The sequence below is a fragment of the Halomonas sp. AOP7-B1-5 genome, assembly GCF_052353045.1.
Lineage (GTDB): Bacteria > Pseudomonadota > Gammaproteobacteria > Pseudomonadales > Halomonadaceae > Vreelandella > Vreelandella colorata.
In genome coordinates, this window is sequence record NZ_JBQTDC010000034.1 from 1 (window position 1) to 45,272 (window position 45,272).

The 45,272-nt window shown below is 55.5% G+C and carries 34 protein-coding genes; 28 read left to right on the forward strand and 6 right to left on the reverse strand.

Translation table 11 applies throughout. The features are described 5' to 3' along the window. From tssC to ACT3XD_RS15245, 19 genes are all read left to right on the forward strand, one after another. Positions 1-1,219 (forward strand): type VI secretion system contractile sheath large subunit (tssC, locus tag ACT3XD_RS15155; protein ID WP_444280604.1); only part of this gene is annotated, 1,219 nt, incomplete at its 5' end. A gap of 15 nt (positions 1,220-1,234) precedes the next feature. Further along, the gene (gene tssE / locus ACT3XD_RS15160) at positions 1,235-1,666 is read left to right on the forward strand and encodes a type VI secretion system baseplate subunit TssE (RefSeq protein ID WP_192539186.1); all 432 of its coding nucleotides are present in this window, start codon (positions 1,235-1,237) and stop codon (positions 1,664-1,666) included. An 18-nt stretch (positions 1,667-1,684) separates the two neighbouring features. After that, a complete protein-coding gene (gene tssF / locus ACT3XD_RS15165; protein WP_192539187.1) occupies positions 1,685-3,448 on the forward strand; it encodes a type VI secretion system baseplate subunit TssF in 1,764 nt (587 codons plus the stop codon). Then, complete coding sequence (tssG, locus tag ACT3XD_RS15170; RefSeq protein ID WP_192539188.1) at positions 3,412-4,434, forward strand: type VI secretion system baseplate subunit TssG; 1,023 nt, start codon at positions 3,412-3,414, stop codon at positions 4,432-4,434. Before tssF ends, tssG begins: the two co-directional genes overlap by 37 nt. A 4-nt stretch (positions 4,435-4,438) precedes the next feature. Beyond that, positions 4,439-5,830: a type VI secretion system-associated FHA domain protein TagH gene (gene tagH / locus ACT3XD_RS15175; RefSeq protein WP_192539189.1), complete on the forward strand. Its 1,392-nt coding sequence runs from the start codon at positions 4,439-4,441 to the stop codon at positions 5,828-5,830. Further along, on the forward strand, positions 5,827-6,366 hold the full coding sequence (gene tssJ, locus ACT3XD_RS15180; protein WP_192539190.1) for a type VI secretion system lipoprotein TssJ: 540 nt from the start codon (positions 5,827-5,829) through the stop codon (positions 6,364-6,366). The genes tagH and tssJ overlap by 4 nt, the downstream gene beginning before the upstream one ends. After that, positions 6,366-7,700: a type VI secretion system baseplate subunit TssK gene (gene tssK, locus ACT3XD_RS15185; protein WP_192539191.1), complete on the forward strand. Its 1,335-nt coding sequence runs from the start codon at positions 6,366-6,368 to the stop codon at positions 7,698-7,700. The genes tssJ and tssK overlap by 1 nt, the downstream gene beginning before the upstream one ends. Positions 7,701-7,703: 3 nt before the next feature. Then, positions 7,704-8,558, forward strand: coding sequence for a type IVB secretion system protein IcmH/DotU (gene icmH, locus ACT3XD_RS15190; RefSeq protein ID WP_192539192.1), 855 nt, complete (start codon positions 7,704-7,706; stop codon positions 8,556-8,558). Between the two features lie 8 nt (positions 8,559-8,566). Beyond that, positions 8,567-11,209 (forward strand): type VI secretion system ATPase TssH, encoded by a 2,643-nt coding sequence (gene tssH / locus ACT3XD_RS15195; RefSeq protein ID WP_192539193.1) that lies wholly within the window; start codon positions 8,567-8,569, stop codon positions 11,207-11,209. Between the two features lie 4 nt (positions 11,210-11,213). Beyond that, positions 11,214-12,815, forward strand: coding sequence for a sigma-54 interaction domain-containing protein (locus ACT3XD_RS15200; RefSeq protein ID WP_192539194.1), 1,602 nt, complete (start codon positions 11,214-11,216; stop codon positions 12,813-12,815). Next, positions 12,812-13,465: a type VI secretion system-associated protein VasI gene (gene vasI / locus ACT3XD_RS15205; RefSeq protein ID WP_192539195.1), complete on the forward strand. Its 654-nt coding sequence runs from the start codon at positions 12,812-12,814 to the stop codon at positions 13,463-13,465. The genes ACT3XD_RS15200 and vasI overlap by 4 nt, the downstream gene beginning before the upstream one ends. A gap of 7 nt (positions 13,466-13,472) precedes the next feature. Beyond that, entirely contained in the window at positions 13,473-14,915 is a 1,443-nt protein-coding gene (gene tssA, locus ACT3XD_RS15210) for a type VI secretion system protein TssA (RefSeq protein ID WP_192539207.1), read from the forward strand. 41 nt (positions 14,916-14,956) lie between these two features. Beyond that, the gene (gene tssM, locus ACT3XD_RS15215; RefSeq protein WP_192539196.1) at positions 14,957-18,607 is read left to right on the forward strand and encodes a type VI secretion system membrane subunit TssM; all 3,651 of its coding nucleotides are present in this window, start codon (positions 14,957-14,959) and stop codon (positions 18,605-18,607) included. Continuing rightward, entirely contained in the window at positions 18,591-19,175 is a 585-nt protein-coding gene (locus ACT3XD_RS15220) for a GNAT family N-acetyltransferase (protein WP_192539197.1), read from the forward strand. Before tssM ends, ACT3XD_RS15220 begins: the two co-directional genes overlap by 17 nt. A gap of 53 nt (positions 19,176-19,228) precedes the next feature. After that, positions 19,229-19,414, forward strand: coding sequence for a hypothetical protein (locus ACT3XD_RS15225; protein WP_192539198.1), 186 nt, complete (start codon positions 19,229-19,231; stop codon positions 19,412-19,414). A 374-nt stretch (positions 19,415-19,788) separates the two neighbouring features. After that, complete coding sequence (locus tag ACT3XD_RS15230) at positions 19,789-20,802, forward strand: AI-2E family transporter (RefSeq protein WP_192539199.1); 1,014 nt, start codon at positions 19,789-19,791, stop codon at positions 20,800-20,802. Positions 20,803-20,856: 54 nt separating this feature from the next. Next, positions 20,857-21,864, forward strand: a complete 1,008-nt coding sequence (locus ACT3XD_RS15235) for a phosphotransferase enzyme family protein (RefSeq protein ID WP_192539200.1) — start codon at positions 20,857-20,859, stop codon at positions 21,862-21,864. Between the two features lie 93 nt (positions 21,865-21,957). Then, entirely contained in the window at positions 21,958-23,169 is a 1,212-nt protein-coding gene (locus ACT3XD_RS15240; protein WP_192539201.1) for a YeeE/YedE family protein, read from the forward strand. A gap of 259 nt (positions 23,170-23,428) precedes the next feature. Next, positions 23,429-25,108 (forward strand): NAD-dependent malic enzyme, encoded by a 1,680-nt coding sequence (locus ACT3XD_RS15245; RefSeq protein ID WP_192539202.1) that lies wholly within the window; start codon positions 23,429-23,431, stop codon positions 25,106-25,108. Between the two features lie 60 nt (positions 25,109-25,168). On the opposite strand, the gene acnA is transcribed toward ACT3XD_RS15245, so the two are convergent. Beyond that, the gene (gene acnA / locus ACT3XD_RS15250; protein ID WP_192539203.1) at positions 25,169-27,916 is read right to left on the reverse strand and encodes an aconitate hydratase AcnA; all 2,748 of its coding nucleotides are present in this window, start codon (positions 27,914-27,916) and stop codon (positions 25,169-25,171) included. 224 nt (positions 27,917-28,140) lie between these two features. Here acnA and trxB point away from each other — a divergent pair, with 224 nt between their 5' ends. Continuing rightward, positions 28,141-29,091, forward strand: a complete 951-nt coding sequence (trxB, locus tag ACT3XD_RS15255) for a thioredoxin-disulfide reductase (RefSeq protein WP_192539204.1) — start codon at positions 28,141-28,143, stop codon at positions 29,089-29,091. Positions 29,092-29,093: 2 nt separating this feature from the next. Here trxB and ACT3XD_RS15260 read toward each other — a convergent pair whose 3' ends face one another. Then, on the reverse strand, positions 29,094-29,624 hold the full coding sequence (locus ACT3XD_RS15260; RefSeq protein ID WP_192539205.1) for a GspH/FimT family pseudopilin: 531 nt from the start codon (positions 29,622-29,624) through the stop codon (positions 29,094-29,096). 101 nt (positions 29,625-29,725) lie between these two features. On the opposite strand from ACT3XD_RS15260, the gene thiO reads away from it, so the two are divergent. Then, complete coding sequence (gene thiO / locus ACT3XD_RS15265) at positions 29,726-30,826, forward strand: glycine oxidase ThiO (RefSeq protein ID WP_192539206.1); 1,101 nt, start codon at positions 29,726-29,728, stop codon at positions 30,824-30,826. On the opposite strand, the gene ACT3XD_RS15270 is transcribed toward thiO, so the two are convergent. After that, positions 30,823-31,095 carry a PP0621 family protein gene (locus ACT3XD_RS15270; protein WP_192539208.1) on the reverse strand — a complete coding sequence of 91 codons (273 nt, stop codon included), beginning with the start codon at positions 31,093-31,095 and terminating at the stop codon, positions 30,823-30,825. The two genes, thiO and ACT3XD_RS15270, sit on opposite strands and share 4 nt — an antisense overlap. Before the next feature lie 128 nt (positions 31,096-31,223). On the opposite strand from ACT3XD_RS15270, the gene ACT3XD_RS15275 reads away from it, so the two are divergent. Then, the gene (locus ACT3XD_RS15275; protein WP_192539810.1) at positions 31,224-32,858 is read left to right on the forward strand and encodes an NAD+ synthase; all 1,635 of its coding nucleotides are present in this window, start codon (positions 31,224-31,226) and stop codon (positions 32,856-32,858) included. An 87-nt stretch (positions 32,859-32,945) separates the two neighbouring features. On the opposite strand, the gene ACT3XD_RS15280 is transcribed toward ACT3XD_RS15275, so the two are convergent. After that, a complete protein-coding gene (locus ACT3XD_RS15280) occupies positions 32,946-34,649 on the reverse strand; it encodes a methyl-accepting chemotaxis protein (protein WP_192539811.1) in 1,704 nt (567 codons plus the stop codon). Positions 34,650-34,850: 201 nt separating this feature from the next. Then, complete coding sequence (locus ACT3XD_RS15285) at positions 34,851-35,660, reverse strand: outer membrane protein assembly factor BamD (protein ID WP_192539812.1); 810 nt, start codon at positions 35,658-35,660, stop codon at positions 34,851-34,853. A gap of 148 nt (positions 35,661-35,808) precedes the next feature. Here ACT3XD_RS15285 and rluD point away from each other — a divergent pair, with 148 nt between their 5' ends. The 5 genes from rluD to ilvN all read left to right on the forward strand — a co-directional run bounded on the left by rluD (position 35,809) and on the right by ilvN (position 42,933). Further along, the gene (gene rluD / locus ACT3XD_RS15290; protein ID WP_192539813.1) at positions 35,809-36,768 is read left to right on the forward strand and encodes a 23S rRNA pseudouridine(1911/1915/1917) synthase RluD; all 960 of its coding nucleotides are present in this window, start codon (positions 35,809-35,811) and stop codon (positions 36,766-36,768) included. After that, positions 36,765-37,523: a peptidoglycan editing factor PgeF gene (gene pgeF, locus ACT3XD_RS15295; protein WP_192539814.1), complete on the forward strand. Its 759-nt coding sequence runs from the start codon at positions 36,765-36,767 to the stop codon at positions 37,521-37,523. Before rluD ends, pgeF begins: the two co-directional genes overlap by 4 nt. Before the next feature lie 142 nt (positions 37,524-37,665). Next, complete coding sequence (gene clpB, locus ACT3XD_RS15300; RefSeq protein ID WP_444280605.1) at positions 37,666-40,263, forward strand: ATP-dependent chaperone ClpB; 2,598 nt, start codon at positions 37,666-37,668, stop codon at positions 40,261-40,263. A 454-nt stretch (positions 40,264-40,717) separates the two neighbouring features. Then, positions 40,718-42,442 (forward strand): acetolactate synthase 3 large subunit, encoded by a 1,725-nt coding sequence (locus ACT3XD_RS15305; RefSeq protein WP_192539869.1) that lies wholly within the window; start codon positions 40,718-40,720, stop codon positions 42,440-42,442. Continuing rightward, on the forward strand, positions 42,442-42,933 hold the full coding sequence (gene ilvN / locus ACT3XD_RS15310; protein ID WP_018918924.1) for an acetolactate synthase small subunit: 492 nt from the start codon (positions 42,442-42,444) through the stop codon (positions 42,931-42,933). Before ACT3XD_RS15305 ends, ilvN begins: the two co-directional genes overlap by 1 nt. A gap of 71 nt (positions 42,934-43,004) precedes the next feature. On the opposite strand, the gene ilvY is transcribed toward ilvN, so the two are convergent. Further along, complete coding sequence (gene ilvY / locus ACT3XD_RS15315) at positions 43,005-43,889, reverse strand: HTH-type transcriptional activator IlvY (protein ID WP_192539868.1); 885 nt, start codon at positions 43,887-43,889, stop codon at positions 43,005-43,007. A 340-nt stretch (positions 43,890-44,229) separates the two neighbouring features. On the opposite strand from ilvY, the gene pssA reads away from it, so the two are divergent. Beyond that, positions 44,230-45,087 carry a CDP-diacylglycerol--serine O-phosphatidyltransferase gene (gene pssA, locus ACT3XD_RS15320; protein WP_192539867.1) on the forward strand — a complete coding sequence of 286 codons (858 nt, stop codon included), beginning with the start codon at positions 44,230-44,232 and terminating at the stop codon, positions 45,085-45,087. Positions 45,088-45,272: the final 185 nt, after the last annotated feature.

A 45,272-nucleotide genomic window follows, 5' to 3' on the forward strand; every position in this document is an offset into this window, starting at 1 on the left:
TAGTTTTCAAAAGATGGAGTCTGCTTGGCGTGGTTTGAAATTGTTAGTTGATCGCACGGATTTTCGCGAAAACATTAAACTTGATCTTCTTCATGCTACCAAAGAAGAGCTGCTTGATGATTTTGAGTTTGCGCCTGAAATAACCCAAAGCGGCCTTTATCATCATGTTTATAACTCGGGTTATGGCCAGTTTGGTGGTGAACCGGTAGCGGGTATTATTGGGCACTATGACTTTGCCCCTTCAACACCCGACATGAAGTTGCTTCAGTATACGGCAGCCGTTGGGGCAATGGCGCATGCTCCTTTCTTGTCTTCAGTGGATCCTAGCTTTTTTGGTATTGATAGCTTTGAGGAGCTGCCCAATATCAAAGACTTTAAAGCTATTTTCGAGGGGCCTAAATATGCTCGCTGGCGCAGCCTGCGTGAATCAGAGGACTCACGTTATCTTGGTTTAACCGCGCCACGCTTCTTGCTGCGGATGCCCTACGATCCCGTTGAAAATCCAATCAAGACATTCAACTATCGTGAAGATGTAAGCGCGGATCACAGCCATTACCTATGGGGTAATACAGCGTACTTACTTGCTGAGCGTTTAACGGATAGCTTCGCCAAGTACCGGTGGTGTCCTAACATCATTGGGCCGCAAAGCGGCGGGTCGGTTGAGAACTTGCCGGTACATACTTACGAAGCGTTAGGGCAGTTACAGGCCAAGATCCCCACGGAAGTGCTGATTACGGATCGTCGTGAATTTGAAATGGCCGAAGAAGGCTTTATCTCGCTGACCATGCGTAAGGGCAGCGACAACGCTGCTTTCTTCTCAGCCAATTCCGTACAGAAGCCAAAAGTATTCCCCAACACCCCGGAAGGCAAAGAGGCCGAAACGAACTTCAAGCTCGGCACGCAGTTGCCTTACATGTTCATCATTAATCGGCTGGCGCACTACATCAAAGTGCTCCAACGCGAGCAGATCGGTTCCTGGAAAGAGCGCCAGGATCTTGAGCGCGAGCTCAACACCTGGATTCGCCAGTACGTGGCTGACCAAGAAAACCCGCCGTCAGATGTGCGTAGCCGTCGTCCCCTGCGCGCTGCTTCCATTCAGGTTTCAGACGTAGAGGGTGATCCAGGTTGGTACCAGGTCTCAATGGCCGTACGCCCGCACTTCAAATATATGGGGGCTAACTTTGAGCTATCGCTGGTCGGCCGTCTCGACAAGGAATAAGGGGCGAGCAGCACTATGGCAACTGACAGCAGCGGTTTATTAGGCGGACGGCTGTTTGAGCGTTTAGCTATGCATGAGGGCATGGCTGCGCGCGATGAGGGATGGCAACTGGCTGAAGCCGTTGAGTCAATCAAGCGGCATCTTGTTGAGCTTTTAAATAGCCATCCCGGTAACTGTGCATGCGCACCTGAGCTGGGGCTTCTGGATTTCAACGATGCCACGATTGGCGTACTGGATTTGGAGCTTAATATCCAGCACGCCATCCGGCAGTGTATTGAACGCTTCGAGCCACGCGTCCAGCGTGTGGAGGTCGAGTCACTCTCCAATGCGGGCGACCCTTTGCAGCTGCGCTTTCAAGTGCATGTGACCATTGCCCTTGGTCGAGATAACGCTCAAACCACCATTGATTTATTGCTCAATAACAAGCGCTATCAATGCACTAATTGATAGGCTCGTGAGGCACGCATGCTTAACCGCTACTACCGGGACGAACTCAATTTCTTAAAGCGCCAAGGGCGGGAGTTTGCGCAGGCAAATCCCGGTCTTAGCCGCTTTTTGTCCGAACGCAGTACAGACCCAGATGTTGAGCGTCTGTTAGAAGGTTTTGCGTTTTTGACCGGGCGCATGCGGGAAAAAGTGGAAGATGAGTTTCCAGAGCTTACCCACTCGTTAATTAGCATGCTATGGCCCAATTATTTGCGCCCGGTGCCAAGTATGACCGTCATACAGTTCACGCCGACCTGGTATGCATTAAGTCAGCACCATCAAATCGCAAGAGGTGCTGAGCTTTCAAGTGAGCCAATCGAGGGAACGTCCTGTATTTTTCGTACCTGCCATGATGTTGACCTCTACCCACTGGCCCATGTCGGTGTCGATGCGCGCCATATGCGCGAGTCTTCCATTGTAGAGCTGCGTATGGAAGTGCGTAGCGACCAGCCGCTAAGCCAGATTGGTCTGGAAACGCTACGTATTCACCTGGGCGGTGATGGATATACGGCTCGAACGCTCTATTTATGGATGAGCCACTATCTCACTCACATTGAGCTTGAGGTGGATGGTCAAAAACATAAGCTGCCGGCGGGGTCGATTCAATCGGTTGGCTTTGCACGCGACCAGGCGTTGCTGCCTTATCCACGAAATGTGCATCAAGGGTATCGCATCCTGCAGGAATACCTGTGTTTTCCTGAAGCATTTCATTTCTTTGATGTGCAGAATCTAAAACGTTATCTACCGGATGAAACGGCCGAGAACGTTACGTTGCGGTTTGTTTTTTCACGCACGCTGCCTGCTGATGCACGCGTTCAAAATGAGCATCTTGCGCTCTATTGTACGCCTGCCATCAATTTATTTGAGCATGATGCTGAGCCGGTTGACCTTAGTGGAGAGCGCAGCGAATACCGTATCCGTCCAAGCAGTCGTCAGCCTTCCCATTACGAAATCTTCAGTGTTGATGATGTGCAAGGCTGGCGTGAGGGAAGCCAGTCTGGCGGGCAGGGAAAGCCCAGGCAGTTTGTTTCTTTTGAAAGTTTTGAGCATCAACTTGAGCGCGACCGGGGGCGAGACGCTTCTTATTACCGTGTGCGCGTTCGTGAAAGCTTGCGAAGTGATGGCTTTGACCACGATATCGCTTTTATTCGTGATGATGAGCGCCAACTGGTGGGTCAGCGTGAAACAGTTTCACTACGTTTGACGTGCAGCAATCGTGAGCTGCCTGAGCGGCTGACGGTAGGCGATATTAGCACCGAAACGCAGGATAGCCCGGCGCATGCCACATTTCGCAATATTACGCGGCCAACACCGGTGTTACGCCCCGCGCTAGACGACCAATTGTTATGGATGCTGATTTCGAATCTATCTCTTAATTATCTTTCGCTGCTTGAACGCGATGCACTTTGCTCCGTTCTGCGTGCTTACGATTTTAGAGCCAAGGTGGACCGCCAAGCCGAGCGCGTTGCGCAAAAAAGGCTGGCTGGCATCCTGGCAATTGAAACTCAGCATATTGATCGCTTGCGAAAAGGGCTGCCAGTGCGTGGGTTGCGGTCAGTGGTAACGCTGGACCAGGAGGCCTTTGGTGACGAGGGGAGCCTTTATCTTTTTGGTAGCGTGCTGGCACGTTTTTTCTCGTTATACGCCAGTATCAACTCATTTCATGAGTTGCATGTGATCAACCGTCATAACCAAGAGCGCTATACATGGACGTATCAACCGGGGCAGCAGCCCCTGATGTAGCGCTGGCGCCTCTTTTCCAGGGGGCGCGACGCTACGAGTTTTATCAACTCCTAGAACTCCTGCATCGCCACCATGGCGATGACCTAGAGCGGCGGCATGGTGACAACATGCCGATGTTCCAGCGCGTGCGCTACAAGGCCACTGCATCGCTCGGCTTCCCGAGCAGCGATGTACTGGCACTAAAAGCTAATGGGGCTGACCAGTACGAGATGGAAGTCAGTTTTATGGGGCTGCAAGGCGCTCAGTCTCCATTGCCAAGCTATTACCTGGAAGCGCTGGCCCACAACGCGGCGCATAAAGAAGGCGCGGCCGGTGATTTTCTGGATTTTTTCAATCACCGCCTGTTGAGCCTCTTGCATCACAGTTGGCGAAAGTATCGCCATTACGTGCGTTATCAGGATGATGCCAAAGATGGATTTTCAGCCACCGTATTTGCGCTGGTGGGGCTGGCAGATAGTGATTTGCGGGGCGATACGCCCATCAACTGGAGCAAGATGCTCGCGTATGCGGGGCTGTTGGCTGGCCGTTCCCGCTCTCCTGATGTGGTGTGCAATATTGTCGGGCACTGCTTTGACCTTGATGAGGTGGAAATTGAAGAGTGGGTTTCGCGCTGGGTAGAGATACCGCTAGATCAGCGTAGCCAAAGCGGCACGCTCAACATGACGCTAGGACAGGACGTTGTGGCAGGCGAGCGCGTTCGAGACGTCAACGGTAAGTTTGCGTTATGCCTGAGAGGGTTAAGTCTTCAGCGATTTCGCGATTTTCTGCCTGACGGGCAAGATTTTCCTGCGCTTAAAACGCTGGTCAACTTCGTTTTGCGCTCGCCGTTGGCATGTGACTTGGAACTTGAACTACTCGAAAGTGAAGTGAAACCCATGCGACTAGGCCAGGAAAGTTCTTGTCAGCTTGGCTGGACTACGTTTGTTGATCCCGATAACTCGAAGGCTCACCAGCGTCGTCGAGTACGTATTCAGATGACGGAATGATGATATGAGTACTAATCAGCAGTCAGCACTAATGATGGTTATTACCAATAGCGAGTTGCTAGAAGGACGCTCGACAAGCAGCCACGTTTTTCCACCGGAAGGGGGAACGTTAGGAAGCGCCAGCGACGACGACTGGTTATTACAGGATCACGCCCGCCGGGTTCATCCCTGCCATGCAGAAGTCTTGAAGCGTGATGGTCAGTTTTGTCTGATTGATCGCAGCGGACACACCTTTATTAATCAGGCCACGTTACCGATTGGGCGTAACCGTAAGGTGGCGCTACGTAACGGTGATCAGATACTGGTAGGCGAGTACAAGGTCAAGGTGCACCTGGATGGTGTCAATGCCTTTCATGCCCGGGGAAAGTCGCTTTCTGATGTCGTCGATGAAGATAATGAGACCGTTGATGGAGAGGGCCGGCCCTTATCGGGAGCGGAGGGCGACGTATCACCGCAGGAAAGCGTAAGGGATGACCCCTTACAAGCGCTGGGAGGCGACGAATCGTCACTTGCCAGCCGTGATCCTGTCACCGCGCTTTCTCGACATTCGGGAGGTGCTGCCGAGCTTGAGCCCTTGGAAGATATGCCAGCATCCCGCCCCGCTCAGAAAAATCATTATGCATCTGCCTCTCGCGGAGGCCAGCACTCACGAGATAGCGCAACGCAGATACCAGACATTAAAGCCCATATAGGTACAACGCAGTTAAGGAGCCGTGTGATGGACGAGCAACAGCTAGACGATTTGGAACGTTCCGTTGGCGAGCAGTTGGAAGATCGCTGGACATCACCCACGGCAGGCTCTTTCGACCATCTCAGTGTAGATCCCTTGCTACGCGGAATGAGCTTAACGCTGAATTTTCGTAATACCGAGGAGCAGCATGCCTTTCTAGAAGAGGCCGGGCGCACGCTGCGAGCGACTATCGAAGGGCTGTGCAAGCTTCAGGAAACGCAAAACGATAGCAAGTACCCGCTGCGTGACCGTCGGCTGCAGCCTATCGAAGATAATCCGCTGCGCCTTGGCCAGAGCTACGACGATACGGCTGGCACCCTGTTTGCTGCCGAAAGAAGCCCTGTCCACCTTTCAGCTCCTGAGGCGGTTGCAGAAAGCTTGCGGCATCAAGGCCAGCATCAAGCGGCCGTCGAGGCAGCCATTGGTAGCGCACTGGGCGCCATACTGGATGCTTTTTCCCCTGACGCCTTGACCCGCCGTTTTCACGCCTACCGCGGTGCCTCAAGTCGTATTGATGATGAAGGCAGTTGGGCATGGGAAATGTATCAGCACTATTACCGCGAGCTTAACTCAGGGCGCCAGCAAGGCTTCCAAAAACTGTTCTGGGAAGTATTCGAGCAAGCCTATGACCAGTCTGTGCGGCGCCAGCAGCGGGAGGCGCCATGAACGCAGCCAACGCGCTTCGCATAGCGGCTTTGCTGTTCATATTAATAATGCTTGGCGGATGCGCCTCCACACGCGAAGCGGCGGGTAAAACCTGGGAGATATTTAAGGATCCCTCAACACCTGTTGGCTACCCAGAGGAGCGGCCTACATTGGTCGACCTTAGCATGGTGGCTGAGCCCAACGTCAATCCTAATATTGAAGGAGAGGGAACGCCGCTGCGCTTTCAAGTACTTCAATTAAAAGATGATTCCATGCTGATGGCCGCAGATTTAGGTCAGCTTAGCGACGATCTGGAAAAGGCCTTGGGTACCAATTATCTGACCCACGACGATTTTACCTTGCTCCCCGGGCAGTGGAAGTTCTATGAGCCTTTCGAGGTTGACGAAGAGACACGCTATATCGGGTTGATAGCCTTTTATGCATCGCCTAATGAAGCTGAATGGAAAAAGGTCGTAAAAATAACCAGCAGTGGAGAGCACTATCATTTGCTGGTGCATTTACGCGATAGCGAAGTGGAACTAAGGAAGGAGGAGTGATGGCCAGCCGTAACCGCGTGGTATGGAGCGAGGGGCTGTTTATCAAGCCTCAGCACTTCCAGCAGCAGCAGCGCAGCATGGAAGGATTGATTGATGCTCGGTTAAAAGGCGTCAGTAATTATCTCTATGGGTTTTTATCGCTTGAGCTTAATCGGGAGTTCTTGAGTTTTGGTAGAGTCGCCATTGGTCGTGCCAGTGGCGTGACGCCGGACGGTGTGGCTTTCCGCTTTCCTGAGGACGACCTTGAGCCTACGCCTTTGCAAATACATGACGCGGGCCTTGCCAATCAGGTGGTTTACCTGGGTATACCCTTGTCGACCGACGGCGTGGGTGAGGTCCGCTGGCCGGACGATGAGCTGCCTGCTCGTTACCGGCTCGCTGCTCAAAGTGTGCGCGACCTGCATTCGCAAGAAGGTGTTATAGCTGATCTGGAGGTCGCGAAGGTCGCGCCTCGCCTGATGCTGGAAAACGACGATAGAAGTGGCTACGCCTGCTTGGCTGTTGCCCGCATTATCGAGCGTCGTCCAGATGGCAGCCTGGTACTCGATGAGCATTTTCTGCCCACGCTGATGAGTGTTCAGGCGGCTCCTGGGCTGCTGCGTTTTGTGGGCGAAATGGCCGGCCTGATGCGTGAGCGGGCGCGAAATATTGCACAGCGCCTATCAACGCCGCAGCAGGCGGGCGTTGCCGATGTCTCTGACTTCATGCTGCTGCAGCTATTAAATAGGGCTCAGCCGCGCTTCCAGCATCTGGCTCGCTTGGGGCACCTGCATCCTGAACGCCTCTACGACACCATGCATGAGGTTGCCTGTGAGTTGGTGACCTTTACTGACGAGTCCCGCTTACCGCCTGAGTGTCCTGCTTACGATCATGACCTTCCAGATCGGGCGTTTCGTCCCTTGATGACCATGCTTCGCCAGGCGCTTTCGACCGTACTCGAGCCGCGTGCGATTGCTATTCAGCTGCAGACACGTCGTTTTGGCCTGCTGGTGGCATCGCTTAACGACACCACGCTGATTGAAAGCGCTGAGTTCATTCTAGCAGTACGTGCCGATATGCCCAATGAGCGCCTGCGTAAGCTCTTTTTACAACAGACCAAGATTGCCAGTGTCGAGCGGATTCGCGATCTGATCAGCCTGCAGTTGCCGGGCGTGCCGCTTGAAGCGCTGCCGGTGGCGCCACGCGAGCTGCCTTATCACGCCGGTTACACCTACTTCAAATTGGATCGCCAAAGTGAAGCGTGGTCGATGCTGGTCGGGGCCAGTGGTTTTGCCTTCCACGTGGCGGGCGAATTCCCTGGGCTGGAGATGCAATTTTGGGCCATTAGGAGCTAACACATGCAGCACTTAACAACAGATTCGGCAGGGAATGGTGGTGCCGTGGGTGTTGCTGATCGTAAAGATCCTGTGCGGCACGAGGATCTCATCCAGGACAGCAGCCTGGATGTATTGATACACAAGCACGCCGATCACTTGAATGCCGATGAGGACTACTGGTTTCGCCTGCGTGGCCACAATATCAATCCAATGATTGATGCCGCGAGCAGCCTGCTGGGCATGGTGGTACGGGTAAGACAGTTGGACAGTGCCGGTGATATAGACCGCCTGTATCGACAAGTGGTCGATGAGGTCACTTCCATTGAAATCGAGCTGACAGAGCAGGGATATGACCGACCCACCCTGCTGGCCTATCGCTACGTGCTCTGCTCGTTTGTTGATGAAGCTGTGATGGGAATGTCCTGGGGGCGGCAAAGCAAGTGGGCCGAGCATTCGTTGCTGACACGTTTTCATAACGAGACATGGGGCGGTGAAAAGGTGTTCTCGATTCTTGCTCGCTTGCAGCAGGAGCCCGAGCGTTACCTCGACATGCTGGCATTTATCTATCTTTGCCTATGCCTGGGGTTCGAGGGGCGCTATCGGGTCATGTCCGATGGCCGTGAGGAATACGAAAGGATTGTCCGCGCGCTGGGAGATCAGCTTGCGGGCTTGAGTCCTCAGCCAGATGAAATCCTCACCACACCGCTGAGCAATGTCGTCCATACGCACCACCAGCGTGCCAGTCAGGGGATGCCCAACTGGGCCATATTTGCTGTTTTTTTCGTGAGCATGACACTGATTTATTTAGGCTTTTCATGGGCGCTTGATCAGCAGGCCGAGCACGTAACATCCCTACTTAATCAACTTCATCGTTAGGAGGCATTATGCTCAGGGTAGAGCTTTCGGCATTGATTGGTCGTCTTAGTGTTATCGCCCGTCAAGGACTTGAACAGGCGGCCGTGCTGTGTGCCCAGCAACAATCCCCTGAAGTGACGGCCGCCCATCTATTGCAGGCGCTAAGCGACCAGCCGCTTTGCGATGTGCGTAGTTTATGCAATCACTTCGATATTGACGTTGCCAATCTGCGTGCCCAACTTGGCGCAGAGACCCGGCCTCCCCGCGACTTCGACGTGGTAACACCAAGTTTTTCACCGCTTCTGGTTGAGTTGCTGCAGGACGCTTGGCTGCTGGCTTCCACCGAATACCAGCACGCTGAGCTGCGTAGCGGGGTGATCTTTATCGCACTCCTGCACAATGTGGAACGTTATTTGAGCAGTGCTACCAGCCGATTGCTGGCTGATATCAATCGCGAGGATCTACGCCGGCGGTTTGAAACGCTAACGGCAGATTCAGCGGAAGCAGTACATGAACAGAGTGAAAAATCAGGGGCTGCCCACAACGTATCACGCGAAAGCGACAGCGCGCTGGCGCGCTTTGCTACCTCACTGACCGAGCAGGCGCGTAGCGGCGAACTGGACCCGGTACTGGGGCGTGATCCAGAAATTGACCAAATGCTCGACATCCTGGGCCGCCGGCGCAAGAACAACCCTATCGTGATTGGTGATGCCGGTGTGGGTAAAAGCGCGGTGGTTGAAGGACTAGCCTCCAGAATCGTGGCGGGTCAAGTGCCAGCAGCGCTCAAGGGGGTCGAACTTTTAACGCTTGATCTGGGTGCGTTACAGGCGGGCGCCGCGGTGAAGGGCGAGTTTGAAAAACGCCTTAAAGCGGTGATCGATGAAGTCAAGAACGCGCCTCGGCCCACGCTGCTGTTTATTGATGAAGCGCACACACTGATTGGCGCGGGCAACCAGGAGGGCGGAGGTGACGCCGCTAATTTGCTGAAACCAGCGCTGGCACGCGGTGAACTGCGCACTATTGCCGCGACTACTTGGCGCGAGTACAAGAAGTACTTCGAGAAAGATCCGGCGCTTTCACGACGCTTTCAGCCCGTGGCACTTTCTGAGCCCAGCGTAGAGCAAGCGCTGGTAATCCTGCGCGGGCTGCGAGATGTCTATGAGCGCGCCCACGGCGTGCTGATCGGGGATAGTGGACTGCGCGCCGCGGCGTCTCTTTCTGCCCGCTACCTGGCGGGGCGCCAACTTCCCGATAAAGCCATCGATGTGCTGGATACGGCATGTACGCGGTTGGCGCAAGCGCTGGATACGCCGCCACGCAAGCTAAGCCACCTGAAAAGTGAACACACCGCCGCTCTGCGCGAGCGCGACCAGTTAGCCCGTGAAAGGCTGCTGGGACGAGAGCCAGACGCCTCGGTAGGTCAAACGCTCAACGAGCGCTTGGCCGCGCTGGAAGAAGAACTCGCGACGCTTGAAGCCGCCTGGCAGGAGCAGCGTGAGTGCGTTGACGCCATTGTCACGCTGCACCGTCAGCTCTTGGATAACTCAGACGAACGTGCCCAGGGTGACGATCATCCCACTGAATCTTGCACGCCCGAGCAGCTACACACCGAGCTTGCCGAGCGGGAGCAGCAGTTGACGCGCCTGCAGCAGACGCATGCGCTGGTAAACCCAAGCGTCGAAGAGGCGCAGATTGCCCAAGTAATTGGTGATTGGACGGGCGTGCCTGTGGAACGCATGACCAGTGACGAGCTGACCCGACTCACGGAGCTGCCGAGCCACTTGGGGGGACTGATCAAAGGCCAGGACATCGCGATCGAGCGGGTGCATCGCCATCTGCTGACAGCACGTGCGGATCTGCGCCGCCCGGGGCGTCCATTAGGTGCTTTCCTGCTGGTCGGTCCCAGCGGCGTGGGCAAGACAGAAACCGTGGTACAGATCGCTGAGCAGCTGTATGGCGGACGTCAGTTCCTGACCACGATCAACATGTCCGAGTATCAGGAGAAGCACACGGTTTCCCGGCTGATTGGCTCTCCTCCCGGCTATGTCGGATTTGGTGAGGGCGGTCTGCTAACCGAAGCCATGCGCCAGCGTCCTTATTCGGTGGTGCTGCTGGATGAGGTGGAAAAAGCACATCCTGATGTCTTGAACCTCTTCTATCAGGCGTTTGATAAAGGCGAGCTGGCCGATGGGGAAGGGCGCATTATCGATTGCAAGAATGTGCTGTTTTTCCTCACTTCCAACCTGGGGTACGAAGCGATCGTAACGCACGCTGATAACGCGGCGGCACTGGATGACGCGCTTTATCCCGTTCTTGCCGATTTCTTCAAACCCGCGTTGTTGGCACGCATGGAAGTAGTGCCTTACTTGCCCCTGGCAGACGATACCTTGCGTGACATTGTGGGCGCCAAGCTGGCTACGTTGGTGAAACGTATTGAGGTGCAACATCGTCAGGCGCAGGTGGTGATGGATGACGCTTTGACGGACGCCATATGCCGCCGAGCAACGCGCAGCGAAAACGGCGCGCGTATGCTGGAGTCGGTCATTGACGGTGAGTTGCTGCCGCCGCTTTCACGCGCGCTGCTGGAGCGTATGGCACGTCGAGAATCGGTAACGCGTGTGGAGCTGGGTGTAGACAGCGAGCACGGCACTTTTACCGCCAGTGTGGCATAACGCGATGACGGCCATTGCAGCTGCTCCTACGGCACCTAGTGAACGACCATGGCATCGTGAGTTAGCGGCGATGCCACTGGCACTGCGCTTGGTAGAAAGCTCAACTTCGGTTGTGCTGCGTGAGCGCGTTTCAGAGTTATTGCGTCGTCAGGTAGGCATGGCGTGGTCAGCATGTCTATATCTTGAGGGCAGCGGCCGCTGGTTAGGCCTGGATAATAGCGACGCCCAGTTCGACTGCAGCGATTTTCGTCACCCTTACGCGCATGTAGTGCGCAGTGGCAAGCCGTTACTGCTTAGCGTAAGGGATGCGCGGACGCGCTTGGACCATCCTGATTTTCAGGCACAGATCGCGTGTCTGAATCCCCAGCTTCATTTGCTGGTGCGGCCGCTACGCGGGGCGGATAGCCGGAAGACCTGGCTGGGCGCATTAGTGATGGCAGGGGACGCCAGCACGCTCGAAGTGCTCGTTAATGATCCGGGAATGGGCGCGCTTGAAACATTTGTATGTCAGCTATGGCAACGCCTGTCTCAAGAGCAGGGTGAGCGACAGCGCTCACAAGTGCTTAAAGCATCGCTCGAAAAACTCAATGATGGGGCGCGCCGCCAAGCGCTTGCAGACCAGCTTTCCAAGGGTCTATTGGGGCAATCCGCGGCTATGCAAGCGCTGCGCGGGAAAGTGGTTCGTGCAGCGGAGACCAATCTGGCAGTGCTGTTAGAAGGGGAAACCGGTACCGGGAAAGACTGTGTGGCGCGGGCGCTGCATCAGCTGTCAGCGCGCTCCAAAGCCCCTTTCATGGCGATTAACTGTGCCGCGATTCCTGAGGCGCTATTGGAATCTGAACTGTTTGGCCATGAGAAAGGCGCGTTTTCTGGCGCGGATCATGCGCGCGAAGGGCTTATCAGCCAGGCTGATGGTGGCACGCTGTTTCTGGACGAAATAGGCGATATGCCGCTAGCCCTGCAAGCCAAACTGTTGCGTGTGCTGGAAAGCGGTTGCTATCGCCCGCTGGGCGCGAGTAATGAGCGTTACGCTGACCTGCGGCTAGTGGCAGCCACCCACCAGCCGCTACGTGAGCATATTAGCGAAAAGCGATTCAGGGCGGATCTTTACTATCGCCTGGGGCAGTTTCCGTTAGCGCTGCCGCCACTTTCACAAAGACAGGGCGATATCGCCTTGCTCGCCGAGTGCTTCATTGCGGACTTTTGTGCAAGAGAGGGACGCCACGAGATGGGGATTACCCCAAGCGCGTTGCGCGTACTCAACGCCCGAGACTATCCAGGCAATGTGCGTGAACTCAAGAACCTGGTGGATTATGCCTGCGCAATGACGCCTGACGGTGCGGATATCGATGTTGGCATGTTGCCAACGATCCAAGCCGAAGCGCCTGATTCAGCGTCACCCATGCCTCTTGCACCTCAGGAAAAACTCTCCTTTCTGGAGAATGTAGATGATTTGAAAGAGGCATTGCGTGATGTGGAAGCGGCCATCATCTCCCAACGACTGGCACATTTTGATGGTAACCGAACCCAGGTCGCCAAAAGTTTAGGGCTACCCAAACGGACGCTCGCGCATAAATGTCGGCTGCTGGAACTGGATACAAAATGAACATGATATTGCGAAAACATGGCCTGGCCATGCTGATAGCACTGTGCGCAGGCTCTGTCACCACTATGCAAGCCACGGCGAATGATCAGGCACTGCTTGATGCCGCTCATACCTGTGCACAGGAAAACTCACGGTTGGACCGGTTGAGTTGCTATGACCAGATTTTTCTTGCCCCGGAGAAACCCGACAACGACGGAAGCGCTTTACCTGCCTTGTGGGATGCGATTGCACGGCAAGAGTCGCAGCGAACAGAAGAAAATACCGGACTGCTGTTCAGTGAACAGGGTGAAGATGTGTTGATGAGTGCGCCAGCGCTTGGCACCACTCCACCTCGGCCGACCTTGGTGATTGCGTGTGAAAAATGGATCACACGCTTTCAGCTACATCTTCCTGAGCCTATTGAAGGTACTCGCGTAGAGGTGCAGCTTTCATCCAGCAATCGCTCTATCAATCAGCAGTGGCGGATCAGAAACGATGGCCATGTGATTAGCGGTGGGCGGGGGTTGCCCGCCATCGAAACATTGAGGCAACTCCTGAATGCAAGCGATCTACGTTTGCAAAGCGATGTCGCCGCACTGGATGGGCTGCGTTTTGATGTCACCGGGCTGAACGACATGATAGATCCCTTGCGCGAAAACTGCGGCTGGTGAGGTGATGATGCGTATTACCGATACAGAGCAGCTTGCGCCTTTGCTGGCTCCGTTAGAGAAGAATGCCGAAGGTCATGCGGTAGGGGAGCCGGTTGAAGAAAGCAGCAGCTTTTTAAAGCTCGAAGCGGAAATGATGAAAATTGGCTCGCTTCAGCATGGTGAGGTTGATTGGGCAACGGCCGAAACGCTGGCTATCGACATGTTAAGCCAGCAAGGCAAGGACGCGAAGGTATTAAGCCATCTACTGCACTGTTTGCAGCAAGAGGGCAATGCCCGACGGTTTACGCTATCGCTGCAACTGCTGAGCCAGTGCTTGACCGTATGGTGGGACGTTGCCTATCCGTTTACAGGCCCGCGCGGCGCCAAGATGCGCCCTCGCTTGTTCCAGCAAATTGCCCAGCGTACGGCCAAGCTGGCGAGCAGTGTGCGTATTGGCGACGAAGAAACATATCAGCACTGCATCAACGCGCTGACGGTGTTGCGTACAGCTGTAACGGAGAAAGCATTACCAGATCAGGCGCTTGATGAGTTGCAGCGGCAAATTGAAAGCCTGCAGCCGGCTAAAGGCACGTCTGCCACGAATACTTCGCCCAGTGCTGGCGACCCGCCCTCGACATCTGCAGAAGAGCAGGCATCACAAGAGGCATCGGCCCCCACAGCAAAACTGCCCGAAGTGCGCATGGAGTCGGGTAATGAGCGGGCTAATCGGCAGGCGATTCTTAAAATGGCGGATTTTTTGGCCGAGCAGTCACCTGGTGAACCACTGGTTTACCGGCTCCGCCGCTACGCCGTCTGGGGCGTCATCCAGGCGCTGCCCATGTCGCGTAACGGTGGGCGTACTGAGCTGGCGCCCGTATCGGGGGATCGTGTCGCAGAATATCGCGATAGCTTGTCGCGGGGAGGTGATCTGGCGCTATGGCAAAGAATAGAGAACAGTCTGGCGGTTAGTCCTTATTGGCTTGAAGGACATCGCCTGAGTGCTGAACTTGCTCAACACCTTGGGCATTCGCGCTGTGCCGATGCCATCAGTGAAGAGACGCGCCGTTTTGTCTCCCGCTTACCCGGTATTGAAGAACTGACGTTTAACGACGGTACGCCTTTTGTAGAAGAAGAAACGCAGCGTTGGTTACACCAGTCAGCGACGCCCGCAGCAACCCCCGCTGGCCAGGGTGATGTCTGGCAGGAGAGCTATCAGGCAGCACTAGAGGCGCTTGATAACGAAGGGTTGGCCGTCGCGTTGCAACAACTGGATCATGGGCTTGCCAGCGCCAGCTCACCGCGTGAAGCGGTGTATTGGCGGCTTGCCAGCGCGGATCTTTTACTAAAGGCCGGTTTGAAGAGCTTGGCACACCAGCACTATCAAACGTTATACGACACGGTGACCACGCTGGCGCTTGAACAGTGGGAGCCAGGCCTGGTGTCTCGGCTGCAATCATCGCTAACCGTATAACGTAAACCAATATGACCACTAGGGACGAGGACTAAAGGCGCATGTGGACAACGATAAAATCCAGGTTGAGCCGCTGGGTGCCCGGTTTTTCGCGGGCACAAAGTGCTCATAATCAAGCGAAGGCACGCGGTAACCGGGTAAAGGGATTAACTAAAGCATCCTCGGTGATATGGCTGTTACTGGCAGCGTTACTGCTCGTTGCCATTTGGTGGTTTGGTCCCGGGTGGTCATTTCGTGATCACTACCCGTTAGCCTCTTTGACCAATCGATGGTTGGCAACGGTTGTGCTTGTGGCGGTCGTTGCCGTGATATGGGGGATTCGTCTTGCACGTCGTTTGAAGGAGGTGGATACCCAACAGCAGAGCGAAGCAGCACGCAGCGAAGACCCCATTCTTGCCGAAGTCGAGCGTCAGGAAGCATCCTTGAATCAGGTGCTCAGCGAGATCATCGATAGCCTGGGGGCGGGCTCAAGAGGGCGTTATCGACTGCCCTGGTATTTGGTGATGGGGGTCGAGAATGCAGGCAAGACCAGCCTGATCAACCGTTCTGGGCAAAACTTCACGCTCACTCACGTGATGAAGGCTTCCGGGCGTCAAGCCAAGAAGCAGCTTTTTGGATTTGACTGGTGGATCGGCGACAAGGCTGTCTTGATTGACCCCGATGGCGAGCTGCTGACCCAGGGCGCTCTGGAAGAAGGCGAGCCTCAGGCCCTGCAGAGCCGGTTATGGGATCATTTTGTTGACTGGTTGGATCGTAACCGGACGCAGCGCCCCTTGGATGGTGTCGTGCTGGTACTGGATCTGGCACGGTTGAGCCATGCTCAGGTCACAATCCGCAAGGCGTATGCTGCCTTGCTGCGTAGCCGTCTGCGTGAGCTTATGGAACGCCATGGTTCGAGGCTGCCGGTTTATGTCACGTTCAGCAAAATGGACCTGCTGCATGGCTTTGATGACTTTTTCCGTCGCTACTCGCGTGCCGAGCGTAAGGCACCGCTAGGATTTACTTTCTCCCCTGAGTCGATAGATTCGGCCGGGCAGTGGGAAAAAGAGTTCTTGGGTGCTTATGACAGCATGCTGGAGCGCTTGAACAGTCTCATGCCCAATATGCTTGCCGAGTGCCGTGATCGTGAGGAACGCGAGTCCATATTCCGCTTTGTGCGTCAGTTGGCTGGCCTGCGCGATGTGCTTTTTGGTTTTCTGAACGACATTCTTTCCAGCGATCAGTTCTCAACCGCCGCGATTGTGCGTGGTACGTACTTCACATCGGTATACCAACAGGGCGTACCCGAAGACCCCTTTGTGGATGCCGCCGCACGCCGTTATGGCATGTCAGACAGCGTACAGCCGGCCCACCGTGCGGCGCGCAATGCGCTTTACTTTACCGAAGAGTTGTTTGAAAAGGTCATTTATCCGGAGGCAGGGCTTGCCGGGGATAACGCCAAGGTGATGCGTCAACGCCAGAAAGTACGTCAGGCGTGCGTGTTTACCTGCATCGCCGGCAGCGTCTTGCTTATCGGTGGGTGGAGCTACTTCTACCAGAAAAACTCTGCTGCATTGGCAAGCGTCGAGCAGCGCATGGAATCCTTTATTGCCGCGCAGCCAGACACCTTCCAGAACGACGACCCGACGGGCTATGAAATGCTCGAGCCATTGAATCGTCTGCGCGATGCGCTGCAGACCTTTGGCGATTTTCGGACACATTCGCCCTTTCTGGCGGACATGGGGCTTTATCAGGGCCATTTTGTTGGTGGAGAAATCGAGAATGCCTATCTGGCCATGCTGGAATATCAATTCCTGCCCGCCATCATGCTGGGCATTGTTGACGATATGAACCGTGAAGCGGAGGGCAGCAACGGCAAGCTGGCGCTATTGAGGATTGTGCGCATGATGTCCGATGCCAGTGGTCGTCAACCTGAGCGCGTACACGACTTTATGGAGCGCCGTTGGCAACTGCTGTTCCCTCATCAAGGTACTGTTCAGGATGACTTGCTGGCGCACCTGGACTACGCGCTACGCTATGGCGATTTAGAAGGACGAATTGCGCAGGGTGACCGCCAGGCTGAAATTGCGATGACTCCGTTGCGCGGTAGCTTGAACGCTGCACAGGAAGAACTGTCGCGCCAGCCGATGGACGAGCGTGTGTATGCCACGATGAAGACCAACAGTCAGCGTCAAAACGATGCACTGGATTTGCGTCACGGCGTAGGCAGCATGTTCAACACGGTCTTCATGGCGCGAAACGACGAGCCTGCCTATTTGCAGCTGCCTCATTTCGTTACCCAGAACGGCTTTGAAAATGGGTTCCTCAAGCAGCTGGACCAGGCCACCGAGCTTGCGCTTATTGATTTATGGGTATTAGGCCAGCGTGACAATATCAACTTCAGCAGCGCTGATCAGCGCCAGTTGCAGGATGACTTGCGCGAGCACTATACCAGCGACTACCACGTAAGCTGGCGTGATGCCTTGAGTAATACCTTCCTTGTTCCGCTGCCCGATATTCGTCAAGCGATTGTGGTTGCCGATGCGTTGGCAGGCTCTCAGCGGCCGCTTGATCGTCTGTTGGCCGAGGTGGAGGGCAATACAAGCCTCTATCCGGAGCTTCCCGCGGATGACGAAGCAGCGCGTGAAGCGCTGGAAAACTCGCAACGCTACCAGATGGCGCATGCTATCGAGCAGCCCTTCAGGGCTATCAATCAGCTTGCCCAGGAGAACGGCAGCAGCGCGGTAGAACTTTCCGAAATCAAACAGGCCATTGCAGAACTGCGTGACTACCTGCTGGATATTGAAGAGGCGGGGGACTCAGGTCAGGCAGCTTTCCTCCAAGCACGCGATAGGCTTTCCCTGCGCGGTAGCGACCCCATCCATAATCTGCAACGCATCGCTGAAAACTCACCTGAGCCGGTAGCCAGCATGCTGCAAAGCCTAGCTGATCAGAGCTGGCAGCTCATCATGGCGCGCGCGATCAGTCATCTGGAAACTTTATGGCTGGATGCGGTGGTAGCACCTTATCAGACCCAGTTGGCAGGCCGTTATCCATTGGTGCCCAACGCATCCAGTGATGTGGCACTGAATGATTTTGAGGATTTTTTCGCGCCCTCGGGCATTCTGGATACGTTCTATCAAGACAACCTCAAACCCTTTATTGAGGGCGCCCCCGAGTATCTGGTGGATGCTCAGGGAAATTCCTTGCTACGTGAAAGCGTTTTAGTGGCAGTTGAGCGCGCCGAAAAAATTCAGCGCGCCTATTTTGATCGAGATGGTGCACTGGACGTTGAGTTTGCGCTAGAGCCGATCAGTTTGAGTCCGGATAAGCGGCGCAGCGTTATCAGCGTTGATGGGCAACTGATCGAGTACACGCACAGTGCGGCAAGTCGTGTTTCGATGATCTGGCCCAATGCGCTGCGCGGCGGCACCGATAGCCGTATCACGTTGGTGCCCAGCCAAATCAATCGCTCGCCACGCAGCATATCTCGCGATGGCGCTTGGGCATGGTTCCGCTTGCTGGATGAAGCTGAATTAAGCCGTGAGGATGAACGCAACCTTGAGGTTCGCTTTACGGTAGATGGGGGCAGCATGCGTTATCGCCTAGGCACGAACGGCGCCCAAAATCCTTTCAGCCGTTCGTTGGTAGCGGGCTTTCAGCTGCCATCGGCCCTCTATGCGGAGCAGGAAACGTATGCTAACGATACTTAAACGCGTTTTTTCGCTTCCATCACGTGCCGAGCGTCCCCAGCGCTCGGTGCTGCAGTCCGCGGTTCAGCACTTGGTGGAAGCACAGAGTGAAGATATAGACTGCTTTATTGAAGCCGTATACCAAGCCGATGCGCGCGGTCATTCACCTTGGGTCATTCGTGACAAGGCGTACCTGGATACGCTCAGGCGTGCATTGGAATTTACTGTTCATCGTCAGGTCTGGCTTCAGCGTGAGCAGCAGCAGGTTGCCCATTGGCAAGGCAGGCTACTGGCGCTACGCCATGGTGAAGGGCCACCGCTGGGCATGTTGCTGGCGTGCCGCCCCGATGACGAAGCCGCCTGGCAACTACGCTTTTTCTTTATCGATAGTGATTGGAAAGGTAGCCGCCACGGCACGCGGCTACTTCAGGCGGCCAAGCGCACACTGTATGGCGTACCCATACAGGTACGTTTACCGCTGGAGTGCGCCTCAGCCGTTTCAAGCCTCGAAGCGGCAGGCTTTCAGCGCATGCACGTAGATGCCGATAACGTTGCAAGCTTTGAGGCGCCCGCCCAGTGGGATGAATAAAATGATCTAAGGATGTTAACTACACACCCTGGCTTGAAAAAGGGGCACTCAATATGAGCAAGGAATTTGTATCGGTAGAGGACATTGGTACTGAGCACCACGGTTATGCTCCCTCATCTGTCATCGCAGGCAGTGCCTCCGCCACAATTTTCGTGGACGGTAAACTCGTTGGATTAACAGGGCATTCGGTGAACCGTGGAGGTGTCGTCATCGGCAGTGGTAGCGGCGGGGGCACTTAAGGTAGTGAATAGGACCGATTGTTTTTTGCCCTTAGATTACCCGGCTCTACTGATGCAGTAGGTACGTTTCTACCGTACCTGCCGATACACCGAATGCCGAATGCCTAGCGAAACGCATCTTGCCTGAACTTAGCGGCCTATCAGTGCGGCGATATATTTATCAAAATGGACAACCTTGAAAAGCGCTTTGAAGTAACGGTGCTTCTTCCACTTGGCATTTATCCTACATACCCCTTTAAAGCACGCCAAGCGCAGAACAGAATATAAATATCTAGAGCGTCTAATGATCTATAGTGCTTCTCACACAAGCTAGGCGTGTCATCAAGCGTGCCTAGGGCTTGGCGATAGCAACGCATCAACAAAGGAAAGAGTGAATGCACACCACTGATCGACAACGGACGTTTACGGAGTACGCGCTGATTGTATTAATGCTGGGGGTCGTGGCGTTAGTACTTTGGAAGCTTGTTGGTTTGCTTATTTTGATTTTTGGTGCGGTGGTGGGCGCCTGTGTGCTGCAAACCTGTATGGCGCCGCTGCTGCGGTTGGGCGCGCCCCGCTGGCTTGCGCTGTTAACCGTTATTATTGGCTTGATAGTGGTCTTGGGGTTGATCAGTTGGGCGTTTGGGGCGCAGGTTTCTTCCGAGCTGGAAGCCTTGACCTCATTGCTGCCCGATGCTTGGGCGCAGTTGCAGGAGCGTATTGAGGGAACATCGCTGGCGCCGCTGTTGGATAACGCCGCTGATCGAGCAGGCAGCATGTTTGGGAACGGCATTTCTCAAATTGGCATGGTCGTCGTCTCGATGGGGGGGAGCGTGGTCAACTTCTTCGCGCTTATCGTGGGGATGGTTTATTTTGCGGCGCAGCCGGATGTTTACCGCCGTGGCTTATTGTTGCTTGCGCCGATTAAAAGCCGCCCACGTTTGGGAGAGGCGCTTGACGATAGCGGTAAGGCGCTGCGTTTCTGGCTGGGCGGGCAGTTAGTGGCCATGGTGGTCACCGGGCTGTTGGTGGGTATCAGCATGTGGTTGTTGGATGTTCCGGCGCCGCTGGGGCTGGGGCTTATTGCCGGGCTACTGGATTTTGTGCCGCTGGTGGGGCCGCTTGTCGCGGCGATTCCCGCGCTCTTGCTTGCCTATACGGTCAGCCCTCAAACGGCACTGTTTGTATTGATTGCCTACACGATTATTCAGCAAATTGAAGGCAACATTTTACAGCCGCTGGTTCAGCAGCGCGCTGTTAACCTCCCCCCTGCAATACTGCTGTTTTCACTGTTTGCCGCCAGTACGCTATTTGGCATCGCGGGTCTGTTATTGGCGGCTCCGCTGACCGTTGTGGTGTTTGTAATGGTCAACCGACTCTACGTCACGCGAGAAGAAGAGGCGTCGTAGGCAGGCATATCAACGTGTGCTGCACATTAACAAACCGGGTGAAGGGAGGCGTAGGTGTATACACAAGCATTGATCGATGAATTCAAGTCGGGAATTTACCAATCGCTCGATGTTTGGAAGATGTCTCATGACACCCGAGTTGAACTGCTGACCACATCGGAAAATGCCACGTTCGTTGCCGAGGACCCGCACACCGGTGACAAAAGGGTAATTCGCGTTAACCGCCCTGGGTATCACGAGCGGCGGGAGATCGAGTCCGAAATTACCTGGATTAATGCCCTGCGTGACTCCAGTAATATTCACACGCCGCGGCCAATTAGCTCCACTAGTAAAAACTCTGTCGTAAGCATCCATACGGATAATCGCGAGTTTCACGCGGTAGCGTTTGAGTATGTGAGCGGCCATGAACCCCATGTTGGGCAAGAGCTGCCTAACTGGTTTGCAACGCTGGGCGCCGTCACGGCCTCGTTACATAAGCACAGTAAAGCATGGCAGCCACCCAAAGATTTTACGCGTAAACGCTGGCATCTCGACACCATGATTGCGCCTGATGGGTTGTGGGGTGATTGGCGAGAAGCGCCCGGTATTACGCGTGACGATAAACGCGACATCCATCAGGCCATCGAGCATATTTATGCGCTTATAGCAGAATATGGTGATCGGGGAGACCGTTATGGGCTGGTACATGGGGATTTGCGGCTAGCGAATTTATTAGTCAGTGACGACCGGCTCACGGTGATCGACTTCGACGACAGTGGCTTTTGCTGGTACGCCTATGACTTTGCCGCCGCGATCAGTTTTCACGAGCTCAATCCCATGGTGCCCGAATTGCGCGATGCGTGGGTCCGAGGCTATCGAAGCATGGCTACGTTCGAGGAGGAAGACGTCGCCGCGTTGGATACGTTTATTATGCTTCGCCGCATTATGCTGAGTGCCTGGCTGGCAACGCATGCAGAAAGCCCCACCGCCCACGAATTAGGCAAGGGATATATTCAGGGGACCGCTCATTTAGCCCGCCAGTATTTGCGCGCTAGATCTTGCGATGTATTAGCTTCTATCTGAGCGCGGCGTTAAGCTTATCGCCATTATCCACATTGACCATAGCGCCTGATTGATTGCAGGCGCTTTTGGCGTTGAAAAGATGAAGGTGACTGTATGTCAACGATAACACCCGCGGCGACCACCAGCTATCGGGTGCCGCTGATTGCCACGGCGGCAATCGTACTCGGCGCATTAGTGATAGGCGTGGTATTTGGCGCTAATACCGGGCTACTGATGATTGTGGGCGGTTTATTGGGCATGGTGCTGTACCACGCAGCCTTTGGGTTTACTGCCGCCTGGCGAGTATTTATTACCGACCGGCGTGGGCGTGGCCTGCGTGCACAAATGGTCATGCTGGCGGTTGCCGTTGTGCTGTTCTTTCCCGCGCTGGGCGCCGGTACCTTATTTGGCACTGAAGTACGTGGATTTGTATCGCCTATTGGTATTTCCGTACTGTTTGGCGCGTTTCTGTTTGGTTTAGGCATGCAGCTAGGGGGTGGGTGCGCCTCGGGGACGCTATTTACGGCGGGTGGCGGCAATGCGCGCATGCTGATTACCCTGGTGTTCTTTATCGTGGGCTCGGTCATTGGTACGGCGCATTTTGCGTGGTGGCAGAGCTTACCTGCCTTTCAGCCGGTCTCGTTGATTGATATTGCCGGTACGGGCGGTGGGATAGCGATCAGTCTGGTGCTGTTTGCCGCCATCGCTGCCTTTACGCTGGTGATGGAAAAGCGCCGCCACGGTCAGCTGGAAAGAGCACCGGTGGTTGAAAAGCCGGGTGTTGAACGCTGGCTAACCGGGCCCTGGCCACTGTTAGCCGGGGCGGTTGCCTTGGCGCTTTTGAATTTTGCTACCTTGGCACTGGCTGGCCGCCCGTGGGGCATTACCTCGGCCTTTGCATTGTGGGGCGCCAAAGGGTTTGAACTGGTGGGCGGTGATGTTAGCCAATGGGGGTATTGGCAGTCCCAAGGTAACGCTGCAGCACTTGAAGCCAGCGTATGGAGCGATATCACCACGGTGATGAACGTTGGTATTATGCTGGGGGCGTTGGCCGCCGCGCATTTGGCCGGTCGTTTTGCGCCTAACTTTAAAATTCCGCTGCGTTCGTTATTGGCGGCAGTCATCGGTGGGCTAATGCTGGGCTATGGTGCGCGCCTGGCGTTTGGCTGCAATATTGGCGCTTACTTTGGCGGTATCGCCTCCGGTAGCCTGCACGGCTGGGTATGGCTGGTTGCGGCGTTTGCGGGCAATATGTTCGGCGTTAAGCTGCGCCCGTTCTTTTTCGGCGGTGTGGAAGGTCGTAAGCCGGTTGCCAAAACGAGTTAATCGCTTGTGCAATTACTGTCTTAAATTCTGTCTTAAATTCTGTTTGAAATACCGTTTTAAGAACCGTTTTAAAAACTGTTTTAAAACCATTTAAAAGCTGCTTTAAGCCCTGCGCCCTGGCCCAAAGCCGGGGCGTTTTTTATCGTAATCGATGTGTCACTTCCACCTTTGTCGTACTAGCATGTTACATTATTGGCAAACGCCGCCAACGCCCAGCGTTGCTGCATTGCAATAGAATTCGACCCGAATGAGAGCGCCTATGTCCACGACGAGTAAACGCCCCTTATATATTCCTTACGCCGGTCCTTCTTTACTTGAAATGCCACTATTGAACAAAGGCAGCGCGTTTACTCAAGAAGAGCGATTGGCGTTTAACCTGATTGGCCTACTGCCGCAAAATGTCGAAACCATTGACGATCAGTTAGAACGCGCTTATCGCCAGTACCAGCAGTGCAATAGCGATCTTGAACGCCATATTTATCTGCGCGCCATTCAGGACGACAACGAAACGCTCTACTTCCGCTTGGTATCTGAGCATCTTGAAGAGATGCTGCCGATTATCTATACGCCTACCGTTGGTCAGGCGTGTCAGGAATTCTCCAATATTTATCGCAATCACCGGGGCCTGTTTATCGGCTACCAGGATCGCGAGCATATGGATAACATGCTACGCAGCGCCACTAAAGATAACGTTAAAGTGATCGTGGTAACCGACGGCGAGCGTATCCTGGGTCTGGGCGATCAGGGCATCGGCGGCATGGGCATCCCGATTGGTAAGCTGGCGCTGTATACCGCCTGTGGTGGCATTAGCCCCGCGCATACCCTGCCGATCATGATCGACGTGGGCACCAATAATCAGGCACTGCTGGATGACCCCATGTACATGGGCTGGCGCCATAAGCGGGTAGGCCAGGAAGAGTACGATGCCTTTATGGCGGAGTTCATTTCAGCGCTAAAACGTCGCTGGCCCAATGCGCTGCTGCAGTTTGAAGATTTTGCTCAGGCGAATGCGGTGCCGCTGCTTGAGCGCTATCGCAACGAGCTGTGCTGTTTTAACGATGATGTTCAGGGCACGGCATCTGTTGTCGTAGGAACGCTCATGGCGGCCTGTCAGGCGCGTGAAGAGACCATTGCTCAGCAGCGTGTGGTATTCGTTGGCGGTGGTTCTGCCGGTTGCGGGATTGCCGAGCAGGTTGTGGTCGCAATGGAAGCTGAAGGCCTGACGGAAAGCGAAGCGCGGGCGCGAGTGTTCGTTGTCGACCGCGAAGGCTTGATGACTTCAGATCAGGAGTGGCAGCGTGATTTCCAGCGCCGCCTGGCGCATGACCCGTCGCTGGTCGCCGAGTGGAATGGCCAGGGCCTGGAAGAAACCATTGCCCAGATGAAGCCGACGGTATTGATTGGTGTGTGTGGCCAGCGCGGTATCTTTACCGAGCAGGTAGTGAAAACCATGCACGCAGGCTGCGAGCACCCGGTCATCATGCCGCTCTCCAACCCGACTTCTCAGGCAGAAGCGGTGCCCGAAGATGTGATTCGCTGGACCGATGGTCAGGCGTTGGTCGCTACCGGCAGCCCCTTTGCACCGGTGGTGTATAACGGCCGTACGTATCCGATTGCTCAGTGCAACAATGCGTATATCTTCCCGGGTATTGGGTTAGGCGTAATTGCCGCCAACGCGAACCGGATTACCGACGAGATGCTGATGAGCGCTTCGCGGGCGCTGGCGCGTGAAGCGCCGATCGTTAAAGAGGGCAGAGGCGCATTGTTGCCGCCGCTTTCGCGTATTCGGGAAATCAGCCAGTCGATTGCCTTCGAAGTTGCCGCCACCGCCCAACATAATGGCGTTGCGTTGACGACCAGCGGCACCAAGCTACGTGAAGCTATCGAGAAAGCGAGCTGGTCGCCTGAGTATCGTACCTATCGTCGCCGTGCCGTTTAAGGAATAGGCAAAAAAAAGCCCCCACCGAGGTGGGGGCATGCAAGCATTGGTAGGTATTACTTAGGCTGCGCCGATCATTTTGCGCAGCACGTAGTGAAGGATACCACCGTGGCGGTAGTAAGCCAGCTCGTTGACCGTATCAATTCTGCACTTGGCATCAACGGTACGTTCGTTATCACCGTTTTTGATCACGACCTGGACCGTTTTGCCGGGGCTTAAATCACTTAATCCCGCAATCGATACTTCCTCATCACCGGTTAATCCCAGCGTTTCACGCGTCTCACCTTCCGGGAATTGCAGCGGTACCACGCCCATGCCGATCAGGTTGGAGCGGTGGATACGCTCGAACGACTCGGCAATGACGGCGCGCACGCCCAACAAGCGTGTTCCTTTGGCGGCCCAGTCGCGCGAAGAGCCGGTGCCGTACTCTTTACCGGCAATCACGACAAGCGGCGTGCCTGCTTCCTGGTATTTCATGGCGGCATCGTAAATCGACATCTGCTCGCCGCTGGGCACATAGCGGGTTTCACCCCCGACCACGCCATCCAGCATCTCGTTTTTGATACGCACGTTGGCGAAGGTGCCGCGCATCATGACTTCATGATTACCCCGGCGCGAGCCGTAGGAGTTGAAGTCGACCGGTTTCACTCCATGCTCCTGCAAGTAGCGGCCTGCGGGGCTATCCGGTTTGATAGCGCCGGCGGGTGAAATATGGTCGGTGGTTACCGAGTCGCCCAACATGGCGAGAACGCGGGCATTGCTCACATCTTCGATGGGGTCGGGTTCGCGGCCCATACCTTCGAAGAAAGGCGGGTGCTGAATGTAGGTAGATTCAGGCCACTGATAAACCTGGCTTTCGGATACGTTAATCGCCTGCCATGTTTCATCGCCTTCAAATACCTCGCCGTATTCTTTACGGAACATCTCGGTATTTACTTTTTCAACGGCTTCGGCAATTTCGGCTTGAGACGGCCAGATATCTTTTAGATAAACCGGGTTGCCGTCATTGTCTTCGCCCAAGGGGTCTTTGGTTAAATCGCGCTGAACGTTGCCTGCCAGCGCATAGGCAACTACCAAGGGGGGCGAGGCGAGCCAGTTGGTTTTGACCAGCGGGTGAACACGGCCTTCGAAGTTACGGTTGCCCGAAAGTACCGAGGCCACGGTTAAATCACCCTTGTTGACGGCTTTCTCAATCGCCTCAGGCAGCGGGCCTGAGTTACCGATACACGTTGTGCAACCATAACCGACCAGGTTAAAGCCTAAAGCGTCTAGATCTTCGTTCAAGTTGGCCGCCGCCAGATAATCGGTGACCACCTTGGAGCCTGGGGCCAGCGAGGTTTTCACCCAAGGCTTGGTAGCCAGGCCTTTTTCTCGCGCTTTGCGAGCCAGAAGGCCAGCAGCCATCATGACGCTAGGGTTAGACGTATTGGTGCACGAGGTGATGGCGGCAATGACCACAGCGCCTGGATCAAGGCTAAAGGCCTGATCGCCAATCGTGACGTCCTGGCTATTGGCATGCTTGAAATTACCTTCAAGGCTGCGCTCAATGCCTACGGCCGCTTGCCCACCTTCTGAGTCGAACTTGCCTTTTTCCGTGGTGGGCTGAGCCTTGGCATCTTCCTGCATGATTTTATCAAAAGCCGCGGCCATATCTTTTAGGGCAACGCGGTCCTGCGGGCGTTTGGGCCCCGCAAGGCTTGCTTCCACTTCCGTCATGTCAAGCTGTAGGGTATCGGTGAACACCGGCTCGTCGCCAGGCTCACGCCACAGCCCCTGGGTTTTGCTATAGGTTTCTACCAGCGCGACCTGCTCATCTTCGCGGCCGGTTAAGCGCATATAGTTCAGCGTTTCATCATCGACCGGGAAGAAACCACAGGTGGCGCCGTATTCGGGTGCCATGTTGGCAATCGTCGCGCGGTCGGCAAGGGGCAGGTCTTTGAGGCCGTCGCCGTAGAATTCGACAAACTTACCCACAACGCCTTTTTTGCGCAGCATTTCGGTAACGGTCAGTACCAGATCCGTCGCGGTAATGCCTTCACGCAGCTTGCCGGTCAGTTTGAAGCCGATCACTTCGGGAATCAGCATGGAGACCGGCTGGCCAAGCATGGCTGCTTCGGCTTCGATACCGCCTACACCCCAGCCGAGTACGCCAAGGCCGTTGATCATGGTGGTATGAGAGTCGGTGCCTACCAGGGTATCCGGGTAGGCAAAGGTGGTGCCATCTTCTTCTTTGGTCCACACGCTGCGGCCCAAATACTCAAGGTTGACCTGGTGGCAGATACCGGTGCCGGGCGGCACCACGCTGAAGTTATTGAAGGCCTGCTGGCCCCAGCGCAGAAACTCGTAGCGTTCACGGTTGCGCTGCATCTCAATGTCGACGTTCTCTTCAAACGCCGTGGCATTACCAAACTTGTCGACCATGACCGAGTGGTCGATTACCAGATCAACCGGAGAAAGAGGATTGATGCGAGCGGGGTCTTCGCCGAGCTTTTCTACCGCTGCGCGCATGGAGGCTAAATCGACCACGCCGGGTACGCCGGTAAAATCCTGCATTAATACGCGAGCCGGGCGGTAGCCGATTTCACGGCTGGATTTGCCCTCTTTCTGCCAGTCGACCAGCGCCTGCATATCTTCCTGGTCAACGCTTTCGTCATCGGCAAAACGCAGCTGGTTTTCGAGTAGAATCTTTAGCGTCTTGGGAAGCCGGTCAATATTGCCAAGCGCGTCGGCGGCTTTGGGAAGGCTATAGTAGCGGTACTGCTGGCTACCCACATCCAGCGTTTGCAGTGTATCGGGTGTATTACTCATGCCTTTCTCCTCTTATTGCGTTGCGCGGCATTTCGCTTAGCGCGACGGTCACTGTCTTCCTTTTTAGTATGGCTTACATAGTAGTAGGACATGGGTGTTTATAAAGGCTGATTCAAGGTGTCTTCGCCTAATAGCCAACGCTTAACCTTGCAATCGCTTGTACTTGGCGCCATTTCAGGCAAACTCTCTGCGACTTTATCAGCTAGATTTTACAAGGTGGTGTCATGGAAACGCGTCATGAACGTTTGATTATTCTTGGTTCCGGCCCGGCGGGATACACAGCGGCCGTGTATGCAGCACGGGCTAACTTAAAGCCCCTGCTGATTACCGGAATGCAGGCGGGTGGCCAGTTAACCACCACGACAGACGTTGATAACTGGCCAGGCGATGACCAAGGGGTACAAGGCCCTGAGCTAATGGAGCGGATGAAAGCGCACGCCGAGCGTTTTAATACCGAAGTGCTGTTCGATCATATCAATGAAGTCAGCCTGGATGAGAAGCCGTTTACCCTCAAGGGCGACAGCGGCATCTACACCTGTGACGCGTTGATTGTGGCAACCGGTGCCAGCGCGCGTTATATCGGCCTGCCGTCTGAACAGCAGTTTATGGGCCAGGGCGTTTCGGCGTGTGCAACTTGCGACGGATTTTTCTATCGTAACCAGGAAGTCATCGTGGTTGGCGGCGGCAATACGGCGGTGGAAGAAGCGCTGTATCTTTCCAATATCGCCTCGAAAGTTACCCTGGTACACCGTCGCGATTCGCTGCGTGCCGAAAAGATCCTGCAGGATAAGCTGTTCGAAAAAGTCGAGGCGGGCACCATTGCGCTTGAGTGGTTCCAGGAAATTGATGAGGTGCTGGGCGATAACACAGGCGTTACCGGCGTACGCTTGAAATCAACGCTGGACGGCACGGTAAAAGAAATTCAGGCCCCAGGGCTCTTTATTGCCATTGGCCATCATCCCAATACCGGCATTTTTGAAGGCCAGCTGGTAATGAACGGTGGCTATATCAAGGTGAATTCAGGGCTTGAAGGTAATGCCACTGCAACCAGCGTGCCCGGTGTGTTTGCCTGTGGCGACGTGATGGATCATATCTATCGCCAAGCGATTACCTCTGCGGGTAGCGGCTGTATGGCGGCGCTGGATGCCGAGCGTTATCTGGACGGTATCGCCTAGCGCTAACAGTCGATAGGCGCTTCGACCACCCTGGCCCGGCCTAGCACGCTGAGTACCAGATCTGCCCCTTGCGTGCGACCGGCTGCGTGCCGGGGGCAGATCGAAAACGTACTGTTAAATCCCGTGGCATGCCCAAGCGACGTGTATTTGATCCGCGCATGGCCGTTTTTGCTCACGTCCACACCGCTGGTGGGCGGAAACAGCCGCACGATCTCGTCCTGACTGATATCTCGCGTCTTATCGCCATTGACGATCATCAGCTCGCCGCTCCAGTCGCTTAGACAGGTGCTGTAATTGGTACTGGCCGGGCACAGCGTTATATCCCCTCGCTGAGTAATTGCCGTACTTCGGGCCAGTGACAGCGCGCTTTGCAGCCGGTTTACTTCACTCGTGACCGCTGTGCGCTCGCCTAATGACTGAAAACGTGGCACACCCCAAACCGCCAGCGCGCCTACCAACACCAGCACAACCAGCAGTTCGATAAGGGTAAATCCTCTCGCCCTGAGCGGATATTCGGTATGGCGATGCGTCATGTACTCTCCCTGTCGCTTGACCTGCCCAATCTCCTCGCTATGCTCATCGTCCTATCCGGCCTGTGTGTCGGCCATTAAGCAAGCCAAAGCAGGCAACGTGAGTGAGCGATTTTCTAATTATTGGCGGCGGTGTTATCGGCATGCTGACCGCGCTTCAGTTAGCCGATGCCGGTCAGCACGTCACGATTATTGAGCGTGGCACCTGTGGCAAAGAAGCCTCCTGGGCGGGTGGCGGCATTGTATCACCGCTTTATCCGTGGCGTTATGCGCCGCCCATCTCGCAGCTTTCACGCTGGTCAGAAGGAGCGTACCCGACCCTGGCACTGCGTTTACTTGAAGAGACCGGCATCGACCCCGAGTACCGCCAGAAAGGCCTGCTCTATTTAAATGTCGATGACGAGGAGCGCGCGCTAGGCTGGGCGCGCCAGGTGGGTAAGCCTCTGGTGCAGGTAGATGCCGATTTCGTGCATCAAAAAGAGCCTGACGTTGCCATTACCCATGAAAATGCGCTGTGGATGCCCACCTTGGGCAGCGTACGAAACCCAAGGCTTGGTCAGGCGTTACGCGCCAAATTACTCACCATGCCGAGGGTGACGCTACAGGAACACTGCGAGATGCACGACTTTCTACGTCGTGATGGAGTAGTGGTCGGCGTTAACACCTCGCAAGGAGCCTTTGAAGCCGGGCGGCTGGTGGTGTGCGGTGGCGCGTGGAGCGCGAAGCTACTGCCAACCCTTGACGTGCACCTGCCGGTACGCCCAGTGAAAGGCCAGATGATTGCCTACCAGACGCCCCCAGGACTTGTGCAGCGGGTGGTGCTGAAAGACGGCCGCTATGTGATTCCACGTAGCGATGGTCTGCTGCTGGTCGGCTCTACGCTGGAAGAGGCGGGGTTTGATAAAACCACCGATGCAGAGGCGCTGGCTTCATTAAAGCAAAGCGCCGAGCGTATCGTGCCGGCGCTGGCAAGCTGCCCGGTTGCCTACCACTGGGCGGGCCTGCGCCCCGGCTCACCTGACGGCATTCCGTTTATCGGTGCACTCCCAGAGCAGCCCAATGTGTTTGTTAACGCCGGGCACTACCGTAATGGGCTAGTGTTGGCGCCAGCCTCTACCCATTTGCTGGCCGATCAGCTGCTTGGCCGGGAGCCGTTAATTGACCCAGCGCCTTTCCTGCCGACCCGGGCGCACTTGGGAGGCTAAGCGCCGCCGTTTTTATCCTGCTGCTCCTGAAAGTAGCGGTCGCGATGGGCGCTTGAGCAGAACCACTGCTCATGGTCGCGCAGCGCCTCGGTTTCCGGCACATGGACATCACACCAGCGGCAGCGCACCATCTGGCCGCCCTCGTGACGTTTTAAAGCGCCATGCTGCTCATCACGGGCAAGTTTATGCTGGCGATACATGCCGTAAAGCTTCAGACCGACATAGAACAGTACGGCGAAAATAATTAAGCGAATGATCAACAGGTTCATCCTTATAGGCCCTCCTAAGCGGAGATGAAGTGATCAATGCCGGTGCGGGCTTTGCCAGCAGGCGGTCCTTGCGGGACAATGCATTGACGTGACAATGTTCCAAAGATTCTCAAGAGATTTTAACGCCCATGCAAGACTTAACGCTGGTAATGGCCCAACTCGATCCGCTTGTCGGGGATATTCCCGGCAATGCGGCGCGTGCTATTGAAGCTGTGCGCGAAGCGCGCATTGAGCATGGGGCGGATATCGTTATCTTCCCTGAGCTTTTTTTATCTGGCTACCCGCCGGAAGATTTACTGCTACGCCCCTCTATGGAGACCCGGCTGCGCGAAGCGCGGGCCAAAATGGCTGAAAAAGTCGCTCGCGACGTATTGGTCATCATAGGCTATCCCGGCGTGCGCGAAGGCAAGCGCTATAACCTGGCGGGCGTGCTGTATAACGGCCAGTGGGAAGCCGAATATGCCAAGCAGGCGCTGCCCAACTATCAGGTATTCGATGAGCAGCGCTATTTCACCCCAGGCACTGAGCCGCTGGTGTATGAGCATAAAGGCGCCAAGCTCGGGCTGCTGATTTGCGAAGACCTGTGGGAAAGCGAGCCGGTACGCTCCGCAACGGCCGCTGGGGCGGAAGTACTTATCAGCCTGAACGCTTCCCCTTACCACCAGGACAAGCCGGGTGAGCGACTACGCCTGCTGGAGCTGCGTGCCCAGGACGTCAAACGGCCAATTATTTATGTCAACACGATTGGCGGCCAGGATGAGCTGGTATTTGACGGCGGCTCCAAGTGCGTGGATGCCAATGGCGAGCTAAAGGTTCTCGCCCCGTATTGGCAGGCAGGCCTGATGCCGGTGCAACTGCTGCAGACCAGCGCGTCTACCTGGGAGCCCCAGGCCGGTGAAATCGAACCGGATGTAGAGCCGGAAGAGAGCCTTTACTGCGCGCTGGTAACGGGGCTTCGCGATTACGTCAATAAAAGTGGCTTTGAAGGCGTGGTGTTGGGGCTTTCCGGCGGTATCGACTCAGCGCTGTCCCTGGCAATTGCTGTAGATGCGTTGGGGCCGCAGCGGGTGCAGGCGGTGATGATGCCGTATCATTACACTGCGGATATTTCGAAGCAGGACGCCGCCCAGCAGGCGGAAATGCTTGGCGTGCATTACGAAGTGATGCCCATCGAGCCTATGGTTGATGCCTTTATGGCGACGCTTTCGGAAAGCTTCGCCGGCACCGAGCGCGATACTACTGAAGAGAACCTTCAGTCGCGTTGCCGGGGTGTGCTGTTGATGGCGCTATCCAACAAGAAGGGCCTGATGGTGCTGACCACCGGCAACAAGAGTGAAATGGCGGTGGGCTACGCTACGCTCTACGGCGATATGGTGGGTGGCTACAATGCGCTCAAGGATGTCTATAAAACCTGGGTCTACCGTTTGGCTAGCTGGCGCAACACCCAGTCTCCGGCGATCCCTGAGCGCGTTATTGAGCGCCCACCCAGCGCAGAGTTGGCGCCCGGCCAGCAGGATAGCGATTCATTGCCGGATTACGACGTGCTCGACGCCATCCTGTTGAGCTACATCGAAGGCGATATGAGCGCTGAAGCGATTATTGCCGCCGGTTTTGACGCTGAAGACGTTTACCAGGTGGTCAAACTGGTAGACCGCTGCGAGTACAAGCGTCGGCAGGCCCCGGTTGGCGTGCGGGTAACATCGCGCGGTTTCGGACGCGACCGCCGCTACCCGATCGTTAACGGCTGGCAGCCGGGCGACTAAGCATAGCGCCAGATCCAACGCAAAAGGCTCCTGCGTCATTCTTTATAGCAGGAGCCTTTTTATATTATGGCGGGTAGTGATAGGGGGTTAGAAGCTTTCCCATTCAGGTTCTGGTTGGCGCTGGGCAGAGCTCAGGGCTGGCTGGCGTACTACAGGTGGCGCAGCTGGCGCTAGGTGTTGAGTAGCCGGTTGAGTCGTTTTGGGTGCAGCTTTAGGAAGTTTAAACGCTTCCATCATTTGCAGCAGCTGGCGGGCGTTCTGGCGCAGGTTGGAGGCGGACTTGGCGCTTTGATCCACCAACGCTGCGTTCTGCTGGGTCACTTGATCCATCTCGGTAACGGCCTGGCCGACTTCCTGTACGCCGGCGCTCTGTTCGGCGCTTGCGTTACTGATCTCCTGCATGATGGTGGTCACGCGATCAATCGCCGCCACGATCTCTTCTGTAGATTTGCTTGCTTCTTCGGCGCGCTGGTTGCCGTGCTTGACGCGGTCTAGATTGCTGGCGATCAGTTGATTGATTTCGCGAGCGGCCTCCGCGCTGCGCTGGGCAAGGTTGCGTACCTCTTCGGCTACCACGGCGAAGCCTCGGCCATGCTCGCCTGCTCGGGCCGCCTCAACGGAGGCATTGAGCGCCAGAATGTTGGTCTGGAAGGCGATAGAATCAATGGTCGAGGTAATGCCGGCGATTTCCTGAGAGCTCTGGTTCAGCTCGTTCATGGTATCCACTACCTGATGTACCGCATCACCGCCTTTGGTAGCGAGCTGTGAAGCGCTTTGCGCTTCCTGGCTTGCCTGTTCGGAATTTTCCGCGTTGAGTTTTACCGTGCTGTTGAGCTGCTCCATGGCGGAAGCCGTTTCGGCAAGGGCGCTAGCCTGCTGTTCGGTGCGTGATGATAGGTCGTTGTTGCCTTCCGCGATCTGTTCGCTATTGGATGCCACTGCTTCCGCCGAAGCGCGCACCTGGGTAACAATGGTTTGTAGCTGCTGGGCCATGGCCACCTGAGAAGCCATGATGCTGCGCGTGTCGCCTTTTTTGAGCTGCCCTTTGGTGGTTAGCTCACCCCGTCCGATAGCGTCGGCAAAGGCTTTGACTTCATGCGGCTCGGCGCCCAGCTCGCGCAGCAATTGACGGGAGAGAAACATTGCAATCAAGCCACCCACCAGCAGCGCAAACAGCGTCAAACCCAGCATCAGCATTTGAAAGCCCGACGCGGTTGCACGTGCCTCTGACGTGCTGACATCGTTGAGTCGAGTCTGGATGTCGATAAACTGATTGATACGATTTAACCACTCGCTATAGGCAGGCCCTGCCTGGTCAAGCATTAGCGTTCGTTCGGCCTCATCAGCGCCTTCATCGTGGGCGTCAATGACCTGCTGGGTCAGGCTGCGGGTAATCACGGCCTGGCGTTCAATCGTATCAAGCAGACTCACCTGCTCGGGCGTGGTCGAGTATTGGTTGATGACCTGCTGCATGCCAGCTGTGGCGGTTTGGTAATCATTTTGCAGGCTTTGTATCTCGGCGCGTAAGGCACTTTGGCGGCCATTGTCCGTCGTCATGACAATATCGCGTAGGGCAATGGCGCGATCATGCACGCTGCCGCGCATATCCACGGCAAATCGCTGCTTGGTGCCATTGATATCATTGATGGCGGTAAGCCCATGATTGATCTGATTGACCTGATAGATACCGATAGTCGTCAGTGCTATCAGCAGTGCCAGTATGGTGGAAAAGGCCAGTATTAGACGCGTACTTATCTTGGCGCCTGCAAAACGGGCGTTTGACGTGAGCATGATCAGTTCCTTGAATGCTGGGAGGACGCTTTTTATTCGGGGTGTGAGGATACTAGTACGCTATTTGTTTTTTGTACAACTATTGATTAATTATTGGTTCGGAACTGGCTATAAACAAAAAACCACGCCGAAGCGTGGTTTTATTCAGAATGACAGGGCTATTAGACAGGGATGAGCGTTGCTCAAGCCGTGCTGAAGGTGTCAGTCAAGATGTTTGGGTACAAAGCGGCCGCCCTGAAGCTGCTCGTGGTCAGGCGCATTTTCGCGCAGTACGGCAAATACTTCGCCAGCCCGGTCGTTCATGCCCAGGCCTTGGTAGCCTTCAACCATGGTGGCCAGTGCATCGCGGGTGGCGTTGGACTCAGGGTAATGCTCAACCACCCAGCGGCCACGTTCCACCGCTGCCAGATAGGCGCCACGCCGCAGGTAGTAGTCAGCCACATGCAGCTCATGGTTGGCTAGTAGCTCGCGCAAATAGACGATGCGCTGCTGAGCATCCGGCGCGTATTCGCTTTGCGGGAAGCGCTGGATCAGCTCGCGGAAATCGTTGTACGCATCACGTGAGGCGCCCAAGTCACGTTTGGAAATATCGATCAGGCGTAAGCGTTCCAGGCTGAAGCGGCCGGCCTGCCAGGCAGAAAGCCCGCGCAGGTAGTAAGCATAATCCGCTTGGGGGTGGTCAGGATGCAGGCGAATGAAACGGCTTGCCGCCGCCCGGGCTTCTTCCCAGTCGCTGTTTTCATAGTAGGCGTAGACCAGCTCTAGCTGCGCTTGCTCGGCATGAGGGCCGAAAGGATAGCGGGTATCCAGTGCTTCAAGCCGCTCGATCGCAATTGGGTAACGGTTGCTATCCAGCGCCGTGCGCGCCAGTTCGTAAAGCTCGCGCTCTTGCACCCCGGCAAATTCATCTTGCTCTTCATCAGGTGTTGTATCGTTACTGGCGCAGCCTGCCAGAAGGGCAAGGCTTAAAGCTAGGGCACCAAAGCGGTTGGCAGCAGAAAAAACGCGCATCATCATCCTCGTTGCAAACAAGCCTCAATCACCGAAAAGCGACGATGGCCATGATAGAATAGGTCACAGTAAGCCCACTATAAATCACCTCGACGCAAAACGCAGGCTTAGCAGCGTATTGTCGGGTGTTGTTAAAGGAAGTAACGTCATGCCCCGGATAGTTGAAGCCATGCAACGTGTACCTGCGACGCTCGCAGGTGCGCGTTTTGACCAAGCGGCGGCGGAGTTGTTCAGTGATTACTCTCGCGAGCGATTAAAAGCATGGATCAACGCGGGTGAGCTGACCGTGGACGGCGTACAAACCAAACCGAAAGCGAAGCTGCACGGCCATGAAGTGCTGTTGTTGAAAGCGACCATCGAAGAAGATCGGCGCTTTGAAGCCCAGGATATACCGCTGGATATTGTCTATGAAGATGATGCGGTGATGGTTATCAACAAGCCTGCCAATATGGTCGTGCATCCCGCGGCCGGTAACCCGGACGGCACCTTGCTCAACGCGCTGCTTTACCATCAATCTACGCTTGCCGAGGTGCCGCGCGCCGGGATTGTTCACCGTCTGGATAAAGACACCACTGGCTTGATGATGGTGGCTAAAACCATTCAGGCGCAAACCGTGCTGGTCGAACAGCTTCAGGCACGTAGCGTATCGCGCCAGTACGACGCGGTGGTGATTGGTAAGCCTGTGGCAGGCAGTACCATCGATGCACCTATTGGTCGGCATCCGAAAGATCGCAAACGTCAGGCGGTCACTAACTCGGGCAAGCCTGCCGTGACTCACTTTCGCGTGGTCGAGCGGTTTCGCGCCCATACCCATGTGCGCTGCCAGCTGGAAACCGGGCGTACGCACCAGATTCGCGTGCATATGGCCCACGCCCGTTACCCGTTGATTGGCGACCCGCTTTACAGTGGCCGCGCCAGACTGCCGCCAGGTGCGGCCGGGCCGCTCAAGGAAATCCTGCGGGAATTCCCTCGCCAGGCGCTGCATGCTCGCAAGTTAAGCTTTGTGCATCCGGTCAGTGGTGAAACGCTCACTTTTCATGCCGACCTGCCCGATGATCTACTAATGTTGTTGGACTACCTGCGCGAAGACAATGAGACCATGCGATGAGTGATGCCATCGATTTACGCCCCACACTGCTGATTCCTGACTGGCCTGCGCCCGCAAGCGTGCGGGCCTTTGTTACCACGCGGGAAACAGGCCCCAGCCAGAATGATTTTGCGGCGTTTAATACGGCCGCCCACGTTGGCGATAATGCTGAACATGTCGCTCTTTGCCGACGGCTGATGCAAAAAGAGATAGGCGACGAGCGCCCGTTGTTATGGCTGAATCAGACCCACGGCGCACGTGTGCAGCAGGGTTATCAGGCCGATACGCCAGAGGCGGATGCGGCCGTTGCCACCTCCGATGAGTATGCTTGCGTGGTACTCACAGCGGACTGCCTGCCGGTCATGTTCTGCAATCGTGCCGGAACCCAGGTGGCGGTGGCTCACGCCGGTTGGCGAGGCCTGGCGGGGGGCGTTTTGGAAGCCACGGTTGCGGCCATGAATACCGAGCCCGGCGATATTCTTGTTTGGCTGGGGCCAGCGATTTCCAATGCCCAGTTTGAAGTGGGGCCAGAAGTGTACGGCGCGTTTGTGGCTGTTCACCCTGAAACCGCAGAGGCGTTTGACCATAGCCCTTACCGGATGGGCCACTATATGGCCGACTTGTATCGGCTGGCGCGGTTTCGCCTGGAGGCGCTCGGGATCGAGCATATTAGCGGCGGGCACTTCTGCACGGCGTGTGAGTCGCGCTTTTACTCCTACCGGCGTGATGGCGGTACCACGGGGCGCATGGCGAGCGTGATCTGGATCAACAAATAAACTTGCTGAGTATTATCTGCTCTTGAAAACGCCAGAAATGACGCCATTTAACTTGTCAAGCTAATAGTGATTAGCACGTTAACCGACATGTTATTGGGCCACGCCGTGCGTCCGAACGCAGGGCTACCCCAGGAGGCTCGCTATGCGTTTTGATAAGTTTACTGCCAAGCTTCAGGCTGCCATTGCCGAAGCGCAATCACTGGCCGTGGGTCGCGGTCATAATCAACTAGATCCCTCTCATCTTCTCCTCGCTCTGCTGGATACCAAAGACACGGGCATTAAAGCGCTGATCGAAAAGGCCGAGGGCTCAAGCTCGCGCCTGCGCGATGGGTTAGTGCAGCAGTTGGATAACTTGCCCAAGGTGGGCCAGTTCGATGGTGAAGTGCAGCCCTCGCGGGATTTTATCAAGCTATTCAATCTAACCGACCGTGAAGCGCAAAAGCGCGGCGATCAGTTCATTGCCAGTGAACTGGTGCTGCTGGCCGGGTTAGAAATGAACGGCCCGCTTACCAAACTGATGAAAGACGCGGGGCTTAGCCGCAAGTCACTCGAAGCGGCGATTAATAGCCTGCGCGGCGGCGCCAGTGTCGATGACCCGAATGCGGAAGATCAGCGTGAGGCGCTCAATAAGTACACCCTTGATCTTACCCAGCGGGCCCTGGACGGCAAACTCGATCCGGTGATTGGCCGTGACGAAGAGATTCGCCGCACTATCCAGGTGCTTCAGCGGCGCACCAAAAATAACCCTGTCTTGATTGGCGAGCCTGGGGTGGGTAAAACCGCCATTGTTGAGGGCTTGGCACAGCGTATCGTCAACGGCGAAGTGCCCGAAGGCTTAAAAGGCAAACGGGTGCTGTCGTTGGATATGGGGTCACTGCTGGCGGGCGCCAAGTTCCGCGGTGAGTTCGAGGAGCGCCTGAAAGCGGTGCTTAAAGAGCTTTCTCAGGAAGAAGGCCGGGTCATTCTGTTTATCGATGAGCTGCACACCATGGTGGGGGCCGGTAAGGCGGAAGGCGCCATGGACGCGGGCAATATGCTCAAACCCGCGCTTGCCCGCGGCGAGCTCCACTGCGTCGGCGCCACTACGCTGGATGAGTATCGCAAATATATCGAAAAAGATGCGGCTCTTGAGCGTCGTTTCCAGAAAGTGTTGGTCGATGAACCGACAGAAGAAGATACCGTGGCAATTCTGCGTGGCTTAAAAGAGCGCTATGAAGTGCACCACGGTGTGGATATCACTGACTCGGCGATTATTGCCGCGGCGAAGCTGTCTACTCGCTATATCACCGACCGGCAGTTGCCCGATAAGGCCATCGACCTGATTGATGAGGCCGCCTCGCGGATTCGTATGGAGCTTGATTCCAAGCCCGAAGCGATGGACCGCCTGGATCGGCGTTTAATCCAGCTCAAGATGGAGCGCGAGGCGCTTAAGAAGGAAACCGACGAAGCCACCAAGAAGCGCTTGGAAGCGCTCAACAATCAGATTCATGAGTTCGAGCGTGAATACGCCGACCTGGATGAAATCTGGAAGGCCGAAAAAGCCAGCATCCAGGGCTCAGCGCAGTTCAAAGCTGATTTGGAACAGGCGCGTCTTGATCTGGAGCAGGCCCGTCGGCAGGGCGATTTAGGGCGTATGTCGGAAATCCAGTACGGCAAAATTCCCGAGCTGGAAAAGAAAATTGCCGAAAGCGGTGAAGGCGAAGCGGATACCGCAAGCCACCAGCTGCTGCGCTCCAACGTCACTGAAGAGGAGATCGCCGAGGTTGTTTCGCGCTGGACCGGGATTCCGGTTTCCAAGATGCTCGAAGGCGAGCGCGATAAATTACTGCGGATGGAAGACGCCCTGCATGAACGGGTGATCGGCCAAAATGAAGCGGTTGAAGCGGTGGCCAACGCCGTGCGCCGCTCTCGGGCGGGCTTGTCCGATCCCAACCGGCCTAACGGTTCGTTCCTGTTCTTGGGCCCCACCGGGGTTGGTAAAACCGAGCTATGTAAGTCATTGGCCAATTTCCTGTTCGACACCGAGGAGGCCATGGTGCGTATCGATATGTCGGAATTCATGGAGAAGCACTCCGTGGCCCGTCTGATCGGTGCGCCTCCTGGCTATGTAGGTTACGAAGAGGGCGGCTACTTGACCGAGGCGGTGCGCCGTAAGCCTTACTCCGTGCTCTTGCTGGATGAGGTGGAAAAAGCCCATCCGGATGTTTTCAATATCTTGCTTCAGGTATTGGAAGATGGCCGGTTAACCGATGGTCAGGGGCGCACGGTGGATTTCCGCAATACCGTGATCGTGATGACCTCCAACATGGGCTCGGACATCATTCAGCGCATGGGTGGTGACGTCAGTGCTGATAAAGACAATGACTATGAAAACATGAAAAACATGGTCATGGAGGTGGTGGGTAATCACTTCCGCCCCGAGCTGATCAACCGCATTGACGAAGTGGTGGTCTTCCATGCTTTGGGCCAAGAGCAAATCCAGGCAATTGCGGGTATTCAGTTGGAGCGCTTGCGAGCCCGTTTGGCTGAGCACGATTTAGGCCTTGAGGTAAGCGATGACGCCATGGCACAGCTGGCCGTGGTGGGGTTTGACCCCGTGTATGGCGCGCGGCCACTTAAACGCGCTATTCAAAGCCGGCTTGAAAACCCGCTGGCGCAAGATCTGCTGGCCGGCAAATTCTCACCGGGAGATACCATCCGGGTGAGCGCTGTTGAAGGCAAGCTTGCGTTCAATATCTAAACAGCCCTGGTTATAACCATATGCCCCGTTAGGCTTTGCCGACGGGGCTTTTTTATCTCAAATCGCTTCTTTGCACATTCATCGGGCATTGATGGTTGACATGCTAGAAGGCTAATGGAATCTTATCAGTTCCTGATTTGCGGGCGCGGACCTGACGGGTAACCCCTTTTTCCCGCGCGAAGGGTAGGCTAACGCCTTTACCCGCCGAAGGACTTCCGGGTTTGAGCCAACCGCTCGACCTGGCCAACGCCCCGACGCGGCAATCCGCCGTGATAAGGGAGTGGCTGATTTATATCGTCATAAATCGGTGCTCTCAGAGAGTGCAGGCCCTAACCGGGCCGTATGCCAGGGTTTGGCATCAGGTGCCGGCATGGGCCGGCAGCGGCATACCGCCGCACTCGACACTGCAGGATGTCCTGCGGATCGCACTCGAGACCTCTAGGGGAGAAATACAGTGGAACTGCTTTCCGGCGCAGATATGATCGCCCGCTTCTTGAAAGATGAGGGCGTTGAGTACATTTATGGTTATCCCGGCGGTGCGGCGCTGCATATTTATGATGCGCTGTTCCGCCAAGACAGCGTGAAGCACATTCTTGTGCGTCACGAGCAGGCTGCCACTCACGCAGCCGACGGTTACGCCCGTGCTTCGGGTAAACCCGGCGTAGTGCTGGTTACCTCCGGACCCGGCGCTACGAATGCCGTTACCGGTATTGCCACCGCCTACATGGATTCGATTCCCATGGTGGTGCTGTGTGGTCAGGTAGCGAGCCATCTGATCGGTGAAGATGCCTTCCAGGAAACCGATATCGTGGGCGTCACTCGGCCGATCGTGAAGCATAGCTTCTCGATTCGCCACCCGTCTGAAATCCCGGAAGTGCTTAAAAAGGCGTTTTACCTTGCCTCGACGGGACGCCCTGGTCCGGTGGTGGTGGATATTCCCAAGGATATGACTGCGCCCACCGAGCGCTATGAGTACGTCTACCCGAAAAAGGTCAAGCTGCGCTCGTATAACCCGGTGACACGTGGCCATACCGGGCAGATCAAAAAGGCTGTTGAGTTAATGCTCAAAGCCAAGCGCCCGGTATTTTATACCGGTGGTGGTGTGGTGACCGGCAAGGCCAGCGAAGGTTTAACGGATCTGGTTAAACGGCTGGGCTTCCCGATTACCACCACGCTGATGGGCATTGGCGCGTATCCGCAAAGCGATCGTCAAAGCCTTGGCTGGCTAGGCATGCATGGCTCTTATGAGTCCAACATGGCCATGCACCACGCTGATCTGATTGTCGCCATCGGCGCCCGCTTTGATGACCGGGTCACCAACAACACGTCGAAGTTTTGCCCCACGGCGAAAATTATTCATGTCGACGTTGATCCCAGCTCGATCTCCAAAACCGTGCGTGCCGATGTGCCGATCGTCGGGCCTGCCGACAGTGTTATCAATGAGATGATCAGCCTGGTTCAGGGCCATCCTATTGCGCACCCCGAAGCGCTTGCTGAGTGGTGGGAGAAGATCGATGGCTGGCGCACTGAACGCCATGGCAAGCTTTATGAGCCGTCCAAACCGGGTGAGATGTTAAAATCTCAAGAAGTGGTTGAAGCCTTATGCCGGGTGACGCGTGGAGAGGCTTACGTGACGACCGATGTGGGCCAGCACCAGATGTTCGCGGCTCAGTATTACAAGTTTGAGAAGCCTAACCGGCTGATCACCTCAGGCGGTCTTGGCACCATGGGCTTTGGTTTCCCGGCAGCGATGGGGATCAAGCAAAACTTCCCGGATGACGACGTAGTCTGCGTAACCGGTGAAGGCAGTTTCCAGATGATGATGCAGGAACTCTCCACCTGTAAGCAGTACGGCGTGGGCGTTAAAATCCTCAATCTGAACAATGCCTCGCTAGGCATGGTGCGCCAGTGGCAGGACTTGAACTACAAGTCACGCCATGCGCACTCTTATATGGAGTCGCTGCCTGACTTCCATATGTTGATTGAGGCTTACGGGTTTACCGCGATTACCGTCACTACCCAGGATGAGCTTGAACCGGCGCTTGAGCGTGCGTTTGCCAACAAGCACGAACTGGTATTTCTTGACGTGAAGGTGGACCCTTTTGAGCACGTCTATCCGATGCAGGTGCCGTTAGGCTCCATGCGCGACATGCTGCTGTCTAAAACGGAGCGTACCTGATGCGACATATCATCTCGATTCTGTTGGAAAACGAACCGGGTGCGCTGTCACGTGTGGTCGGCCTGTTTTCTCAGCGCAATTTCAACATTGAAACGCTTAACGTAGCGCCGACCGAAGACCCTTCTCTTTCGCGGTTGACGGTAACCACGGTAGGGGATGACCGAGTGATCGAACAGATCACCAAGCATCTTAATAAGCTGATCGATGTAGTGAAGCTTGTCGATCTGACTGAAGGCAACCACATTGAGCGTGAGCTGATGCTGGTGAAGGTCAAGGCACTGGGTGCTGCCCGCGATGAAGTAAAACGCACCGTGGATATCTTCCGTGCGCAGATCGTCGACGTGACGCCGAGCCTTTATACCGTTCAGATTACCGGCGACGCTGCCAAGCTGGATGCTTTCCTGCAGGCCATGGCGCCCGTGGGTATTCTTGAAGTAGCGCGTACCGGGGTTTCCGGTATTGCACGCGGCGACAAGGTGCTTTCGCTTTAAAGCATTGAGTAGCGTTACTGCTGGTTAGACCTTAAGGCACCGTCTTATTAAAGACGGTGCTTTTTTAGTTATCAACGCTCACTAATCGCGGCCCACAGCGCGTCGATAATCGGGTTTTTCAAACGCCGGTTGAGAACGCACAGACCGACATCGTAGTGAGGGAGTTCGGGCTTCACGCTCAATACTCTGACCCGATTGGCGAGCGGGCTGTTATCCAACACGATTTTGGGTACTACGCCCACGCCAAAGCTCAACCCCACCATGCTTACAATAGCCTCATGCCCTGCCACCTGGGCGTAGATGCGTGGGCTTACGCCCATCGCCTTGAACCAGGTGTTGGCATGTTCCCGCGATAGCCCTGCTTCAGAAAGAATCATGGGCACCTGTTGCCACTGTTCGGCGGTCGAGCTTTCGGGAGCGGCAGGTAGCCATTCGCAGGGCGCCGTGGGGGCGATGAACACCAGCGGCGAGCGGGTGAGCGATTTGAACGCCAGAGCGTTGGGAGGAATGCGTGGGCGCGGCGTGATGGCCATGTCATCGTCGCCCTCCATCACTCTTTGCATGGCGTCGGCTGGATCGCCGGTATGCAGTTTCAGTTCGATACCGGGGTGGCGAGTACGCACATCGCTTAACAGCTCGTAAAGGAAGCTATAGCTTGCCGTTACCGAGCAGTAGATGCTGATCTCGCCGCTAAGCTGCGCGGTATTAGCCAGGCGGCGTTTAGTCATCTCCCACTGTTCCAGCGTCTCACGGGCATAATGCTGAAAGTCCAGGCCATGTGCAGTCAGCGTGACGTGACGGTTGTCGCGTTCGAACAACAGCGTGGAAAGTTCACTTTCCAGTTGCTGAATCGAACGACTTAGAGTCGAAGGGCTGACGTGGCAAAGCTCGCTGGCGCGGCCAAAGTGCAGCGTGTCGGAAAGCACTACAAAATGTCTAAGTAGCCGAAAATCCATACAAGTGCCGTTATTTCAAATGATGAAATAGTGTATTGCAAATATGGCGTTTTACGCAAGGTGGCGACTGGCGTAAAGTGGCTTTACGCTTTACCTAGCGCTGCACAAGACGGTGCAGGTGGCCATCAGTGCTGACACGCTTTGACAACGATTCAACTCGATAATGATAAAACCATCTTTGTAGCTTGACGGGGTGCGCTTTGGCGCGCCCCGTTTTGTTTGTGCGCTGTAAGCGTTATTCAATTTACGCTTCCTGATGCAATTGACTGGCTGAGCAATACTCACCGTGTAGAATGAAAGTGTTCACTATTTGTGACTCTATATTAAACGGATGACATCTATGACTCAGGACGCTCGCGATCAAGAGCAAGCTTCGACTGCCTTGCCGGAAACCCAAGACGATCATCATACGGTCGGTAATGAGGATCTTGCTGCCGCTTTCTTACGTGATACAGAAGTCGTCGAAGAGGCCCTGGAAGATGGGAAGAAGATTCGGCGTAAAGGGATTTACCTGCTGCCTAATCTGTTTACCACCTCGGCGCTATTTTCAGGTTTTTTTGCCGTTGTGGCCGGGATTAACGGTGAATTTACGTCTGCCGCCGTCGCTATTTTTATCGCCATGGTGCTGGATGGGCTGGATGGGCGCGTTGCGCGCATGACCAACACCCAAAGTGCTTTTGGCGCCGAATACGACAGCCTTGCCGATATGATCTCGTTTGGTATGGCACCGGCATTAGTAGCCTTCACCTGGATTTTGCAGGATATCGGTAAAACTGGCTGGGTAGTCGCGTTTTTGTATGTGGCTTGTGCGGCACTTCGCTTGGCGCGCTTTAATGTGCAAATTGGCAGTGTCGATAAGAAGTGGTTCATCGGCCTGCCCAGTCCATCAGCGGCAGCGCTAGTAGCCGCGAGCGTTTGGACCTTCCATAGCTTTGACGCCGATGCGTTTGGTTTCAAACTGCTGATGTTGGTAGTAGTGGCCGCCGCTGGCATTCTGATGGTCAGCAATATTCGCTACTACAGCTTCAAGGATCTCGACTTTAAAAAGCCTGTGCCCTTCGTGGTACTGCTGGCCGTTGTGCTCGGGTTTGTCATGATCTCGGTTGAGCCTTCTGTGATGTTGCTTCTACTGTTTGGTGCCTATGTGCTCTCAGGCCCGGTTTATGCGGTTATGCGCAAGGCCAAACCGAAAAGCTGAAAGTTTTTTACGTCTTTTGAAAAAAGCCCTTGCCAATCCGGCAGCGAATCCGTAAAGTACGCATCCGCTGCCGGGGACGCCAAGCGTTACCAGCGGTGAATGAAGGTGAAAACCTTTGGTTTGTCAGGAGGTTAGCGAGATTTACGCCGCTCACTTCACCCGCTAAAAACAGCGGTTGACAAACG

Excerpts from the sequence above, each read along its gene's own strand:
- ACT3XD_RS15270 (WP_192539208.1), bottom strand. The coding sequence starts at position 31,095 with ATGAACCTGTTGATCATTCGCTTAATTATTTTCGCCGTACTGTTCTAT.
- tssG (WP_192539188.1), top strand. The coding sequence starts at position 3,412 with ATGGACGTATCAACCGGGGCAGCAGCCCCTGATGTAGCGCTGGCGCCT.
- clpB (WP_444280605.1), top strand. The coding sequence starts at position 37,666 with ATGCGTTTTGATAAGTTTACTGCCAAGCTTCAGGCTGCCATTGCCGAA.
- acnA (WP_192539203.1), bottom strand. The coding sequence starts at position 27,916 with ATGAGTAATACACCCGATACACTGCAAACGCTGGATGTGGGTAGCCAG.
- ACT3XD_RS15200 (WP_192539194.1), top strand. The coding sequence starts at position 11,214 with ATGACGGCCATTGCAGCTGCTCCTACGGCACCTAGTGAACGACCATGG.
- ACT3XD_RS15275 (WP_192539810.1), top strand. The coding sequence starts at position 31,224 with ATGCAAGACTTAACGCTGGTAATGGCCCAACTCGATCCGCTTGTCGGG.
- tssF (WP_192539187.1), top strand. The coding sequence starts at position 1,685 with ATGCTTAACCGCTACTACCGGGACGAACTCAATTTCTTAAAGCGCCAA.
- ACT3XD_RS15280 (WP_192539811.1), bottom strand. The coding sequence starts at position 34,649 with ATGCTCACGTCAAACGCCCGTTTTGCAGGCGCCAAGATAAGTACGCGT.
- ACT3XD_RS15245 (WP_192539202.1), top strand. The coding sequence starts at position 23,429 with ATGTCCACGACGAGTAAACGCCCCTTATATATTCCTTACGCCGGTCCT.
- trxB (WP_192539204.1), top strand. The coding sequence starts at position 28,141 with ATGGAAACGCGTCATGAACGTTTGATTATTCTTGGTTCCGGCCCGGCG.
- tssM (WP_192539196.1), top strand. The coding sequence starts at position 14,957 with ATGTGGACAACGATAAAATCCAGGTTGAGCCGCTGGGTGCCCGGTTTT.
- ACT3XD_RS15285 (WP_192539812.1), bottom strand. The coding sequence starts at position 35,660 with ATGCGCGTTTTTTCTGCTGCCAACCGCTTTGGTGCCCTAGCTTTAAGC.
- ilvY (WP_192539868.1), bottom strand. The coding sequence starts at position 43,889 with ATGGATTTTCGGCTACTTAGACATTTTGTAGTGCTTTCCGACACGCTG.
- vasI (WP_192539195.1), top strand. The coding sequence starts at position 12,812 with ATGAACATGATATTGCGAAAACATGGCCTGGCCATGCTGATAGCACTG.
- tagH (WP_192539189.1), top strand. The coding sequence starts at position 4,439 with ATGAGTACTAATCAGCAGTCAGCACTAATGATGGTTATTACCAATAGC.
- pssA (WP_192539867.1), top strand. The coding sequence starts at position 44,230 with ATGACTCAGGACGCTCGCGATCAAGAGCAAGCTTCGACTGCCTTGCCG.
- ACT3XD_RS15240 (WP_192539201.1), top strand. The coding sequence starts at position 21,958 with ATGTCAACGATAACACCCGCGGCGACCACCAGCTATCGGGTGCCGCTG.
- ACT3XD_RS15220 (WP_192539197.1), top strand. The coding sequence starts at position 18,591 with ATGCTAACGATACTTAAACGCGTTTTTTCGCTTCCATCACGTGCCGAG.
- pgeF (WP_192539814.1), top strand. The coding sequence starts at position 36,765 with ATGAGTGATGCCATCGATTTACGCCCCACACTGCTGATTCCTGACTGG.
- tssE (WP_192539186.1), top strand. The coding sequence starts at position 1,235 with ATGGCAACTGACAGCAGCGGTTTATTAGGCGGACGGCTGTTTGAGCGT.
- tssH (WP_192539193.1), top strand. The coding sequence starts at position 8,567 with ATGCTCAGGGTAGAGCTTTCGGCATTGATTGGTCGTCTTAGTGTTATC.
- tssJ (WP_192539190.1), top strand. The coding sequence starts at position 5,827 with ATGAACGCAGCCAACGCGCTTCGCATAGCGGCTTTGCTGTTCATATTA.
- icmH (WP_192539192.1), top strand. The coding sequence starts at position 7,704 with ATGCAGCACTTAACAACAGATTCGGCAGGGAATGGTGGTGCCGTGGGT.
- ACT3XD_RS15225 (WP_192539198.1), top strand. The coding sequence starts at position 19,229 with ATGAGCAAGGAATTTGTATCGGTAGAGGACATTGGTACTGAGCACCAC.
- ilvN (WP_018918924.1), top strand. The coding sequence starts at position 42,442 with ATGCGACATATCATCTCGATTCTGTTGGAAAACGAACCGGGTGCGCTG.
- ACT3XD_RS15260 (WP_192539205.1), bottom strand. The coding sequence starts at position 29,624 with ATGACGCATCGCCATACCGAATATCCGCTCAGGGCGAGAGGATTTACC.
- tssA (WP_192539207.1), top strand. The coding sequence starts at position 13,473 with ATGCGTATTACCGATACAGAGCAGCTTGCGCCTTTGCTGGCTCCGTTA.
- ACT3XD_RS15230 (WP_192539199.1), top strand. The coding sequence starts at position 19,789 with ATGCACACCACTGATCGACAACGGACGTTTACGGAGTACGCGCTGATT.
- tssK (WP_192539191.1), top strand. The coding sequence starts at position 6,366 with ATGGCCAGCCGTAACCGCGTGGTATGGAGCGAGGGGCTGTTTATCAAG.
- rluD (WP_192539813.1), top strand. The coding sequence starts at position 35,809 with ATGCCCCGGATAGTTGAAGCCATGCAACGTGTACCTGCGACGCTCGCA.